Source organism: Streptomyces sp. bgisy159 (assembly GCF_057707805.1).
Genome location: NZ_JBYIQX010000043.1, coordinates 1 through 55,683 on the forward strand (window position 1 = coordinate 1; position 55,683 = coordinate 55,683).

Consider the following 55,683-nt stretch of genomic DNA (forward strand, 5'->3'; position numbering starts at 1 on the left):
CCCCCGGACCGGCCCTGGACCGGCCCCGGACCGGCCCCGAGCCGGCTCCGGATCGACCCCGGGACTGACCCCGGATCGACCCCCGGACCGGCCCCTGACTGATCCTGGACCGGTCGCGGACTGAGTACGATTATCCGGCCCCCGGCATCGGGGGCCGGAGACTGAGGAGATGCGTGCCCGTGGCTGCCCGACGGCTTCCCTCGTGGGTCTGGGTCACCGGTCTGACCACCGGTGCCGTCGCCGCGGTCGCGGTCCTGGCGGTCCAGGCCGACCGGGGGGCCCACCCCCAGGCCACGGCGGCGACCCGCCCGACCGCCTCCCCGACGGCGGCCCCGGCCCCGTCCGCGAGCCCGTCGGCCATCGCCCCGACGGAACTGCCCGAGGCATCCGGCACCGGCCGCCGCGTCGTCTACTCCCTCGCCCAGGACCGCGTCTGGCTCGTCGACGCCGACGGCGAGGCCCGCCGCACCTTCCCCGTGTGGCCGGGGACGGTCGACCCCGCCCCCGGCACCTACACGATCTCCGTCCGCAAGGCGTCCACCACCGGCTCCGACGGCGTCGCCATCGAGCACATCCTCTACTTCACCGTGCAGTCCGGCGTGAACATCGCCTTCTCCAACGCGGTCGACGGCTCCTCCCCGCCGCCCGCCGGTACCACCCCCACCGGCGGCATCCGCGTCGGCAAGGAGGACGGCACCGCCCTGTGGAAGTTCGGGGCGACAGAGACCCGCGTCAAGGTCGTGGAGTAGCCGGCGTCATCTGCACCACCACCAGCGTCACCCCGCTGATCAGGAACACCCGGGTCGCGGCGTCCAGCCCGTTCCAGTCCCCGGACTGCCACATCGCGAACCACTCCCCGCCGATCGCGATGAACCCGGCCCCGAACAGCAGCATCAGCATCAGCAGGCCGTAAGTGGACAGCCGTCGGGCGTTGGCCAGATCCCGCCGCCCCCAGAACCACGTCCCCGCGATCAGCACCAGCGCGGCCACGGTCTCCCACACGATGATCGCGACGTACGCCGCGTCCTGAAGCCCCTTGCTCGTGATCGCCCGCCACATCAGATCGTCGTCCTCGAACGTCGTGTCCATGGCCAGCACATGCCGCACGAACTGCTGGTTCGTCCCGAAGTCGGTGATGTTCCCGAAGGCGACGAGCGCGATGTAGAGAGCCAGGACGCCGGTGAGCACACCGGCGGCGAGCACGAGGCCGGTGTGACGCGTGGGGGTTGTGGTCATGGCGGGTATCTTCCCGCCACGACCGCGAACTCCCGCTCGGTTCCGGCCAGATCGGCGGGCGCCGGTGAGAAGGCGAGTACAGCAGATGTCAGTTGCCGCTGGTGGCAACGACGGGTTCGAGCGCGTCCAGTCGTTGCCCGCGGGCGCTTCCACCGGTGTCCGGCTTCCCCGAGAGCGAGAGCGAGAGCGAGAGCGAGAGCGAGAACGAGATCGCCGTCGCCCTGCGGGAACTGGAGGAGCACGGGTACCTTGCACGACAACCCGAAGCAGACCGCCGATGACCCCGGCCGGCTGAACGCGTACAGCCGGCCGCGAACACGGCCGTGAGGGTCGACCGTCCCCCCCCCCAGGGGCGCGACGGCACGGCCGAGCCAGGAGCTGAAGCGGAACACGGCGGGCCGGCTGACCCACCTTGCCACGGCCTGGCCTGAGTCGGGTCACCACTCGGCGATGAGGGGCGCGTCCGGCGTGTGGCTTCGCCAGGATTCGGTGAGGTGGGTCAGGTGGTCGGGGGCGGCGATACCGCGCACCGTCACGATCTTGTTGTCGGCGAGGTCGAACGTCACGGTGCCGACGATCCGGTCGTCGACCACGGTGACGATGGCGGGGCTGCCGTTGAGGACCGCGTAGTGCATGGCCGGCGTGCCGCCCGCGAACCGCCGTTTCGCGGCGCTGGGTTTGAAGCCGGCCCGCGCGACGGCGGCGACGCGCTGCGGAGTGTCGTACCGCAGGAGCCTCCGGGCGAGGCCGGCGCCGTCGGAGATCGCCGTCGCGTCGTCGGTGAGGAGCGCCACCAGCCGCTCGGTGCGCCCGGAGGAGGCGGCGGCGAGGAACTCCTCGACGATACGGCGGGCGGACGCGGGGTCGACCTCACCCCCGCGGCGGCGTGCGGCGGTGATGCGGCGCCGGGCCCGGTGCAGGTGCTGCTGGCTCGCCGACTCGGTGATGTCCAGGATCTCGGCGATCTCACCGTGGCTGTGGGAGAACACCTCGCGCAGGACGTAGACGGCCCGCTCCGCCGGCGACAGCCGCTCCATGAGGGTCAGCACCGCCAGGGAGACCGATTCGCGCTGCTCGAAGGTGTCGGCCGGGCCCAGCATCGGGTCGCCGTCGAGCAGCGGTTCGGGCAGCCAGGCGCCGACGCTGCGTTCCCGGCGGGCCTGCGCCGAGCGGAGCCGGTCGAGGCACAGGTTGGTGACGACCTTGGTCAGCCAGGCCTCCGGCACCCTGATGTGCTGCCGGTCGGCGGCCTGCCAGTGCAGGAACGCGTCCTGCACCGCGTCCTCGGCGTCGGCGGCGGAGCCCAGCAGCCGGTACGCCAGGGAGGCCAGCCGGTTGCGGCCGGCCTCGAACCGGCTGGTGTCGAAGGGGTCGGCGGCGGCGCTGTCCACGTGGATCACCCTAGTGACTCGCGCTCCGGGCGGCGGCGCCGCCGACGGACGCGACCGGCACGGCGGCCAGGCGGCGCCTGCGCCTGGGCATGCCGAAGGTCGGATACGAGGTGCCCCACAGCGAGCCCCTGACGATGAGGGCCTTGATCCGCGCGGCCGCCCGGCCGCCCAGGTACTTCGGCTTCGCCCGCCCCTCCTCGTCGACCATCTGCAGGATGCCGTCCCGCCGCCCGAGGCTGATGTGGTTGCCCACGTAGACCAGCTTGGTGTGGGGGGCCTTGCGGCCGGTCAGGTGACCGACGATCGCGGCGATCGCCTGGTTGCCGGTGTATCCGGCCGTGGCGCAGGACATCGGCAGGGGGTGGCCGCTGTCGCCGATGGCGCGGGCGGCGTCACCGACGGCGTACACGTTCGGGTGGGAGACCGACCGCATGGTGCGGTCGACGACGATCCGCCCGTCCTCGGTGACCTCCAGCCCGCCGGCGGCGGCGACGGGACCGACCGCGAACCCGGCCGCCCACACGGTCGCGTCGGACGCCAGGACGGTGCCGTCGGCGCACAGCACCCGTGTCGCCTCGACGGCCACGACCTCGGTGTGCTCCAGGACGGTGACGCCCAGCCGGTCGCAGGCCCTGCGCAGATGGCCTCGGGCCCCGGCGGAGAGGCGGGCCCCCAGCTCGCCGCGGGCGACCAGCGTCACCGACAGGCCGGGCCTGCACTCGGCGATCTCGGTGGCGGTCTCGATGCCGGTCAGCCCGTCACCGACGACCAGCACGGTTCCGCGCCCGCGCCCGCCCCCGGTGGTCAGGCCGTCCAGGCGCTCGCGCAGACGCAGGGCCGCAGGCCGGCCGGCGACGTCGAAGGCGTGCTCGCCCGCGCCGGGCACGGTGTGGTCGGCGCCGCGGCTGCCGAGCGCGTAGCACAGCGTGTCGTAGCCGAGCTCGTCGCCGCCGTCGGCGTCGGCCACGGCGACGACCTGCCGGTCGGGGTCGACGGCGGTGACACGGGCCAGGCGTACCCGTACCCCCGTACCGGCGAAGATGTCGGTGAGCCGCGGGGCCGCGATCTCCCGGCCGGCCGCGAGCTGGTGCAGCCGCAGCCGCTGGACGAAGTCCGGCTCGGCGTTGACGACGGTGATCTCGGTGTCCGCGGGGGACAGCCGACGGGCCAGGTTCCCGGCCACATAGGCCCCGGCATAGCCGGCGCCGAGGACGACGATGCGGTGCTTCATGTGCTGCTCCTGTCGGTTGGCTTGGTCCCGCGTCTTGAGCGGGACGGCGGCCTGATTGCTGACAGGAATCGACTGTGACGTGCGTCACATGGGATCGTCGTTCTCGCGCGGATACTGAGGGCGTGGAGTTCGCCGTCTTCATGACCCTGCCCGGCCTGGTCATCGCGCTGACCCTGCTGGCCTTCGTCGACCAACTGCTGTTGCGCGCGGGGCGGGCCGGTCTGCTGCCGTGGCGGAACAGCGTGCGGCAGGGGCAGATATCGGCGACCGGGTTCGAGCAACTGCACGCGGCTCTCTCGCCGGGCAAGCAGCACGAGTTGAAGGAGCGGCAGTCGTCCCTCGTCCTGCGCGACGACGAGGACGACGGCGCGCCGCGCCACAGGACGACGGTGGACCTTGGCCAGGGAACGGCGGTCGTGCGGCTGCCCCGCCCGTAGCCTCGCGGTGTCAGCCAAGGGCCTCGTACTCGGCCGGCGGGTTGGCCAACTCCGGCCGCTCCACTATGTACCGGTCTCCGAAGAGCCCCGACATCGCCCAGTGCCAGGCCTCGTCGTGGAAGGCGAGCCCGCGGTAGGGGGCGTCGCACGGCTCGTACGGGTACATCTCCATCGCGGCTTCACCGGCTCTGGTAGGCGTCATGCCCCCGTACCGCTGCATCACCCAGGCGTAGCGGCGCCGCTCACCGGCCAGGTAGCGGACGTACTCGTCCTCGGTCCAGGTCATCGGGCGCGGTGGCGGCGGGCGAAGCCGAGGAAGTCCTGCCAGGGGGTGTCGGTGAAGGTGAGGCGGGGGCCGTCGGTTTTCTTGGAGTCGCGGACGTGGATGGTGGGGGTGGTGCGGGCGGGGGATATGGCGACCTCGACGCAATCAGGGCCGTCGTTGCCGCTGTAGCTGCTCTTGATCCACACCAGCGTGGAGGTCATGTTTCCTCTCCCAGCAGTTTCTCGATGAAGGTCACGGACTCCCCTGGTGAGAGTGCCTGCGACCGGATCATTCCATAGCGCATGTCGAGGATCTGGACCTCCCGGGGGTCGCTGACCACTCGGTCGTACAGCTGGCCTTCCGAGTGCCCGAGGATCTTGCCGTCGCGGAGTTTCAGCAGCCGGATGGATCCCATCACGCCCGCGTGGTCCTCCCGGTCCGTCGGCATCACCTGGATCGACACGTGCCGCAACTCGCTGACCTCAAGCAGGTGTTCGAGCTGCCGACGCAACACCATTCTGCCCCCGAGGGGGCGCCGGAGTGTCACCTCTTCCTGGACAAAAGTGATCTGCGCCCGAGGCACCCGCTCGAACACCGCCTTCCTCGCCATGCGGGCGGCGACGTGGCGTTCGATCTCCTCCTCGGTGTACGCGGGCCGCCGCATCTCGTACAGCGCCTGCGCGTACTCCCGCGTCTGCAGCAGCCCGTGGATGTGGAGTGCGGCGTACGCCCCCAACTCCACCGCCTCGTCCTCCAGCTTGGCCAGGTCCCGGACCTTCTTCGGGTAGCGGGCCCGTTCCACGTCCTCCGTCATCGCGGAGATCTTGCCGTCGGCGCCGAGCACCTCGTCGGTCTTGTCGAGGAAGTCGGGCTTGGGGATGCGCCGGGCGCGCTCCACCGCGGAGACCATCTCCTCGCTGTAGCCGATGGCCGCGCCGAGTTCCGACTGCTTCATCCCCGCGGCTTCCCGCCACATCTTGATCTGCCGGCCGACCGCCCTGAGCACGGCCGCCGCCTCTTCGTCCTCCACGTCCTGCCCCTCCCGGTGTGCGAGTTGCACGAGTCGTATGGCCCTGACGCGCGACCGTACAGTCACGCTCTGTGTCGGGGTCGTGGCTGTTCACCGTAGGGAGCGGGCCGCCAGGCTGAGCGGCATGAGCCAAGATCTCCAGCCCCGGGTCACCCGTACCATGGACCTCTTCACGGCGCAGTTGTGCGCTTCTCGGAGGAGTGTGCGAGTTTCCCGGCTGCTCGCCGAACGGGAACTGGCCGCGTGGGGTGTGAAGTCCGAGGCCGCGGCGCACGTCGTCGCCGAACTCGTGGCCAACGCCGTGCTGCACGGACGGGTGAGGGGGCGGGACTTCCGGCTGCGGCTGATGCGGTTCGCGGACGGCACCCTCCGTGTCGAGGTCACCGACCCCCGGGGTGACCGGGTCCCGCGAATCCCGGACCCGGTGGCCGCGTACGCGGAGTCGGGGCGCGGGCTGCGCATCGTGGCGGCGTACGCGGAACGGTGGGGCGTGGAGAAGGCGCCGGCGGGCGCCAAGATCGTCTGGGCGGAACTCGTACCGGGTCGCGGCGACGCGTGACCCGGTGGCGCGCGACGCCAAAAGACCAAAGAACTGGGGGAAAGTACCGGACCCACCCCCACCGCCCCCGCCGGTCACCCGCCCGGGTGAATATGCCCAATGCAACTGGCGCGGCGGGGGAGTTGTGGGGCAGCGTCTGCGGCAACGGCCCATGTCCACACATGCATCGGCCCCCGCCGGGACTGCCATCCCAGTGCGAGGGCCTGATCACCGAGGAAGGCATCAACTTCCCGATGACTGACCAGAACCCTAGCGCGCGGAAGCGTGCGAAGAAGGCGAACGCCCCGCATTCCCACTCCGGGGTCATCCACGTCAACGAGCCGCACCACGACAACTTCACCGTCGTCGGCAATCACCTCGCCCAGCACCCGGACCTGTCGCTGACGGCGATCGGGCTGGCGGTGCACATCCAGTCGCTGCCCGCTGGGGCGCCGATCGGCATCAAGACGCTCGCGGGGAAGTTCACCGAGGGGGAGATCCGGATCGCCGCCGCGCTGCGCGAGCTGGAGGAGCACGGGTACCTCGCACGCACCAAGGAGCGTCTTCTATCGGGCCGAGTGACGACCCGGACGACCTCGTACAACAAGCCGCCGCGCGACCAGCCGAGGCGTGACGACCTGACGCGCATCGAGCCGCCGCGCGACCAGCCGAGGCGTGACGAGCCGACGGGCACCGAGCCGCCGCGCGACCAGCCGATGCCCGACGAGCCGACGGGCATCGAGGCGAGGCGTGACGGGCCGACGCGTGACCAGCGGGTGCGTGATGAGCGTGAGGGTGACGGGTCGAGGGACGGCGAGCCCGCGGAGGGGCCGAGGCGCACGCCCGCTGTCTCCCGCACGCCCGCGCTCTCCCCCCTGCCCGCCCCGCGGCCGTCCTCCACCGCAGCCGACCTCCTCGCCGGCCTGCGCGCCCACGACCCCCGCCTGCTGCTGACCGAGCGCGACGTCCACCGGCTGGCCCCGGCCGTCACCGAGTGGCTGGACCGGGGGGTGCCGCCGACCGCCGTGGTCCGCAGTCTCACCAGCGGGCTGCCGGAGGACCCGATCAACTACCCGGCCGCCTTCCTGGCCCACCGCCTCGCCGCCCACCTGCCACCCCACCTCCCCGCCCCGCCACCGCCCCGGCCGGCCTCGACCGAGGCCGCACCACTCCGCCCGGCACCCCTCCAGAACTGCGACGGCTGCGAACGCGCCTTCCGCTTCCCGACCCCCGGCCACTACTGCCGCGAGTGCCGCGAGAAGCGGGCGGCGGCATGAGCCCCGGGGCGAGCCTTCGGATGAGCGTCGCGTCACCGTCGCACCGCGCGCCGCACCGGTACCGTACGAATGCTGAGCCACCCGCACCGGAGGTCATTGTGAGTGCCCAGACCGACGGCCCGTACGGACCGCTGATTCCCATGCCCGAACTCACGCCGGACGCTTTGCGCGCGGCAGTCGCGCGGATCGCACCGAGCCGGATTCCGGCTCTCACCCAGCACCTCTTCGAGGCGACGACGAACGCGCAGCAGACGCAGAGCTTCGCGCCGCTGCGGGCCTTCGTTCACTCATGGGCCGTGTTCGTGGCCATCGAACGGTACCCGGAACGCGCCGCGCGGCTGCATGAGCTGGAGCGTCTGGTGGACGTGGGTGATCAGGATCCGGCCGAGGCCATTGCCGAGATTCGGGCGATCCGGGAGACCGCAGAGGCGGAGGCCGGGTTGTGACGGACTGGGCCTGGGACTACAACCCGAGCGCGGAGTACGTGACCGACGGATTGCCGCTCGGGGTGGTGGCCGAAGTGGAGCGGATCGCGCACGAACTGGCCGCGTTGGGCCATGACTCCGTGAAGGTCGGTAGACCGATCGACCGCGAAGGCGGCCTGCGCGAGTTCGACATCCTGGGCGGACGTGGGTTCGTCAGCTTCCTGTCCGTGCCGCGTCATGAGTGCGTCTACATCTGCAATGTGACCTGGTACGGCTGAAAAGCGACATCTGAGAGCGCTTTTCCCACACCTCACACACCGTTTCTCTCCCCGAACCGACCGTGAACCGACCGTCTCCGTTCGAATACAGTGCTGAACTGTCCTGACACGCACGGGTGACGGGTGGGGAGGTTCCGGGGTGGGCGCGACGGCCGGCGTGGTCTGGGGGCGTGCCGAGCAGCAGGACTTCCGCAGCCGGGTGCGGGGGACGTTGCTCGGGGCGGCGGTCGGGGACGCGCTGGGGGCACCGGTCGACCGGATGACGGGGGACGAGATCCGGGAGGCGTGCGGCCCGGACGGGGTGGTGGACCTGGTGGCCGCCTACGGGCGGCGCGGAGCCGTCACCCACCTCACGCAGTTGGCGCTGTTCAGCGTCGACGGGCTGATCCGGGCGCAGGTGCGACGGGACACGGGGGCCTGGCACCCGCCTACCGATCTGCACCGGGCGTATCTGCGGTGGGCGACGACCCAGCGGGACTGGGGGCCGGACGAGCGGCGCGCGGAGGACGGGTGGCTGGCCCGGGAGGAGTGGCTGTACGCGCGGCGCGATCCGACCCGGGCCCTGCTGATGGGGCTGGGCGACCAGCGGATGGGGACGCTGGAGGCGCCGAAGAACCCGGACGCCGCCGGGCCGGAGGCGGTGGCGCGGTCGGCGCCGTTCGGGCTGCTGGTGGGGTGGGAGCCGCAACTGGTCGTACAGCTCGCGGTGGAGTGCGCGGCCCAGACCCACGGGCATCCGACCGCCTGTCTCGCGGCGGGCGGTTATGCCGCCGTCGTGCACGCCCTCCTGCGCGGCGAGGCTCTGGAGGGCGCCGTGCAGCGGGCGCTGGCCTTGCTGGCGGCGCGGGTGGGGCACGACCCCGTGAGCGACGCGCTGCGGCTGGCGCTGGGCGCCGTACGGCAGGGCATGCCGGGGCCGGCGGTGGTCGAGGAGCTGGGCGGGGGCGGGGAGTCGGCGCAGGTGCTGGGCGCCGCCGTGTACTGCGCGCTGGTCGCGGAGGACGTACGGCACGGGCTGCGGCTCGCCGTCAACCACGGCGGCCCGTCCGCCGCCACCGGGGTGCTGACCGGCGGGCTGCTCGGCGCCCTGCACGGGGAGACCGCCCTGCCGCCGGGCTGGCTGGTCGAGCTGGAGGGCCGGCCGACGATCCTCGAACTCGCCGACGACTTCGCCATGGAGATGACCCAGGGCCCGGCCCTGCACAACCCGGCGGGCGCCTCTCCGGGCTGGCTGTCGCGCTACCCGAGGGCGTGACGGGAAGGAATCGATCCCGAGCCACCGCCGTCCCGCGCCCCGGTCACCGCCGTCCCGCGCCCCGGTCACCGCTGTCCCGCGCCCCGGCCGGCGGCGTCCGGGCGCACGGCTCAGCGGCGTCCCGGCGCCCGCTCAGCGGCGGATGAGCCCCAGGTCGGTGGCGGTGGCGACGGCGGCGGTGCGGGAGTCGACGTCGAGCTTCGTGTAGATGCGGGCGAGATGGGACTTGACCGTGCCCTCGGTCAGGTGGAGGCGGGCGGCGACGGCCTGGTTGGAGAGGCCGTTGGCGACCAGGGCGAGGACCTCGGTCTCGCGGCGGGTCAGCGCGGTGCCGGGGGTGCGCAGCCGGTTCATCAGCCGGTCGGCGACGGTCGGTGCCAGGGTGGTGCGTCCGGCGGCCGCGGTGCGGACGGCGGCGGCCAGGTCCTCGGGCGGGGCGTCCTTGAGGAGGTAGCCGGTGGCGCCGGCCTCGATGGCGGGCAGGGTGTCGGCGTCGGAGTCGTAGGTGGTCACGATCAGCACCCGGGGTGCTCCCGGGCGGGCGGTGATCCGGGCGGTGGCCTCGGCGCCGCCCATGCCCTTGCCGAACTGGAGGTCCATCAGCACGACGTCGATGTCGCCCTCGGCGGCGCGGGCGACGGCCTCCTCGGCGGTGGCGGCCTCGGCCCGCACGACCAGGCCGGGCTCGGTCTCCAGCACGGCGCGCAGCCCCGCTCGTACGACGGGGTGATCGTCGGCCAGGAGCAGGCGGATGGGGGAGTCGTCGGTCACGGGCGGGCCTCGGGGTGTGTCTCGGGGTGCGTGTCAGGGGCGGGCGCGGGGCCGGACTCGCGGACTCCGTGGCGGGGCTCGCGAACTTCGGGGCCGGGCTCGCGAACTTCGCGGCCGGGCTCGGGACCCGTACCGGCGGTGCCGTCGGCCGACGCGGTCAGGGGCAGCCGTACCGACAGGGCGGTGCCCCGGCCGGGGGCGGACACGACGGTGAGGGTGCCGCCGAGGGCCTGGGCGCGGGCCCGCATCGCGGCCAGGCCGAAGCCGCCGGTCTCGGGGTCGGGGGCGGGCAGCGTGTCGGGGTCGAAGCCGCGTCCGTCGTCGACGATGTCGAGGGTGACGTGGTCGCCGAGCCGGCCGAGGGTGACGTCGGCGGTGCCGGCCTCGGCGTGGCGGACGGTGTTGGCGAGGGCGGACTGGGCGATGCGCAGCAGCGCGACCTCGTGTGCGGTGGTGAGCGGGTCGGGGTCGCCGGTGAGGTGGAGGCGCGCGGTGAGCGGGTGCCGGGCGGAGGTGGTGGCGCACAGGCGCTCCAGGGCGCCGGCCAGGGTGGTGCCCTCCAGGGTGGGCGGGGTGAGGGCGGCGACGAAGCGCCGGGCCTCGGCGAGGTTGTCGACGGCGGCCTGCCGGGCCTGGTCGACGTAGCGGGCCGCGTTCTGCGGGGTGTCGGGCAGCGACCGTTCGGCGGCGCGCAGCAGGAGCTGGATGCTGGACAGGCCCTGGGCGAGGGTGTCGTGGATCTCGCGGGCCAGGCGGTCGCGTTCGGCGAGCACCCCGGCGGTGTGCTGGGCGGCGGCCAGGTCGGCGCGGGTCGCGGTGAGTTCCTCGATCAGCCTGCGGCGGTTCTCGCTCTCCCGGTACAGCGCCTGGTAGCCCCACACCACGGCGACCGCCACGGCGGCGCCCAGCGCCGGGCCGATGGCCATGGCGGGGCTGAAGGAGTGCTGGTGGGCGGCGAAGCCCGCGACGGCCGCGGCGGCAGTGGCGGCCACGGCGGCGAGGCCGGCGCGGCCGGGCAGCAGGTGCAGTTGCAGGAAGTAGAGCGGGAAGGCCACCCACACGGCGTCGGGCGTCAGGACGAGCAGCACCAGCCAGCAGACGGCCACGGCGGCCAGCCACAGCGCGGCGGCCCGCCGCGAGCCGCGCACCCGCGGCAGCAGGGGTCCGACCGCGTACACCAGACCGCACACCGCCGCTGCGGCGACGACCGCTCCGGCGTGGGGCCGTCCGTCGGCGACGGCCCGGCCGGCGGCCAGCGCGAGCAGGCCGATGACCAGCAGGTGCAGGCACCAGGCCAGGACCCGGGTGGTCGGGGTCGGGGCGGGGGTGGGGGTGGGGACGGCGGTGTTCACGGTGTGTCCCAGGTTACGGACACCGGCGCTTCGGGGCCTCCATCGAAAGATGCAACCCGGGTGCCGCCTTACGGCCCGTGAAGTGCGGTCCTGAGCCAGGCGCGCGCACGGGGGGCCGACGGCGACCGTGGAGTCGTACCACTGCCATTGCCGCTACCGCCGTAGTCGTCACCGCCGCCACCGCTGGAAAGGACAGGCCGAGGCCGTGTTCGTCGCCTGGAGAGACCTGAAGTTCGCCAAGGGGCGCTTCGCCCTGATGGGGACCGTCATCGTGTTGATCACCCTGCTGGTCGGGCTGCTGTCCGGGCTGACCGCCGGGCTGGGCCGGCAGAACATCTCCGCGATCACGGGCCTGCCCGCCGACCGGATCGCCTTCCAGGCGCCCGGCGGCGGTCAGGACCTGTCGTACGCCAACTCCTCCGTCACCGAGCGGCAGTGGCGGCAGTGGTCCGCGGCGCCCGGCGTCGAGAGCGCGGAGCCGCTGGGGATCACCACCACGAAGGCCACGGCGGGGGAGCGGAGCGCCGGGGTCTCGGCGTTCGGCGTCGAGTCCGGCTCCCGGCTCGCGCCGGAGGCCGACCGGATCGGGGGCGGCGCGGTGGTGCTGTCCACCGCGGCCGCCGACGACCTCGGCGTGCGGGCCGGTGACGCACTGACCCTGGCGGGGCTGCGGCTCACGGTGGCAGCTGTGGCGGGCGACGCCCACTTCAGCCACACCCCGGTGATCTGGACCGGCCTGGACACCTGGCAGCGGATCGCGCCGCCCGCCGGTGGCACGACCGGCCTTCGGGCCACCGTCATCGCCCTGGACACCACGGCGGGCGCCGACGTGGCCGCCACGGACCGCCTTGTCGGCACCCGCACGGTGTCCGTCGGGGACTCGCTGTCCGCGATCGGCTCCTACACCTCCGAGAACGGCTCGCTCCAGCTGATGCGCGGCTTCCTGTTCGCCATCTCGGCCCTCGTCATCGGAGCCTTCTTCACGGTCTGGACGATTCAGCGCAGCGGTGACGTCGCCGTCCTCAAGGCGCTCGGGGCGTCCACCGCGAGCCTCCTGAAGGACGCCCTCGGACAGGCCGTCGTCCTGCTCGCCGGCGGCACCCTGCTCGGCACCGGCCTCGCCGTCACGGTCGGCGCGGTGGTGTCCGACAGCGTGCCGTTCCTGCTGACGCCGGGCACCGTCCTGGTTCCGGCCGTCGTGATCGTCCTGCTGGGTGTGCTGGGGGCCGCGCTGTCCATCCGCCGCATCACCTCCGTCGACCCGCTGACCGCCCTGGGGAGCGTCCGATGAGCCCGCGCCGGACCGACGACAACCCGGCCGGTGCCCGATGAGCCCGTACCTGACCGAGACCACCCCGCGGAGCGCCCGATGAGCCTGAACCTGACCGACGTCACCCTCACCTACCCCGACGGCGACGGCCGGCTGACCGCACTCGACCGCGTCACCCTCGACGTGCCGCGCGGCAGCCTGACCGCCGTGGTGGGCCCGTCCGGCTCCGGCAAGTCCAGCCTCCTCGCCGTCGCCGCCACCCTGATCACCCCCGACTCCGGCACCGTCACCGTCGACGGCACCCCCACCACCGGCCTGAGCCGCGGCGAACTCACCGCGCTGCGCCGCCACAAGATCGGCATCGTCTTCCAGCAGCCCAACCTGCTGCCCTCCCTGACCGCCGCCGAACAGCTCCAGGTCATGGCACGGATCGACGGCCGGAAGCCCCGTACGGCGCACGCCCGGGCGATGGAACTGCTCGACGCCGTCGGCCTCGCCGACCGGGCCGGCCGCCGTCCCCACCAGTTGTCCGGCGGCCAGCGGCAGCGCGTCAACATCGCCCGTGCCCTGATGAACGACCCGACCGTCCTCCTGGTCGACGAGCCCACCAGCGCCCTCGACCACGAACGCGGCGCCGCCGTCCTGGACCTGATCACCCGCCTCACCCACCAGCGGGCCACCGCCACGGTCCTGGTCACCCACGACCGCGCCCACCTCACGGCCGTCGACCGGATCGCCGAGGTCCACGACGGGCGGCTGCGCGTGCCGGCCTCGCCCCGCCCGTCGGTGGCGTAGGCGGTACGGGGCCGACGGACGCGGGTCAGTCCGTGACCGTGCTGCCCACCCTGCGGGGTCGGGTCACCGCATCAGCTCCCCCGCGTTCACCAGCAGCGACTGCCCGGTGATCGCCCGCGCCCGCTCCGACGCCAGGAACACCGCCGCGTCCGCCACATCGCCGTCGGTCGCCGGTTCCGGCAGGGCCATCCGCTCCGTCAGGCGGGCCAGCACCTCGTCCTCCGGTACGCCCTCGGAGCGCGCCGCCGACCGCACGTACGCGCGCACCGGCGGGCCCCACATCCAGCCGGGCAGCACCGAGTTCACGCGGATCCGGTACGGTCCCAGCTCCCGCGCCAGCGAGTACATCGCACTGGTCAGAGCGCCCTTGGACGCCGCGTACGCGGTCTGGCGCACCTGCGTCGGCGCGGCCACGGCCGACTGGGTGCCGATGAACACCACCGCCCCGCCGCGCTCCTTCAGCGCGGCCAGGCACGCCCGCGTCATCCGCAGCGTGCCCAGCAGGTTCACGTCCACCACCCGCTGCCACACCGCGAAGTCGGCGTCCTCCAGGCCGCCGAAGCAGGTGTCCAGCGCCGCCACGTGGACCACCGCGTCGATCGCCCCGAACCGCTCCAGCGCCAGCGCCGCCAGCGCCTCGCACTGCGCCTCGTCGGTGATGTCGGTCGCCCGGTACGCCGTGCGCTCCCCGCCCGGATCGATCGCGGCCGCGGTGCGGGCGAGGTGCGCCTCGGTCCGCGCGCCCAGCACGGCGTTCCCGCCGTCCCGCACGACGGCGGCGGCGACCCGGTGGCCGAGCCCCGCCCCGACCCCCGAGACGACCACGGTCCGGCCGGTGAGCGGAGCTGCTGACATGACGGGCCTCCCCGGGGCTGGCGCAATATCTGACGGGTCGTCAGAGTAGGGGCGGAGGCAGGAAAGGGGAACGCCATGAGCGAGGACACCCGCCGTGAGGACACCGGCGATGAGGACACCCGCAGGGAGGCCGCCCGCCGTGAGGACACCGGCAATGAGGACACCCGCAGTGAGGTCTACGCCGAACTGGCCGCCGTCGGACCGTACGGCGTCCGCCCCGGCCACGCCCTGATCACCCTGGTCGAACCGCACCCGGGACACGAGTACGCCTACAACCGCTGGTACGAGGACGACCACTACTACGCGGGCGCCATGGCCATGCCCTGGATGTACGCGGGCCGCCGCTGGGTGGCCACCCGCGAGCTGCAACTGCTGCGCTACCCGGAGAAGTCGGCGGTCGCCGAGCCGGTCACCGCCGGCTGCTACCTCTCCACGTACTGGATCACGGCCGGCCGGTACGCCGACCACATGCGGTGGACGGTCGCCGTCAACCGGCGCCTCAACCGGGACGCGCGCGTCTACCGGGACCGCACCCACGTCCTCACGGCCTTCATGGACCACGAGGTCACCGTGTACCGCGACGGCGCGGCCGGGCCGCGGGACTTCCACGCGCTGGACCACCCGTACGCCGGGCTGGTCCTCGAAGTGGTGGACGCGCCGTCCCCCGCGGCGCGCGCCGAGCTGCTGGAGTGGCTGCGCGCCCGCCACCTGCCGAAGCTGCTCGCCGGGTCCCCGGCCGCGCTGGTCACCGTGTTCCGGCCGACCCCGTTGCCGCTGGACCGCATGAGCTACGTCAAGCAGGTCGAGGGCGTCGACACCCGGCTGACCCTGCTGTGGTTCCTGGAGGCGGACCCGGCGCGGTGCTGGGGCGAGCACTTCACCGGGCTCGACGAGCGGGTGGCGGAGTCGGGGCTCGGCCGGGTCGAGCTGGTGGCCCCGTTCATCCCGACCGTCCCCGGCACCGACCGCTACGTCGACCGGCTGCGCTGACCCGGGGCACGGACGGTCAGGGCGACGGCGACGGTGACGACGCCTGAGCCTGCTCCTTCAGCTCGTCCGGGCACGGGGTGCCGCGCGGCAGCCCGTAGGGGGCGCCCAGCCGGTACGTGCCGGGCTTCGGGGCCAGCAGCATCGTCCACTTGTCGCCGTCGGCGTTCTCCTCCGCCTCCATCAGGCAGCCGTGGACGTTCTCGTACGTCTTCGGCTCGCCCTCGGCGCGGTCCTTGGACGCCTCGGTCTCCTGCGGCGGCTTCAGGCGCTTGCCGTCCGGTCCGACGATGCTCAGCCAGGGCGAGTACGGCATCCGCACCAGCACCGGACCCGGCGACTTCACCTCGATCGTCCACTCCTCCTGGTCGGCGATGAGCACCTCCGCGTCCGGCTCGGCCAGCGGCGTCGGGTCGATCACCTGGAACAACTGCCAGTTGGCGTCGCCCCAGATCTGCTGCAGGTACGGCAGCCCGCGCTGCAGCAGCTGCCGCTCCCGCTCGCCGCCGTCACCGTCCGGCGCGTCCTTCGGCAGCACCACGTACCGCACGGACCAGCGCTTGAGCCACTCGTGGTAGTTCGCCGAGTTCAGGGTGTCGTCGTAGAAGAGCGGGTTGCGCTTGATGTCGGCCTGGCGGTTCCAGCCGCGCGCCAGGTTGACGTACGACTGCAGGGCCGACGCCTCCCGGTGCGAGCGGGCCGGGACCACCTCGACGCGGCCCCGCTCGGCGCCGACGGTCTGCAACTGGTCGACCAGCGGCGCCAGCTCCCGCGCCCACGCCGCCCGCGGGGTGGTGCGCACCACGTCGTCGACCGACTTCACGCCGATCCACACCACGAATCCGGCGGTCGCCAGCGCGATCACGTACCACTTGAAGGTGCGCGGCACCGCGAACGGCAGGGCGCACGCCAGCACCACACCTGCGAACAGCATCGACAGACGGGTGATGTTCGACCCGATCTGCGAACTGATCAGCCACACCAGCAGCACACCGAGCCCGTACACGGCCGACGTGATCCGCACGGTCTTCCAGTCGTGCGGCACGACGGCGTAGACGATCCCCGAGTAGACCAGGGGCAGGACGGCCGAGCCGAACGCCATCGGCTGGGTGCCGGAGAACGGGAACGCCAGGGCGGACACGGCGACGACCGCGGACGGCGCGATCCCCAGCGCCCAGGCGCCCGGCAGCCGCCGCTGCAGGAACAGCGCGACGGCGACCAGCCCCACGAACAGGCCGGCGACCGGCGAGCCCATGGTGGCGAGCGCGGCCAGCGGCGCCGCACACAGCCCCTTCGCCCAGCGCTTGTAGCGCCAGCGGTGCGGCCAGCAGAACACGACGGCGACCGCGCCGAGCGCGAACATCATGCCCAGGCCGAACGTCACCCGCCCGCTCGCCGCGTTGCACAGCAGCGCGAAGACACCGGCCAGCGCCGGCCACAGGGGGTCCTTGACCGGTCGGCAGCGCAGCAGGATCAGCGTCAGCAGGCCCGCGGAGACCGTCCCGGCGATCATCATCGTCGTACGGACGCCGAGGACCGACATCAGGTACGGCGAGACCACGCTGTACGAGACCGGGTGCATGCCGCCGTACCAGGCGAGGTTGTACGCCGAGGCCGGGTGGCGGCCGACGAACTCCGCCCACGCGTCCTGCGCCGCCAGATCGCCGCCGCTGTTCGCGAAGGTGAAGAACCAGACGACGTGCAGGATTCCGGACAGGGCCGTCATGGACAGGACGGGGTGGCGCCGGACCAGCGGGCCGAGGCGTCTCGTCCAGAGCCGGCCCCTGCCGGCCGGCTCAGCCGTGCCGGAGCCGCCGGCCGCCTCGGCCGGGGGCAGCTGTATTCGCGGGCCGGTGGTGTCCTGGCCCGTACCGGTGTCGTCGTCGGCCCGTGTCGGCTCCGCAGTGGTCACCTGTAGGCACTCCCCGTGTCCCGTCTTCTGATGTCGGAAGAACCTGTCGGTTTCCGCGTCACGGCCGCCGGGTAAGCGACCTGTCCCGTTTCGTGAAAGTAGCACGCACCCCGCCGGGGGAGCTTCCCCGGCGGGATGACGTGCGACGACGGGCGGGCGCCGGTCAGCCGACGCGCGTCAGCTTGTCCGTGAAGCCCGGTTCGGCCAGATCGCGCTGGAGCGCCACGGGCACCTTGACCGCACCGCTGGTGCTGCCGTCGCCCACCGTCAGGGTGCCGACCCTGGTCCCCGCCTTCGCGGAGTGCGGCAGGTCGTCCGCGACGAACGACAGCTCGACCTCCAGGCCCGCCCAGCCGGCCGCCGTGACGTCCTCGGTGACCACCACCGGGGTGCGGCCGCCGAGGCCGTCGTCGACGTACCCGACGACATCGCCCTTCTTCAGGATGGTCGCCGACTCCAGGGCGTCCTGCGCGCCCCGGATCAGCTTGTCGCCGGCGTCCAGGGCGCCGCTGAGGATCGTGTTGTCGTAGCCGCCCGCGGGCTGGCGCAGCACCGCGCCGACGATGGTCCGCGTCTCACCGCCGACCTCCTTCTTCGCGGCGAAGACCAGGTTGCCGCGGGCGGAGGTGGTGGTGCCGGTCTTGATGCCGACGACGCCGTTCCTGCCGACGAGGCGGTTCCAGTTGGGCCAGCGGTTGCCCTTGTAGTCGCGGTACTCCATCATCGCCGCCACCTCGCGGAAGACGGGCCTGTTCATCGCGGCCTTCGCCAGCCTGACCTGGTCGACGGCCGTGCTGACCGTCGTGTCGTTCAGGCCGGAGGGGTCGGTGTACGTCGTGTTCTTCATGCCGAGGTCCTTGGCGGCGGCGTTCATCTTGTCGACGAACACCTGCTCCGAGCCGGAGTCCCAGCGGGCGAGGAGGCGCGCGACGTTGTTCGCGGACGCGATGAGGATGGCCTGCAGCGCCTCGCGCTGGGTGATCGAGTCGCCCTCGGTGAGCGGGACGGTCGACTCGTCGCCCGCGACCGACTGCTCGTCGGCGAGGCGGTCGATCTTGATCTCGGGTCCGTCCTCGCCGCTCTTGAGCGGGTGGTCGCGCAGGATCAGGTAGGCGGTCATCACCTTGGCGACACTGGCGATCGGGACCGGCTTCTCCTCGCCGGACGAGCCGAACGTGCCGATGCCCTGCACGTCGAGGGCGCCCTGACCCTCGGCCGGCCACGGGATCGACGGCTTGTCGCCCTCGAAGGTGTACGTCGACTCGGCGGTGAGGTCGAGCGTGGGGGCCGGGACGGGACGCAGGCTCTGCACCGCCGCGAAGACGACCGCCAGCAGGATGATCAGCGGGGTCCAGATCTTCACCCGGCGGGCCAGCGTGCGCAGGGGGGTGGGCGGGGGCGGCGGGGTGTTCGTCAGCTCGGCCAGCAGGTCCAGCGGCGGCTTGGGCGGCAGGGGCTGCTGGGTGGTGCGCTCGGGGTTCGCGAGCGGGACGAACCTGCTGGTGCGCTCGCCGGTGCGCTCACTGGGGGCCTCGGGGGCGGGACCGTCGGCCTCGGGGGCCTCGGGGGCCTCGGGTGCGGTGCGGTCGGGGGTGGGGCTTGTGGGGGTGGTGCGGTCCGGGGTGGTGCGGTCCGGGGTGGTGCTCGCCGGGGCGGAGCCGTTCACCTTCAGCGTGGTCGTGGGCTGGTCCACCCGGCGCTCGGCGGGGCGTACGGCCTGGAACACGGCGGTCGGCTGATCGACGGCCTTGGCTCGGTCGGGCTTGTCACCGTCGGCGCCCTCGGGGGACTTCCCGGACTCGGCGGGCGCCTCCTCGGACTTCGCGCTCTCGTCCGGCGCGCTCCCGCCCTTCGCCCAGGACGGGGCGCCCGCACGGTCCCGGGGACGCCCGCCGGGGCCTCCGGCGGCTCGGGAGCCGTCCGACGCCTTTCCGGAGCCGTCAGGAGCCTCAGCGCCCTCAGTGCCCTCAGCGCCCTCGGCAACCTCACGGTTCTCGGCGCCCTCAGGGGCCTCAGGCGTCCCTGAGGCTTCGGGGGTGTCGTCGTCGGCCCCCACGGCATCTGGGGCCTCTTCGGCCCTCTCCGGGGCCCGGGAGGCCTTCGCGGCCGATTCCGGCGCCGTGCTCGCCTCGCCCGCCGGGGCGGCCAGCGTGACCGTCTTGAGGTCGTCCTTGGGCTCGTCCTCGGGTTCGCTCTTCGGCGCAGCCGCCTGCTCGGTCTCCGACTCGGCCTCCGGGGCGCTCTGCGGGTCGGCCTCGGGCGCGGTGAAGGTGACCGTCTTGAGGTCGCCCTTCGGCGCCGCCTTCCGGTCCGAGTGCGGGCCGCTCGCCGGGGTGCTCTTCGCGGCGGGCTCGACCTCGGTCTCGGCGTCGTTCTCGGTCTCGGAGTTGTTCTCGGTCTCGGCGTCGTTCTCCAGCTCGGCGTCGGCGTCGGCGTCCGGGCCTGCCTCCGGGGCGGCCTTCGAGGACGCTCCCGCGTCCGGTGCCGTCTCCGTCTCCGTCTGAGTCTCCGCCTCCGGTTCCGGGCCGGTCCTCCCGCCCGTCCCCTCCGGCGTCCGCGGGTCGTCGCCCGGAACGGTTTCCGCATCGGTGGCCTGAGAGGCCGTCTTGACGGACGTCGCGTCGGCCGGGGCGGAGCCGGGGCTCGGGTTGGGCAGGTCCCGCAGGGAGAGGGTCCTGGTCGCCGTGTCCACACCGCCGCGGGCCATCGCCGCTCGCGGATCGCGGGACTCGGGAACCGGGCCCTTGCCCCCCGACGTCGGTTCTGCCGACGACTCGCGCTGCTTCGAACTGTCGGGGGACTCGCCCGCCACCGATGCCTCCTCGATTACCGTTCCCGTACGACTCACGTTCCGTACGGTGTATCGCCCGCCGGGACACCCGCTCCAGCACGGTGTCCGAACCATGTACCAGTGTCCTGTGTTGCGGGCCCGATCCGAGCGATAGACGAGAACGACATACCTGCCGGTTCCCTTACAAACAGGTCACGCACCCTCGACAGACCAATGTGAGAGGGGTCACCCTGTCATTCATCCACGCGGGGAGGCATGGATGGGCAGGAGCCGCAGAACACTTCCGGAGGAGCTTCTGCTGCTGGCACTGGACCCGGCCACGGGTACCACTGCACAGCCGCAGTCGCTCGACCTCGGTCTGGCCGGAGCACAGCTAGTGGAGCTGGCGTTGGCCGGACGGATAGCCCCAGACGGGGATCGTATCGCCGTGGTCGTGCCACGGCCGACAGGAGATCCGACATTGGACTGCGCGTTGGAGTTGCTGCGAAGGCGCGGCGCTCCGGTACGGGCCGTCCACTGGATCGGAGGACCACGACTGGGCCTCCGCCAGACGTACCTCTCGCATCTGGAGCGGTGCGGCATGGTCGCCGCCGTACCGGGCCAGATGTGCGGGGTGCTGCCGACGACGCGCTACCAGGCGACGGACACCGAGATCAGCCGTGAGATCAGGGCACGGCTGGACTCGGCGATCCGCACCGGCGTACCGCCGGACCCGCGTACGGCGGCGCTCGCCGCGCTGGCGCACGCGGTCGGGCTCGGCAAGCACCTGTACCCGGGCAACGAGGGACGTTCGTCCCGATCCCGGTTGCGGGACCTCATCAGGCACGACCCGATGGGCGGACTCGTCGCGCACGCCGTGATGGACGTCCAGAACGGCGCGGCGGCCCAGCCGCGCCGGGGCACGGCGGCCGGCCAGCCGTCGGAGCCCGCCCGTGGTGTTCCGACGCAGCCGCGCCGGGGTCCCATGGCACGCGCCGTGGCCCACTGAGCCACGCCCTCAGACCCGTTCCGGGAGCCGCAGCGTCTCGCGCGGGGTGCCGGGGGCCGTTCGCTTGCGCGGACGGTTCCGGCGCCCCGCGCGAACGCGTGTCACCACCCTGGCCCACCCCCCGAACTGACGTGTACCGACCGCATATCCCCTGTTTTCCAGCGGTAGAAAGCACCTTGGTGGCAGTCTGCTCAACAGCAGATACGCAAAGTGTTATGTACAGGTACACAGCCGGAGGTGACGTCCCGTGGCGTCCAACACCAACCCCACCGTGCGCCGTCGACGGCTGGGCATGGAGCTGCGCAAGCTCCGTGAGGCGAAGAAGATGACCGCCGAGCAGGTGGCGGCGAGGCTGCTGGTCTCGCAGTCGAAGATCAGTCGTCTGGAGAACGGCCGGCGCAGCATCAGCCAGCGCGACGTCCGTGATCTGTGCGAGGTGTACGAGGTCGAGGACAAGAAGCTGGTCGAGTCGCTGATGCAGATGGCCAAGGACTCCCGTCAGCAGGGCTGGTGGCACACCTTCGGCGACGTCCCCTACAGCGTGTACATCGGGCTGGAGACGGACGCCGAGTCGCTGCGGGTCTACGAACCCCAGATCATCACCGGCCTGTTGCAGACCCAGCCGTACGCCGACGCCATCGTGCGCGGCGGTTCGCCCGAGGCGCCGGAGGAGGAGATCCAGAAGCGGGTGGAGGTCCGGCTGCGGCGCCAGGGCCGGGTCACCGACGAGCGGGAACCGCTGCGGCTGTGGGTGGTGCTCGACGAGGCGTCGCTGCGCCGGGTGGTGGGCAGCCGTCAGGTGATGCGCGAACAACTGGAGCGGGTGGTCGAGATGGCCCAGCTTCCGCACGTCACCGTGCAGGTGCTGCCGTTCGACGCGGGCGCGCACGCCGGGCTCAACGGCCAGTACTCGATCCTGGAGTTCGCCGACGCCTCCGACTCCAGTGTGGTGTACATCGAGGGCGTCACCAGCGACCTGTATCTGGAGAAGGCGCCCGAGGTGCAGAAGTACACGGTCATGTACGAGCACCTGCGCGCCCAGGCGCTGAACGTGGAGCAGTCGCGTCGGCTGCTCGAGAACGCCGCGAAGGAGTACGCCCGCTGAGACTGCTGTGTCCGCGTGGTGCGGGTGACGCGGGCGGGGCACTGTACACGATCACCCGTATGCCATGGAAGACTCACCTGGAATATGCCACCCGGTTGGGTGAACGACCTCACCACAGTGGCGCCCCGGCCGGTAGCGTCATTTTCGCCATCGAGCAACACCCTTTGGCGCGAAACCTGCGGACCGGCTACCGGAGCGATCATGGCAATTCACCTGGGTGTCACGGAAAAATGGGTGACGTCCTCCTACACCAACAACAACGGCGCCTGCGTGATGGTCAGGTCGACCGAGGAAGCGGCGCTGGACGTCGGGGACACCAAGATCCCCGACGGCCCGAAGCTGCAGTTCCCCGCGAACGCGTGGAGCAGCTTCGTGGCCTCGGTCAAGTGACCGGGTGACAGCACCCCGAAACCGACAGAGCCCTCTCGACAAGATCGCCGTCCTTGCCGAGGGGGTTCGGCTTTTTCCCGGTCAGCGGGCCGACCGCACCGGGAACGCGACGTCGCACACCAGGTCGTCGGGGCCCGCCGCGTCCCAGTCGGCGAAGTAGATCTCGCGGCAGGGGCCGTCGTGTTCCAGGCCCTCGCGCCTCATCCAGGTCTCGACGGCCTCGTACGCGGCGACGATCTGCGGATACGCCACCTGCGCCTTGGTGATCCGGGTGCGGGCCAGCCGCCGGGCCGGCTCCGCGCGGACCCGCGCCCCCGACGCCCGCCCACGCGCCGCCGCCCAGGCCCGCGCCGCCGCCTCGTCGAGGACCGGCACGCACGACTCGGCGGGACCGTCGCTCTCCGCCGACACTTCCGCGTGGTACACGACGAACGGTGCCCCCGCCCCACCCCCGCACTCCCCGGCCGCCGCTTCCAGACGGCTCAGCGAGGCCGGGATCCACACCGGCAACTCGTCCGCGAGGACGTGCCGCACCTCCGTGATCACCACCCGCTGGCGCAGTTCGACGGTCTCGATCCCGAACGTCCCGTACATCTCGGAACTCCCTCCCGAAAGTCGTCCACGGAGGTAGCCGACGAGTGCCCGCTGGGCCGACAACCGGGCCTCCACGTCCGCCCAGTAGGCCGCCAGCCGGTCGGCAGCCGCGCCGCCGCCGTCGGCCTCGACCAGGTCCAGCACCTCCGCGACCCGCGCCAGCGGCATGTCGAGCCGGCGCAACAGTGCCACGAGACGGGCGCGTTCGATCTGGTCGGCGCGGTAGCGGCGGTAGCCGGTGACCGGGTCGACATGGGCGGGCGGCAGCAGACCGAGACGGTCGTACCGGCGCAGCGCCTTGGCCGACAGCCGGGTGCGGGCGGCGAACGCACCGATGGTGAGCAACTCGGTCACCGTGCCCCTCCCCGTCCCTCCCCGTCGTCCTCCGTCGCCGGGCGACCCTTCGCCCGGCGACGGCGACAGTGCGGTCTGCCCCAGGGGCAAGGTCAATCCGTACGGCTCAGCCCAGTTGGGCCTCGATGGCCGCGACGACCTCCGGGGCCTCCGGCTCGGTCTGCGGGGAGAAGCGGGCGACCACGGTGCCGTCCCGGCCGACGAGGAACTTCTCGAAGTTCCAGCGGATGTCCCCGCTGTGCCCCTCGGCGTCGGCGAACCCGGCCAGCCGCTCGTACAGCGGGTGCCGGCCCGCGCCGTTCACCTCCACCTTCTCCGTCATCGGGAAGGTCACCCCGTACGTCGCCGAGCAGAACTCGGCGATCTCCTCGGCGGTGCCGGGCTCCTGGCCGAGGAACTGGTTGCAGGGCACGCCGAGCACGGTGAAGCCCTGCGCGGAGTAGCGCTCCTGGAGGCGCTCCAGCCCCGTGTACTGCGGGGTGAGGCCGCACTTGGAGGCGACGTTCACGACGAGGACGGCCTTGCCGGCGTACTGGGCGAGGTCGGCGGTGCCGCCCTGCAGCGCGGCTATGTCTACGGAGAGGGGGGATTCAGTGGTCATGTGTCGGATGCTATCCGCGGGGCGTCCGAGGCCGACCGCGCGGTGCCCTGCGCCCCCGCTCCCGTCCCCGTCCCCGCCCGCGCATGGGCCAGGGCCAGGGCCAACGTCACCGTGACCGACGCGACGGCCGTCAGCGCCATCGCCGCCGCGGGCGAGGTGAGTTGAGCCGTCGCTCCCGCCAGCGCCGCCGCCAGCCCCTGGACGGTCAGCATGCCCGAGGAGTGCAGACCCAGCGCGTGGCCGGTCAGGTGGGGCGGGGTGTGCGCCATCAGCTGTTCCTGCTGGACGAGACTCGCGCCGAACCCGGTGGAGGCGACGGCGGCGCACAGGCCCGCGAGGGGAAGCGGGGGGTGCAGCACGAACAGGGTGTAGGGCGCCGCGAGGAGGAGCAGCAGCGGGGTCGCCGCCCGGCGGCGGACCCGGGGCGGCAGCAGGCGGCCCACGGTCAGGTCGCCGGCCAGCATGCCGAGCGCCGCGCAGGCGAACAGCGTGCCCGCAGCGTCGGGGGCGTACGGCACGAAGAGCGACTCGCAGCCCACGACCAGCCCGTTGGGCAGCCACAGGCCCAGGTAGACGAGGCGGCGCGGGCGGGCCGACCACAGCAGGGCGTTGGTGCGCCAGGTCTCGGCGGGGGAGGGACGGCCCTGCGCCCGGGGCGGGCGGCGGGCCAGGCCGAGCCGGGCCACGGCGGCGGCCACCCCGTACAACAGCGCGCCGAGGAGAAGGGCGGTGCGCGGGGTGAGGAGGGCGAGCAGGGCACCGCCGGCCGCGTAGCCGGTGATCTGCGTGAGCCCGTGCATCATGTTGAAGACGGCACGTGCGGGCAGATAGCCGTCGCCGGGCAGGATCTCGTGGAGCAGGCCCCAGCGGACTCCTCCGCCGAGCGCGGCGATGAGGCCCTGGAGCAGGACGGTCAGGAACACGCCCCACAGCGGCAGGCCGGGGACCGCCAGGATCGCCGTACCGGCCGCGAAGGCGGTGGACACGCCGGCCAGGGCGGCGCGCGGGGGGAGGCGGTCCGCGCCGGACAGCAGCACGGTGGCGCCGAGGACCTGTGCCAGGGCCGGCCCGAACATGCTCACCGCGGCGAGGAACGGCGAGTCGGTGGCCCGGTACACGAGCGTGCCCAGTGCCAGTCCGGCGAGGGTCTGGGCGGCGGTGTGGGCGGCGGAGGAGAGGAAGAGGGGACGGAACTCGGGGGTGCGCAGCAGGTCGGTGTAACGCATGGGGGGAGTCTGGGAGGGGCCGCCGGAGCGGGGTTAATGTTTCGCGCCGGTGCGAAAGCCGGTGCCGTAGTGGGGCCGTGCCGGTACCGGTGCGGGACGGGGCTCGGGGACGGGCTCGGGAGGGGGCCGGGATGGGCTGGTGGCAGCTGAACGCGGACACGCTGGCGCGCAGCCGGTTCGTCGTGTCGCCGTTCGCGGAGACCTTCGCGTGCCTGAAGCTGCTGCACGGCGGGGTGGCCGCGCACCCCGGCGAGACCGAGTGGCTGCGCGCGTACGGGCCGGCGTACCGGCGGCGGCTGGCGGCGGACCCGGTCACCGCGCTGCTGGTCCGCGCCGGGCTGGGGCGCACCTGGATCGCGGACTTCCTCACGCCGACACCGCGGGCCGGGGAGGACTTTGCGGCGGTGGTGGACCGGGTGCGGTCGGTGCTACCCGCCGACGCCCGGGCGCATCTGCGGACGTCCCTGGACGGGCCGCTGCCGGACGCGCTGCGGCGGGACGACCTGCCGGAGCGGGCGGCGCTGCTGCTGGAGTGGGTGTGGGAGCGGACGGTACGGCCGTCCTGGGAGCGGCGGCGCCGGGTCCTGGAGGCCGATGTGGTCGCCCGGACCGTGCAGGTCGGCCGGGGCGGCTGGGCGGCGGTCCTCGACTCGCTGCGGCCGGGCACGCGCTGGCTCGGGGAGAGCCGGTTCCAGGTGAACCCGCACGCGTACCCGCCGCGGGAGATCGCGGGCGCGGAGCTGGTCTTCGTGCCGGTGACGCCGGTGACCGGCTGGGTGTCGTGGGAGGGACGGGAGCGGTACGCGGTGGTCTACCCGTGCGGGGGCGCGCTGGCCGGTGACGCGCGGGGCCGGGCGGTCCCGGCCGCCCTCGGCGCGCTGCTCGGGCCGGCCCGGGCGACGGTACTGGTGCTGCTGGCCGGCCCGCTGAGCACCACCCACCTGGTGGCCCTGACCGGGCAGGCGCTGGGCTCGGTCGGCCGGCACCTGCGGATCCTCAGCGACGCCGGGCTCGTCGAGCGCCGGCGGGCCGGCCGGTCCGTCCTGTACTCACGGACGCCGGCCGGGGAGGTTCTGGTGGAGGCGGCCCGGGCGGCGCCGGGGGCCGCGGGGGCGGCGGGGGCGGGGGCCTCCGGTGCTGCGGGGGAGAGGGCGGTGGCGGCGGTGGGGGATCCGGCGGCACCGACGGGGGAACCGGCGGTCGGTCCCGGGGGACCGGGCGTGTGATTCGCCTGCCGCGGGCGGGCGACAGCGGGCAGGATGCGGTGCGGGAAGCGCGCGAGATTCGGCCGCTTCGGCCGGGGAGGTCCGCTCATGCCGTACAGCTCTGTGCAGTGGCCCCGACGCAGCCTGTTGGGCGCGGTCCGGGAGGAGGCCCGGCGGGAACTGCTCGCAGCCGGGGTGCGCACGCCGTTCGAGGCGGGCGAGGTGCTGCTGCACGAGGGCGCCCGGGACCGTCATGTCCTGCTGCTGCTCGGCGGTTTCGCCAAGGTGACGGCGCGCGTGGAGAACGGTGAGGAGTCGCTGCTCGCCGTACGGGTCGGCGGGGACACCGTGGGCGAGATGGCCGCGCTGGACGGCTCGCCCCGCTCGGCCACGGTCACGGCGTGCGGCCCGCTGACCGCGCGGCTGCTCCAGCCGGCCGCGCTGCACGCCCTGCTGGCCCGCCGCCCCGACATCCATCTGGCGCTGACCGGGATCATCGCCGACCGGCTGCGCTGGGCCAACCGCAGACGCCTGGACTTCCGCGGCTACCCGGCCAAGGTCCGGCTGGCCCGGCTCCTGGTGGAGCTGGCCACGACCTACGGGCACCCCGCCGACGGCGGCATGGTCCTCGGCTGCCGGCTCACCCAGCCGGAGCTGGCCGCCCTCACCGGTGCCGCCGAGACCACCGTCCACAAGGGCCTGCGCGAACTGCGCCGGGACGGCCTGCTGGAGACCGGCTACGCCTCCACCCTCATCCGCGACCTCGCCCGGCTCCGGGAACTCGGCGACCTCGCGCCGGACGGCTGACGGGAATCAGCCGGACACCGGCGCGTGCCGCGCGCCTCGTCAGCCCCACAGCGGCCGCAGCACGACGAGCAGGCCCGCGCAGACGCCCATCACCGCCGTGCAGGTCACCGCGCCGGTGACACAGCGGTACTTGCGCAGAGCCACCTGGGACAGGAAGCGGATCGTCCGGGACAGCTCCCCGCGCTCCTCGTCGACCGCGGCGACGGCCGCGGCGGATGCGGGCGGGACAAGGCCGGGTTGATCGGGAGGGAAGGAGGCGGCCTGGGCGGGAGGGAAAGAGCCGGGCTGGGCGGACGGGAGAAGGCCGGGCCGGGTGGGCGGCAGGATGTCGGCCCCGGTGGCGAGGTGGGCGAAGCTGTAGCGGTTGGCGCCGTCGGGCCGCTGCACGCGGGGGCGCAGGGTGGCCGCGAGGAAGCCGGCGCCGCCGAACATGGCGCAGACGAACAGGGCGAGCAGCGTTGCCGCGAGTACACCCGTCGGCCCGCCGCCGGCGGCGGCGTCCAGTGCCGACGGGCTCCACGAGCCGGCCGTGCCGACGAGCGCGGCCTGCGCGGCGGCGAGGATCCCGGCCTTGGTGTCGGCGTGCTGGTGGGTGGCCTGCAGCGAGCTGAACATGAACTGGGCGGGACGGCTGTCCGGGCGGCTGTCGAGGGACGGCATGGGGCTCCTTGGTGGCTCTGGCTCCGGCTCGGTGCGCTGCACCCCAGTGAGCCCCGTCGCGGGGCGCGGCACCTGGGATTTCTGCGGGATTCGCCGGGGCCGTCGCCCGTGATGAGGAGCAACCGGCGGAACTCGTCCGTAACTTGTCTTGCCCGCTGTAAGTTCCGCACTCTTCCGCATCCCGTATTTCGACGGGGTCCCGGGCGTGCGCGGCGTGTACGACTGGCATACCGGCGCCCGCCCGGGGGGAGCGGGCGCCGGTGTGTTCGGGAGCGGGGAGTTCGAGTATGGGAACGTTCGGTCGCAGACTGCTGCTGTCGGTCGATGCCAAGGGCTACGGCGGGGCCGACGTGGTCACGCAGCGGCAGTTCCAGGAGGCCATCCAGAGGCTGCTGGCCGAGGCCGCGGCCGCGGCCGGGCTGGCGCGGGAGCGGTGGGAGACGCAGGTCGGCGGGGACTCGGTGTTCGCCGTGCTGCCTCCGGGCGCCTCGGAGCCCGATCTCGTGGACACCTTCATGCGGCATCTCGAAGCGGGTCTGCGGGAGTTCAACCGCAACCGGGTGCGCCAGGCGTGGCTGCGGCTGCGTGTCGTCGTGCACTTCGGGCCGGCCGCGCGCGCCGCCAACGGCTTCGAGGGCCGGGGGCCGGTGGAGACGGGCCGGCTGTTGGACAGCAAGGTGCTGCGGGCGGCCCTGGACGCGGCGCCGGACGCCTGTCTGGCCCTCGCGGTCTCCTCCGTCGTCTTCAACGACGTGATCGGCGAGGCGTACACCACCATGGGCGTGCAGGAGTTCCGCGAGGTGGACATCGTGGAGAAGGAGTACGCGGGACGGGCCTGGATCCGGGTGCCGGGGTACGACGTGCGGGCGCTCGATCTGGGGGCGGCGGTGGCGGCCGGGGGTGGTGAAGCATCCGACGCGCGCCCCCGGAGTGCGCCAACTGCTCCCACGGACACGGTAGTTCAGTCGTTCAACGGAACCGTGCACGCCCCGTGGGCCGTCTTCGGGATCTCCAAGTGACCTGAGTGACGGTTGAGAATGAACGAGGAAGCAGCAGACCCACCCCAGGGCGCGTCCACCGCGGGGCCCGATCGGCCGGTCGAGCGGCCCGACGAGCGGGCGGGGGAACAGCCCGTCCCCTCCGAGCAGAAGAAGCCGCCGGACCGGTCCGAGCGGCCGGAACAGCCGAAGCCGCCGGAACGGTCCGAGCAGCCGGAGCAGCCGAAGCCGCCCGAGGAGCCCGAGCGGACGAAGCCGCCCGACGCAGCCGACGTTTCCGCCGCACCCGGTGCACCCGCCGCACCCGGCGAGGACGACGCCTCCCCGGGCGAGGTCCACTACAACAACGTCAACCAGTACTTCTACGGCGAACTCACCGCCGCGGCCGGAACCTTCGGCATCGGCACCGCCTCCGCCGCCCCCGGCCGCGCCGCCCGCCGCCGCGCCGTGGGCCGGCTCGACGCGCAGGAGGCCGACGCCATCCTCGCGCCCTACGTCAGGCCCCCCGGCTGCTTCGCGGCGGCGGTCGACGCCCTGGAGACCGACGGTGTCGTCGTCCTCGTCGCCCCGCACGGCTCGGGCAAGCGGTCCGGGGCGGTGGCGCTGGTCGCCGAGGTCGCCGAGCGCACCGGATACGTGGTGCTGTCCCCCGGCCGCAGCCTGGACGACCTGGCCGGCGGCAAGGTGGCGTTCGAGAAGGGCGTCGGCTACGTCCTGATCGACCGGATGAACGAGACCTCCTCCCAGACGGCCGACTTCGACTGGCGCCGGGTGCGGGACACCGTCCGCGAGCACGGCGCGCACCTCGTCGTCACCACCGTGCACGGCGACGACGCCGCCCGCGTGGAGTCCGTACGCCATGTCACGTGGCGTCCGCCGGACCTGGCGGCGGCGCTGCGGCTGCGGCTGGTGCGCGCCGGCTGCACCGGGGACGTCGTCGACACGGCCGTCGCCGGGCTCCCGGACGGCTGCCGGATCGGCGAGGTGGCCGCGGCCGCCGAGCGGATCGCCGCGGGCGCCGAACCGGACGTGGTCTGGCGGGAGTACGGCAGCCGCGCCGCCCAGCCGGTGCGCGACTGGTTCGCCGAGCCCCGCACACCGCAGGAATGGGCCGAGATCACCACGCTGGCGTTCGTGTACGGCGCCGACTACCGCGGCTTCGAGACCTGCCAGGAGCGGCTGGAGCGGCGGGTCGAGGGCGCGTTCGCCACGCCGCGCACCGAGGAGGAGCGGGCGGCCGCCGCCGCCCGGGCCGCGGACCGCAGGCTGGCGCTGACCGAGAACACCCTGGTCACCGTGGACCGGCGCAAGCACGGCGCGCTGACCCGCACCGCCCTGGTCTTCCCGTTCCCCCAGTACCGGCAGTGGGTGCTGGAGGAGCTGTGGAACCGCCGCTCCACGCCGTACTGGAACGGGGTGCGGGACTGGCTGACGGACCTGGTCGCCGAACAGCCCGGTCTCGATCTGCAGCTGTCGGTCGCCCAGGGTCTGGCCCTGCTGGCGCTGCCCGCCTTCGACGAGGTCGTCGGCAACTACCTGTACCCGTGGGCGGCCGGGGAGGCGGGCCGCGCCGGGCAGTCCACGGCCACCCTGGTGCTGCAGTGCATGTGCCTGGACGAGAGCCTCGCCGCGACCGCGCTGGGCGTCGCCCGGGACTGGTCGCGCTCCGCCGACCCGGTGCTGCGGTCCTCGGGCGCCGCCGCGTTCAGCGGGGCGCTCGGCGTGCGCTTCCCGTCGGACGCCGTCACCATGCTGCTGCGCCTGGTGCTGCGGCGCGGGGAGGGCGCCCTGGCGCTGGCGGGGCTGGTCGCGGTGCTCGCCGAGTGCGGGGAGGACACCGGCGCGGTGTTCCGGGCGCTCGCCCAGCAGGTTCGCGCCCAGCGGGACACGCTGACCGGACCGCACAAGCGCAACACCCTCGGCGCCGTACTGACCGTGCTGCGCGCCCGGGACACCCGCACCGGACGGCTGGTCTGCGCCGTCCTGCTGGACCGCGACCCGCGGCAGACCGACCGGATCGGCCGGCTGTGGGCGGCGGTCCTGGACCACCGGCCGCGCCGGGGCGTGGCGCTGGCCGGGCTGTACGCCACCCTGCGCGAGCTGCCCCCCGTGTCCGAGCGGCCGGCCGAGGTGGCCGAGCGGTTCGGCGGGGCGCTCGGCAGGGTGCTGCCCGAGGAGGAGCGGACCCGGCTGTGCGAGGAGCTGCGGCACCTGACCGCGTCCGCCGACGCGGCCGTCGCCGCCCTGATCGACACCTTTCTCACCGCCGTACTGAGCACGGAGGACTGACAGGCATGGCTGAGACATACCCGCTGGTCGAGCAGCGGGAGTACGGGCGGGCGGAGCGGCGCGGCGGTCTGCTGCGCAAGCGCACCACGCGCGACGACGAGGAGCTGCCCCGGCTCGCCGCGCACCACGTGCGGGTGTTCCGGGTCGGCGAGGACTACGTCGAGGACCACGGGCAGCTGCGCGCCGACGACCCGGTGGTGGTCGGGGCGAGCTCGGTCACGGTCGTCGACCGGCGGGTGGAGGTGCCCGTCGTCGTGGAGACGCGGATACCCTCCGCCGAGGCGGACGACTTCACTCTGCGGACGTCGTTCTACTGCACCGTCACCGACCCGTGCGCGGTGGTCCGCGACGGCGTCACCGACGTGGAGGCGCTGCTGCTGGCCCATCTGCGCGAGGTGCCCGGGCTGACCGAGGACGGCGCCGACCTGCCGATCCGCGCCACCGCCGAGCTGCGCGCCCGCATCGACGCCCGGCTGACCGCGTACCACGAGATGCGGCCCGCGCAGGTGTCCGGGATGAGCACCCGGCACGGTGTGGTCGAGGTGTACACGCCGGCCGAGATGACCGCGCTCATGGAGGAGATGGCGAAGAACCGCCGTGAGCAGGAACTCACCCGGCAGCGCGAGGAACTCAACCAGCAGGCGGCCCTGGACCGGGCGCTGCGCGAGGCCGAGCTGGAGCTGAAGCGCGAGGAGATCCGCACCCTGCGCGCCAAGCGGGAGGAGGCCAACCGGCACGAGGAGGAACTGGGCCGCAGCCGCCACCGCCAGGTGGAGGACCTGGACCAGGAGCGCGGCCGGCAGGAGCTCGACACCGTGCGCACCGGCTACGACCGGCTCGCCGGCGCCGAACAGCAGGAGTACGACCTCGCCCGGCAGGAGCGGCAGAACCGGTTCGTGCGCGCCGAGCTCGAAGAGGACTTCCGGCTCATCGGCACCAACCCGCTCGCCGCGGACTTCCTGGCCTGGCACAAGGGCGACATCACCGCCGACGACCTGTCCAAGCGGCTGCACGAGGCCGAGGAGCGCCGGGTCACCCGGGCCGACGAGCGGCAGCGGCTCGACTTCGACCGAGACATGGCGCGCCGCGCCTTCGACCGGGACGACGTGCGCTGGCAGGTCGAGCGGGACGACGGCCGCCAGGAGCTGGAGCGCCGCGAGCGCCGCGAGGACACCTCCGCCCGGCGCCAGGAGGAGGCCCGCCGCTGGGACCTGCGCCACGAGGACGAGCGGCGCCGGCGCGCGGAGGAGCGCGCGGACGCCGAACGCGCACAGGCGTACGAGCGGGAGTGGGCGAAGGAGCAGCTGTCGGTCCGCGCCGACCTGGGCCGCCAGGCCATCGACCGGGGCCTGTTCGACAGCGCGCGCAACGACCCGGGCGCCTTCATCAACGGCGTCGGCGATGTGCCGTACCGCCCGTCGGGCCCCGGCCCGCGGTCGGCCGGCGGGAGCGAGGTGCCCGCGGCGGACGCGAAGGGCGCGATCGCCGAGGGGGGCGCGAGCACGTCGCGCGCGCCGGGCGTGAAGGGCGCTCTCGCGGAGGGTGGCGCGGCGCGCACGCCGGGCGCGCAGAGGGCATCGCGCGCCGCCGGTGCGACGCACGCGCCGGCCGGCGGGAACGCCGGCCACGACGGCGACGACGGCGACGACGGAACCGACCCGGACATCCAGGAGGCGGACCTTGGCCAGTGACACCTCGTTCCGCCACACCGCCGAGGCCGCGCGGACCACGCGGACCGCCCAGGACACCGCGGCGGACATCGCCCGTCCGGCCCCGCCGGCCGACGGCCCGGCCCCGCGGCTGCGCCGGCTGATCGGCATCGACGAACCGCTGCTGGACTGGGTGCCGGAGGAACGCGCCCGCTACACCTGGTACGGCGTGCTCGTCGTCAACACCGCCCTGCTCGGTGCGGTCTCCATGTCCCTCGCCCTCGGCAGCTTCCGCTCCGACCTGCCGCTCGCGGTGGTCGCGGTGGTCGCCGTGATCTGGTTCTGGGTGGTCCTCGCCCTGGACAGCTGGCTGGTGTCCTCCACGCACGGCACCTCGGTGCGCCGGTGGACGCTGGCCGTCCGGTTCTTCCTGTCGGTGCTGCTCGGCCTGTTCATCGCCGAGCCGATCCTCTTCCAGATCTTCGACAAGGAGATCCGCCAGGAGATATCAGTCGGCAACGAACGGCAGGTCGCCGACTACAAGGGCATGCTCGTGTCCTGCAACCCCACCGACGGCGCCGACACCAGCGGCCGCGCCGAGTGCGGGGACTTCCAGCTGAAGGTGGCCGGCTCCCCGGCCGAACTGGACCGGCAGATCAAGAGCAACGCCGACCGCACGGTGGCGCTGCGCGCCCAGGTCGACGCCATCCACAAGGAGCACGACAAGAAGCTCGCCACCGAGCAGGAGCTGTGCGGACCCAAGTACTGGATCATCCGGGGCGGCGTCCGGGACGTCACCATCACCTGTGAGCGGGCCCGCGCGGCCCGCACCAAGTACCTGGCCGACAGCGGGATCGAGGCGTACGAGAAACAGCTGAAGGACCTGGTCACCGAGGGCCGGACGCTGGCCGCCCGCAAGGACACCGCCGCCGACGCCTACCAGCCGCAGCTGCAGAAGGCCATCGACGACAAGACCGCCCGGCGCGCCGACGCCCTCGACACCGACGGCATCCTCACCCGCGCCCACGGCCTGAAGGAGGTCGCCGAGGCGGACGGCTTCGCCCTCTTCCTCACCGTCGTGCTGCACCTACTGCTGCTCTGCCTGGACGCCATGCCGGTCATGGTGAAGGTGCTCAGCGGCCACACCACCTACGACACGCTCCTCGGCGCCCGCTACACCGCCACCCGCCGGCTCCACTCCGACGAGCTCCAGCTCCAGCACGCCTGCGCCCGCCTGGAGCACGACGTGCGGCGGCACGCCGTCCAGCAGGACACCGCCGACCGCAAGCGGCGCCTGGAGGAGACCTACCAGCGCGCCCAGGCCGAGCGCGCCGCCCGTGAGCGCGCCGAACTGGACGCCCGCACGGAGCGGATCCTGCGGGCGAGGCGGGTATGACGACACCGTAGAGTGCCGGGGAGGCGACGCGCGGCCGGGGGAGCCGCGCGGAGGGAACGGGGTGAGGGCCGTGGCGGACGTGGTGGATCCCGAGAAGCGGATGATCGCGGAGGCGCGCAAGGCGTTCTTCGTGGTGTTCGCGCTGGTGGCCGTGGTCTGGGCGGTGCAGGTCGCGAACGTCGCCGACGACTACGGCCTGTCCCGGGCGTACGGTGTGGAGTCCGGCGAGGTGGGCGCCCTGCCCGGCATCCTCACCGCCCCGCTGCTGCACTGGAGCTGGGCGCACATCGAGAGCAACTCCGGGCCGCTGTTCGTCTTCGGCTTCCTCGCCGCGTACCGGGGGGTGGCCCGGTTCCTGGGGCTGACCCTGCTCGTCGCGGTGACCAGCGGCATGGCGGTCTGGCTGTTCGAGAGCGGTGACGTGGAGACGGTCGGCGCCAGCGGGCTGATCTTCGGCTACTTCGGGTACGTCGTGGTGCGCGGTCTCTTCGACCGGCATCTCATCGACACGCTGATCGGCCTCGTCATGGCGGCGTCCTTCGCCTATCTCCTCACGGTCGCGGTTCCCGGCACGCCGGGGGTGAGCTGGCTGGCCCACCTGGGCGGTCTGGTGGGCGGCGTGCTCGGCGCCTGGCTCCTGCGCGACCGCGGGGCCCGCCGCCGTACCCCGAAGGCCGTCGAACCGGCGGCCGACCGGTCCGCCGCCCCGGGCCCCGCGGCCGGCGGCACCGGCTCCCGGGCCGACCTGCACAAGGAGCTCAAGGACCTGGGACTGCTCTGAGGGCCCCGGCCTTCGGCGGGTCGGCCCGCCGTGATCCCGGGGAGGGGCCGGTTCTCGCGGAACCGGCCCTTCCGGGTGTGCGGACCTCAGCCGGTGGCGCAGGAGACGGTGGGCCAGGTCCAGTTGCCGTTGTGCTGGATGGTGACGCCCCAGGTGTTGCCGCTGCCGTTGGGTTTGGCGACGAGGGTCTGGGAGTTGGGGTAGGTGGCGCTGATGTTCCAGGTGGACAGGACGCGGGCGGGGGAGGGGACGTTCATGGTGACGGTCCAGTTGCTGGAGCCGGTGACCGAGACGTTGAGGTTGTAGCGGTCGCCCCACTGCTGGCCGGCGGAGAGGGTCGCGGTGCAACTGCCGCCACCGCCACCGCCACCGCCACCGCCACCACCGCCACCGCCGCCGCCGCCGCCGGAACCGCCACCGTCGGGGGCGACGGCGCGTCCTGTCTGCGGGGAGATCATCCCCGCGCACAGTCCCTTGGCGGCCAGGGTCCGGGCGATGCCCGGGACGGCGGCGAGGGTGTTGGCGGACCAGTCGTGCATGAGGATGACCTGGCCGTCGGAGAGCCGGCCGGCCGCCGCCACGATGGCGTCGGTGCTAGCGCCGTTCCAGTCCTGTGAGTCCACGTCCCAGATGATCTGGGTCAGGCCGTACTTGGCCGCGACGGACCGCACCGTCGCGTTGGTCTCGCCGTACGGCGGCCGGAACAGCTTGGGTGTGCCGCCGCCCGCCGCCGCGATGGCCTGCTGGGTCCGGGAGATCTCGGAGTCGACCTGCGCCTGGCCGAGCTGGGTGAGGTGGGGGTGGGTGTAACTGTGGTTGGCGACCCACATGCCGGCATCGACCTGCGCCCTGACCAGGGACGGGTTGGCGGCGGCGTACTGGCCCTCGTTGAACATGGTGGCCCGCAGCCCGTTCTGCCGGAGCGCGTTCAGCAGGCCGGCCGTGTTGCCGGACGGGCCGTCGTCGAAGGTGAGTCCGACGTAGCCGTTGCAGGCCGCGGCCTGCGCGGGCGGGGCGTGGAGGGTCAGGGTGCTTGCCACGGCCACGGCGGCGACCGCCAGTTTCGCGAGCAGGGGACGGAGTCGGAGTCTCATCGGCGTCCTCCCGTCAGCCGGTGGCGCAGGAGACGGTGGGCCAGGTCCAGTTGCCGTTGTGCTGGATGGTGACGCCCCAGGTGTTGCCGCTGCCGTTGGGTTTGGCGACGAGGGTCTGGGAGTTGGGGTAGGTGGCGCTGATGTTCCAGGTGGACAGGACGCGGGCGGGGGAGGGGACGTTCATGGTGACGGTCCAGTTGCTGGAGCCGGTGACCGAGACGTTGAGGTTGTAGCGGTCGCCCCACTGCTGGCCGGCGGAGAGGGTCGCGGTGCAACTGCCGCCACCGCCACCGCCACCACCGCCGCCACCGCCGCCACCGCCGGAACCGCCGCTCCCGAGGGTGATGTTGGAGCTGCCGCTGCTCTGGTAGCCCTCGGTCGCCATGATCATGTAGTAGCTGAAGCTGCCCAGCCGCAGGCCGGCGCGGGACCAGGCGTCGAAGTGGTTGCCCGTGGTGATGGTGCCGCCGGTCCGCTTCTGCTGCCGGACGCTCCAGTACTGGTCGAAGGTCTTGTTGCCCTCGACCGAGGGGGCGTTGTACCGGGTCGTCTTGTAGATGTCGTAGGTGCCGCCGTCGCTGTTGACGGTGCCCATGAAGGTGCCGGTCGGGCGGTAGGTGCCCCAGTTGTCGACGATGTAGTACTCGACGAGCGGGTTGGACATCCAGCCGTAGAGGGCGAGGTAGGCGTTGCCGGACGGGTTGAAGGAGCCGGAGTACGTCACCGTCCGGCGCCCGCCGGTGTTCCAGCCCTTGCCGGCCACGAAGTTGCCGGTGTTGCGCCAGGAGGTGCTGTAGGAGCCGCCGGCCGAGAGGTTCATGGAGACGGTGCCGGGCGAGTCGGTCCAGAACGAGTAGTAGTAGCCGTTGTCGGTGCCGGTCTGATTGCTGGTGACGACCGTGTCGGCGCGGGCGGTGCCGGGGAGCGCCAGCGCGGCCGCGGCGGCCAGAAGGGTGGCACACAGGCAACTGATCAGCAGCCTGAGGCGCCCTGCGGGTGCGTGGGGCATGTGCGGTGTTCCTCCTCGTTGTCGAGGGGCCATGTCAACGGCGAACAGTGTTGGTCTGGCCCTGACAACTGTCAACAGTTTCGGAGGTTGTTGCGAAACGTTCGTGACGCGAGAAGAGGGAACATTGCAGATGAAGTGCGCAGTGGGAGCGCGCAGTGAATTGCGCGAGGCGTCTGCCCGGCGCGGATCGACCCTTAATCGGAGTCATGATTGCGAATGTTTCGATAAGTTTCCGGATCTCAGAACACCTGCAGCACCAGGCAGTTGACGAAGACCGCCGCCGCCCCCAGGGCGAGTGCCACGGCGAGGAGGCGGATTCTGAGGCAGTCGTACCGCTCCTGGTACTCCTCGCGGAGCTGGAGCGCGCGGCCGGCGGTACGGCGCAGGAGCGCCTGCGAGAGATCGAGCCGGTGCCGGACGAAGAGGTCGACCACGTCCTCCCGCTGCGCGGTGGTCAGCCAGTCGAGCCGGTCCGCGAAGGACTCGGCCTCCGCGCGCGCCTGCTCGATCTCGCCCTGCCAGAGCAGGTAGCCCTCCATCCGGGCGATGCCCTCGCGGACCGCGTCGCCGTCCGGCAGCCGCCGCTCCTCGCCGCTCACCGCAGGTCGGCTCGCCGGTCCTCGCCCTCCATGACGAGAGCCGCCAGCTGCGGGTTGTGCAGGTCGAACGCCGGGGACTCGGAGCGGATCCGCGGCAGGGTGACGAAGTTGTGGCGCGGCGGCGGGCAGGCCGTAGCCCACTCCAGGGACCGGCCGTAGCCCCACGGGTCGTCGACGCCGACGGGCTTGCCGTACCGGGACGTCCGCCACACGTTGTAGAAGAACGGCAGCAGCGACAGACCGAGCAGGAAGGAGCTGGCCGTCGAGATCATGTTCAGGGTGGTGAAGCCGTCCGCGGACAGGTAGTCCGCGTACCGGCGCGGCATGCCCTCCACGCCCAGCCAGTGCTGGACCAGGAACGTCCCGTGGAAGCCGACGAACAGCGTCCAGAAGGTCATCTTGCCGAGCCGTTCGTCCAGCATCTTGCCGGTGAACTTCGGCCACCAGTAGTGGAACCCGGCGAACATCGCGAAGACCACGGTGCCGAAGACGACGTAGTGGAAGTGTGCCACCACGAAGTACGAGTCGGACACGTGGAAGTCCATCGGCGGCGAGGCCAGGATGACGCCGGTCAGGCCGCCGAACAGGAACGTCACCAGGAAGCCGGCCACCCACAGCATCGGTGTCTCGAAGGACAGCGAGCCCTTCCACATCGTGCCGATCCAGTTGAAGAACTTCACGCCGGTCGGCACCGCGATCAGGAAGCTCATGAACGAGAAGAACGGCAGCAGCACCCCGCCGGTGACGAACATGTGGTGCGCCCACACGGTGATGGACAGACCGGTGATGGCGATGGTGGCCGCGATCAGACCGAAGTAGCCGAACATCGGCTTGCGGGAGAAGACCGGGATGATCTCGGAGACGATCCCGAAGAACGGCAAGGCGATGATGTACACCTCTGGGTGTCCGAAGAACCAGAAGAGGTGCTGCCACAGCAGCGCTCCGCCGTTGGCGGGATCGAAGATCTGGGCGCCGAACTTGCGGTCCGCCTCCAGGGCGAACAGCGCGGCCGCGAGGACCGGGAAGACGAACAGCACCAGGACGGCCGTCAGCAGCACGTTCCACGTGAAGATCGGCATCCGGAACATCGTCATGCCGGGGGCGCGCATGCAGATGATCGTGGTGATGAAGTTGACCGCGCCGAGGATGGTGCCGAAGCCGGAGAAGGCCAGGCCCATGATGCCCATGTCGGCGCCGATGTTGGGGGTGTGCTCCGCGTCCGACAGCGGGGTGTACATGAACCAGCCGAAGCTCGGGGCGCCGTCCGAGGTGAGGAAGCTGCCCGCGGCGATCAGCGAGCCGAGCAGATACAGCCAGTAGGCGAACGCGTTGAGCCGGGGGAAGGCCACGTCGGGCGCGCCGATCTGCAACGGCATGATCCAGTTGGCGAAGCCGGCGAACAGCGGCGTCGCGAACATCAGCAGCATGATCAGGCCGTGCATGGTGAACGCCTGGTTGTACTGCTCGTTGGAGATGAACTGCAGACCCGGACGGGCCAGTTCCGCGCGCATGATCAGGGCCAGCACGCCGCCGAAGCTGAAGAACGCGAACGACGTCACCAGGTACAGGGTGCCGATCGTCTTGTGGTCGGTGGTGGTCAGCCACTTCACGACCACGTTGCCCGGCCGCCTGCGCCGCAGCGGCAGCTCGTCCTCGTACGACTCCTCGATCCGGCCGGTGGCGGTCCCGGATCCATGGGGGGTGCTCACGTGTGTTGGTCTCCTGCTCGACGTCGCGGCTGCCAGAGCGACCTGTTCCGGCGCGACGCTACAGACGCGCCACGCGCTCGCCACCAGACTCGCCCGCCGCCCCCGGCAGTCACACCGTCATGCGCCCGTTCGGCCCTGCCGTTCACCCGCGCGAGTGCGGGCCGACCGGACCACACTCCCTTCTCGCCGCGCCGGACACGCCCCGCTCCGGACCGACCGGACCGGCCGGACCGCCTCGGGACGCCGCCGGATCGCCTGCCCCCGGAGCCGGAGCCGGAGCCGGAGCCGGAGCCGGAGCCGGCCGGATCGCCCGCCCCGCGTGCCCGCTCCGATCACTCGTCCTCGGGGCCGGCCAGCTCCTGCAGCCGCTCCGCGATGTCGTCCGCCCACTCCTGCGCCCAGCGGCGCAGCCCGGCGATCGCCGCCTCGTCGAGACCGCACGCGGCGAACTCCCGGTCGTCGAGCCACTCCGCGCCGACCAGGCGGGTCTGCAGATCGGTCAGGTCGAAGACGTCCCGGGCGTGCCGTCGGCCCAGTTCCTCCAGCTCGACGCGGCTCCACTGCGCGGCGGCGGCCCGTACGTCGACGAGGTCACGAGCGAGACCGCGGTCCACGAGCGCCCGCACCTTGGTGCCGACGACGTCCTCCAGGTCGAGCACCGGCCCGTACGCGCCGTCCACCGGCGGCCGCCACAGCGCCTCCTTGTGGACGTCGACCTCGCACTCCTCGTCGGTGCCCGGATCGGCCACCATCAGCTGGGCGGACAGCGGGTCCGCGTCCAGCGCGGTGACGCGCCAGCCCCGCTCCTCCAGCCCCGCGCGCACGGCGGCGGCGATCACGGCCATGCCCTCGGGGCTCTCCGTGGCGACGTCGAGATCCTGGCTGCCGCGGTCGACCAGCCCGTGCTCCCCCACCGCGTGCCCACCGGTGAGCGCGAGCGGGTACGGCGTGCCCACGGCGAGGACGTCCGTGAGCAGGCGGCGCTGCAGCTCGGTCAGCGACACGCGGCGGCCCTGGGGCACGCGGTGGGACCGGAGCGGGGAGGCGGTACGGCCATGGACCGATTATCGCCCGCCGACCTGTCGCCCGCTGGTCTGCCACCTGCTGCTCTGTCGTCCGCTGGTCTGTCGTCCGCTGGTCTGCCGCCTGCTGGTCTGCCGCCTGCTGCTCTGTCGCCCGCCGGCGCGGACGGGCGCGCAGGTCAGGCGGAGCGGGGGACGAGAAGCGCGACCCGCGGTGTCCGGTGGTCGTGCCGTCCACCGGAGCGGTGCGCCCAGCAGCCGGCCTCAGCGCCTCGCGCACAGGTACGGGCGGGACAGCAGCAGGCCGACGGCGGTCAGCACGATGCCGAAGTACACCGGCGCGAGGTGCACGAAGTCCGTGTAGTGGATGCTGCCGTGGACCACCACCGCCGGCAGGAATCCGGTGGCGCCCGCCACCGCCAGCGTCCAGAACACCCAGCTCTCGCCGCGTCGCCAGCCCCACGCGGCGAGCGGCACGATCGCTACCGCCGCCGACATCAGCGCGCCCCCGAAGCCCGCCCGGTCATGGGCGATGAACGGCACCAGCCGGGAGTTCGCGGCCTCCAGGGCCCGCGGGTCCGTACCGAGGTACGTCAGGTCGGTCGGCACGAACACCCCCGTCAGACCGACCGCCGAGATGACCGCCCCGCCCACGAAGAGCCCCGCCCCCGTGACGACCAGCAGCAGCTGTCCGACCAGCGCCCTGCGGCGCTCCCGCTCCGGGCCGTCGGGCACCCGCCGCCCGTGCGGCGGCGCGTGCGGACGGCGGCGGACAGCGGCCAGGAACATCGGCAACAGCATCACGGCCGCGGCCGTGTGCAGGGTCTCCACGTAACCGGTGGCGAGGAAGTAGAACAGGGTGGGGAAACCGACCGCCCCCGACAGCAGCAGTACCTCGCGGGCCCACGGACGGCCGCGTCGCATCCCGCCCACCGCGAGACCGGTGTAGAGGGTGCCGATGGACACCAACGTGCCGGCCATGGTGATCCGGTCGTGCTGGAGGAAGTGCACCAGGTGGTGGTTGACCGCGTGCAGGTCGTCCAGCGTCATGCCGAGGTAGTCCCGGTCGTACCAGAGCAGCACCGGTCCCAGAGTGATCGCCGCCGCGCACACCCCGGCGGTGATCATGCCGAGCCCCACCAGCAGCGCCCACCACCAGGCGGGCCAGCGGCGCGGATGCCTCCCCACGTCCCGCCATCCGGGGGCCGGGCCGCCGCTCGGGGTCGCCGCCTCCACCACCCGCGCGAACCACCCCGGCCCCGCCTCGACCAGCACCTCCGGCCGGGCGATCACCACGGCCCCGGGCTCCGCGAGCACCGCCGCCGCGGCCTCGACGCACGGATCGCCGACCCATACGACCCGGGGTGGTGCGGGGGCGGTGGGCCGGTCCGCGGGCGCGGGTTCCTCGGCGCCGGGCGGCCCGGTGGCCGGCCGCCCCGGCGTCTTGGGCGGGAAGGGGTGGGGGATCGCCGGTCCGACGGGGCGGGAGCGCCGCACCCCCTGGGAGATCGCCGGGCCGGGTTCCTCTCCCGGCGTGCGATCCTCCGCGGCGCCCGTGAAGCCGTCGACGTGCGGGGCGAGGGCGGCGCGGATCTCCGGGTCGTCGGTGTGGACGACGACCGGCAGAGTGCGGGTGGCGGTGGCCGCGCGGACGGCGGGCACGTCGTCGGGGGACACCGGGCCGATCTCGACGACCCCGGCGCCGAGCGGCGCCATGGCGTGGACCGTGTCGTGGGCCAGCGACGGCGGTACGCGGATGCCGAGCCGGACCGTCAGCGGCGCACCGGCGATCTCACCGGCCAGCGAGACCGGCGGATGGCGGTGGCCGAAGCCGCGGGCGATCAGGCGGGCACCGGCAGGCCGGGAGCCGATCCGGGCGAGCAGCCGCAGCGCCGTGCGCTGGGAGCGGCGTCGGCCAAGGAGAGCGGCGGCCGCGCCGCGCAGGGGGTGGTACGTCCAGTCCGGCATCAGCGGCCGTCCCCGCCGCGCGCCGGGTCGCCGACACCGCCGGGCGGGGTCCAGCCCAGTACGGGTGTCATGGACCGCAGCGTCGCCCGCGCCGGCGTCAGCCGGGCCGCCGTGTCGCGCAGCAGCGCCGCCGGGGGCCAGGCGAGCTGGGCGATCGCGCCGAGCCGCGCCGAGCGGCGCGAGACCGCCTGGGTACGGGCCCGCCGCAGCCGGTCGTACGAGCGCAGCGCGGCAGTCACGTCGGACGTGCCGTCCAGGCAGTGGGCGAGGGTCACCGCGTCCTCCAGCGCCTGGCAGGCGCCCTGGCCGAGGTTGGGCGTCATGGCGTGGGCCGCGTCGCCCAGCAGCACCACCCGGCCCCGCGCGAACGTGGCCAGCGGCGGCAGGTCGTACAGGTCGTGCCGGAGCACGGCGTCCGGCGGGACGGCGGCCAGCAGACCGGGCACCGGATCCGGCCAGGCCCGGAACCGGCGCAGCAACTCGGCGTGCTCGGGGTGCTCGGAGTGCGCGCCCGTCCGGTCCCTCACGGGGTGCTCGGAGTACGCGCCGTGCTCGGAGTGTGCGCCGTGCTCGGAGTGTGCGCCGTGCTCGGGGTGCGCGCCGTGCTCGGGGTGCTCAGGGTGATCGCCGGTGCCGAAGACCGTGCCGGCCGGCAGGGACGCGGTGGCGAAGCAGTACATCCGCCGGTCCGGCAGTGTCGTGTAGCCGAAGCGTTCGCCCCGGCCCCAGATCGCCGCGCCCTCGGCGGGCGGACGGGTGAGCGGCGCGGTGACCATGCGCCAGGCGGTGTACCCCGCGTACCGGGGGCCGGCCGCCTCGGGCCACAGGGCGCGGCGGACCACGCTCCGCAGCCCGTCGGCGCCGACCACGACGTCGGCCCGGGACACGCCCGCCCGGTGCTCCACGACCGGCCGGTCGCCGTCCGCGCGGACCGCCGAGACCTCGGTGCCGGGCCGCAGACAGTCGGCGGGCAGCGCCTCGGTCAGCACCCGCAGCAGGTCCGCGCGGTGCAGCACGGTCAGCGGATGGCCGAAACGGTGCGCCAGCTCCGCGTTGCCGGTGCGGGACAGCCGGCGGCCCCGCCGGTCGCGCACCCCGCCGAGGGCCTCGACGGCCCCGAGGGACCGTACGGTGTCGGCCAGGTCCAGGGTCTCCAGGGCGCGCAGCGCGTTGGGCCACAGGGAGATACCGGCGCCGACCTCGGTGAACCGCGGGGCGCGCTCCAGCACCTCGACCCGCCAGCCCCGGCGCCGCAGGGCGACGGCCGCGGCCAGCCCCCCGATCCCGCCGCCGACGATGGTCGCGGTGCGCTGCGGCATGGCTCCTCGCTCCGGTTCCGGAGGGCGCCGCCCCCGTTCAGCTGTCCGTCGGTCCGCTGCCCGGGCCGCCGCCGGCACGGCGCCGGCCCTGCCGGGCAGCGCTCATCGGAACACGCCGGCCCACCCCTGTCAACGCGCCGCCGCACCGGCCGGTTCCCCGGCCGTCTGCCCCGCCGCGGGTGCCCTGACCTGCGCCCGGCTGCTTGCGTGCACTCAACCGTCCCACTGAATGCCGAGCTCAGTCATAGGCCCTCAGACACAGCAGCGTGGCGCCGTCGTTCACCTTCGCCGACCAGTAGATGTACCTGTCGTACTGCCCGCGGCGGCAGACCTCGGTGCCGGCACCGGGGGCCGCCCGGTAGACCTCCGTGACCACCAGGATCTCGTTGAACGCGGCGGGGACCGTCCGGTCGGTGCACCTCGGGGACGACAGCATCGCCAGGCGGACCGAGTCGTCGCCCTCGCGCCGGGCGAGCAGGCAGTCGCCCTGGTAGTACTGGCCGGCGAGGCAGAGCGTGGTCCGCTCCCCGCTGCCGGGGGAGTAGTACGACCAGGTGGCCCTGCCCACGCCGGACCGGCAGCCGCCCCCGGTGCCGGTCACCTTCACCCGAGTCCCGTAGCCGCAGGACGTGGTCCGCGGCCGCTCCTCGCTCCAGTCCAGCGTGGTCAGCCCGCCGTAGCCGGTGTCCACGACGTCCAGGCAGTCCCCGTACGACACGCTCCGGAACGCCTCCTCCGTCGGGTCCGGCTCCGGTTCCGGTTCGGGGGAGCTGGTCTCGGGGTCGGGCACGGGTGCCGGGTCGGGGTCGCGGCCGGTGTCCGCGGAGCCGCCGCCCGACGACAGGGCCCCGCCGCCCCCGAGGCCGCCACCGCCGGAATAGGTGAACAGCGGGGTGGGCACGGACCGAGGGGTCTCTTCGCCCCCCTGGTCCCAGGGCTGCCAGAACAGGAGGGCGATGACCAGCGCGGCCAGGAACAGACCACCGCCGCCCGACGATCTTCCCGACGCCGCCTGCTTGGCGACCGGTGGGGCCGCCGCGCGCTGTCTCTCCCGGCGTTCCTGCCCTACCCGCTGCCGCCGTCTGCGCTCCTGCTCCGCCCGCTCCCGCAGGCGGCGCTCCGCTTCCCGCCGTTCCGCCTGCCGCCGCCGCTCCGCTTCCTCCTTTTCCTGCCTCTCCTGCTTCTCCTGCTTCTCCGCGCGCTTGCGGAGCCTGCGTTCCTCCTGCGCCCGCCGCGCCCGCTCCCGTGCCGCCGCCGCCGCCCGCTCCTCCGCCTGCGCTTCGGCCTGCTCCCGGGCCAGGGCGAGGCGCTGCTGACGCAGTACCTCCAGCTGCTCCCGCGTCCGGTGGCGCGAGCCGCCGTCCCGGTCCGCGGGGACGGCGGCGAGGGTCTCCTCCCACAGCCGCCGTCCCTGCTCCTCGTACTCCCTGATCAGCCCGGTCCACCTCGCCGGCAGCCACCGCTCGGCACCCCCGGCCGACGGCTCCCGGCCGAGGCCGGCCGCGACGTGGTGCAGGACGTCGGACGGAGTGGGGCGGGCGGCCGGGGAGAGCGCCAGCAAGGGGAGGACCAGGGGCTCCAGTTCCGCGGGCAGCCCGCTGGTGTCCACCTCGCCGCGCTGGACGAGGGCGAGCAGCCCGATGGAGTGGTCGGTGCGCGCGTACGGCGGGCGGCCGACGGCGAGGAAGAACAGGGTGGCCCCCAGGGCGTACATGTCGGACGCGGTGGTGGACCGCCTGCCGCACGCCTGCTCCGGCGAGGTGAACGGGAAGGTGCCGATGGTCGTGGTCGAACTCGTGTGGTCCTGGGCGTGCGAGATGCCGAAGTCGATGACCCGGGGGCCTTCCCTCGGCAGCAGGACGTTCAGCGGCTTGATGTCCCGGTGGACGACCCCGCGGTCGTGCAGCTCCACCAGCGCCCGGGCGACCCCGGCGGCGACCCGGCGCACCGCCCCGGCGGGCAGGGTCCCGGCCCTCGTGACCAGCTCGGCCAGACTGGGTGCGGCGATGAACTCGGTGGCCAGCCAGGGGCGTTCGGCCTTCGGGTCCGCGTCGAGCACGGTCGCGGTGAACGCGCTGGCGACCCGGGCGGCGAGTCTGGCCTCGCGGCCGAACCGCTCCCGGTCCGCCCGGCTCACGAACCCCTCGGCGAGCAGCGTCTTCACGGCGACCAGCCCGTGGTCGACGACCGTTCCCGTGGGACCGGCACCGGCGCGGGCCCTGGTACCGGCACCGGCCCTGCCACCGGTCCCGGTCCCGGGCGACTCCCGGCGAGCGAGATACACCCGGCCCATGCCGCCGGTGGCTATCCGCCACAGCGGCCGGTAGGGGCCGAGCGACCGAGGATCGTTCGCGTCCAGCGCGTAGAGCTTCATCCCGGCCACGCGGCCTCACTCCCCCTGTGCATCGCCGTACGTCCCCCGTGCGTACCCCACGTGTGCGGCGGTTCACACGGTGCCACGGTGGGGGGCGCCCGGGGAAGGCGGAGGGGTGGCCGGGGCCGAGGAGACGGCCGGTCAGGGGAGTCCGGTCACCGGTCCGCGCCCCCCTTCTGTCCTCCACGCCCCCTCCGGCCCTGCGCGCTCCTCTTCCACCCCCCCAAGCCCTCTGCGCGCTCCTCTTCCCCCGCCACGCCCTCTGCGCGCTCTTCTTCCACCCTCCGCGCTCCTTGCCCGACCGTGCTCGACGCGCCCCCGGCGCGAACGCCTGACCCGCGCCCGCGCCCGCGCACCCACGCCTGCTCCCGGGCCCGCGTCTCGCGCCCGCGCCCCGCACCGACCCGGGGCGCCGGTTCGGGGCACCCGGCTCCGATCGCGGCCCCACCCCGGGGACCGGCGGACGGGGCGGGACAGGCGGACCCGAACAGGGCGGACCCGGACAGGCGGACCCGGACAGGACAGGCGGACTCAGTCGGCAGCCGGCGGCGACGAGGGTCCGTCAGGGCCGTACAGACGGGCCGAGGCGTCCACGTGGGCCAGCCTGCGCAGCGCGCTGAACACCGCCTCCCCCAGCACGGTCCCGATCACCGCGCTCTCCAGGATGTCCTCCACCTCCGTGCGCCGGCCGACGTACGCGAGGTCGGCGCGGGCGACCCGCTCGGCGGCGTCGGCGTACACGTCGAGCAGCTGCACGAACTCCCCGTGCCCCAGCCGGGCCATGGCGGCCAGGGCGCGGGACAGCTCGGCCGCGCCGGGGTTCGACTCGTGCGTCTGCCAGCCGCGCCGCGCGATCAGATCGGCGACGGCCGCGTCCGCGGCAGCCGACTCGCCGTCGTCGTGCTCGCCGGTAGCCGGGCCGAGGCGGTCCGCGGCGGCGCCGAGCACCTTGTGCAGCGGGCGTCCCGGTTCGTCGATGGCCGCGAGCACGTCCGCGATCTCGGCCATCTTCATGCCGCCCACCTCGTGCAGTGCGCGGATCAGCTGCAGCCGACGCCGATGCGAGTCGTCGTAGGACGCCTGGTTCCGGCTGGTCAGCTCACCGGGCGGCAGCAGCCCCTCTCGCAGGTAGTACTTGATCGTCGGCACCGGCACTCCGGTGACCCGGCTCAACTCTCCGACACGCAACCGCGGATCACTCCCTGACTTCACGCCGCGCGCCTCGCGCCGGCTCTTGCCGCCCTTGCTTCCCATGATAGATAGTGAGGCTATGGATAGTGGACAGTCTCACTATCCATATGTCACACACGGCATCCACATGGAGGGGGAGTCATGCCTGCGCAAGCCATGCGTTCACCACGTACGTGCCCGCCGCACCTGCCGCACCTGCCGCACCCGTCGCGGACCTGGCGGTCCTGGTGGTCCTGGCACCGGCCGCTGCTGCTGTTCTCGGCGGCGATGGCGGCGACGGCACTCGTGTCCGCCGTGGGGCTCGTCGTCGACGACCGGGTCCTGGTGGGCGCGCCGATCTGGGCGAAGCCGTTCAAGTTCGCCGTGTCCTTCCTGGCGTACGGCCTCTCCCTCGCCTGGACGCTGTCGCTGCTCCCGCGCGGCCGGCGGACGGGCCGCTGGGCGGGGACGGTCGTCGCCCTGACCGGACTCGTCGAGATGGTGATCATCACCGGGCAGGCGATCCGCGGCCGGCGCAGCCACTTCAACTACGAGACGGCGTTCGACACGGCTCTGTACGACGTGATGGCCGTCACCGTCGTCGTCCTGTGGCTCGCCACGCTCGCCCTCGCCGTCCTGCTGCTGCGGGCCGACATCGCCGATCGGGCCTCCGCCTGGGCCGTGCGCTGCGGCATCGTCCTGGCGCTCGCCGGGGCGGCCGTCGGCTTCCTGATGGCCCAGCCCGCGCCGGGACAGCACCGCGGCTCCTCCGACGTGGTCGGCGCGCACAGCGTGGGCGTGCCGGACGGGGGTCCGTCGATGCCGCTGACCGGCTGGTCGACGACCGGCGGCGACCTGCGCGTTCCGCACTTCCTCGGGATGCACGCGCTGCAGCTCCTGCCGCTGCTGGTCATGGCGCTGAGCGCGCTCGCCCCGCGCTTCCCGCGCCTCGCCGACGGCCTGGTGAGGCGGCGCCTGGTCCTGCTCGCCGCCGCCGGGTACGCCGCCGCCTTCGCCCTGGTGCTACAGCAGGCGCTGCGCGGTCAGCCGCTGATCCACCCGGACGGTACGACCCTCGGGGCAGCCGGCCTGCTCCTGGCGGCCCTCGCCGCCGGGACCTACGCGACGCTGCGGGCCCCGGCTCGCGCGGCGGTGCCCGGAGTTGGCTCCCGCCGAAAGCCCCGCCGTCACCGAGGAGCCTGTGTCGTGACCGGATTCCTCTTCGAACTGTCCTTCTGGCTCGCCGCCCCCGTCTGGCTGCTGATGATCTTCGCTCCGGGCTGGGGCCCGACCGCCCGCGTCGCCGCGTCACCGTGGACCGTGACACCCGTACTCCTCGTCCATCTCGTGCTGGCGATACCGGTGTTCCCGGAGCTGTGGGCCGCGGTGAGCAGCCCGGACATCGACACCTTCCGCGACCTGACGGTCCGGGCGAACGGCGCGGGCGCCGTGTGGGCGCAGGTCATCGCGTGGGACCTGCTCATCGGACAGTGGATGTACCGCGAGTCGCGGCGGCTGCGCGTCTCCCCTCTGGCGATGGGGCCGTTGCTGGTCCTGACGATCCTGTTGTCACCGTTCGGTCTGTCGGCGTTCCTGCTGCTGCGTGCGGTACGGACCCGGCGTACGGACCGCGCCGGCGCCGCGATCGTGTGACCGGCGTTCGTGCGGGGGGCGTCCGCGCGGGGGGCGTCCGTGCGGGGGCGTCCGTGCGGGGGGCGTAGGGCGGACGTAATCGGATGCACGTGGGCGTACTGGGACGTATGGGGGCGGCGCACGGGGTGCCGTGGGTCCGGGCCGGTTCATGTGGAGTTCGTAACAGACGGATCCCCGACGCCCGCTCGTCCGTCCTGCCCTGTGCGGGGGTACCGGCGGAACACGAAGGGGCCAGGGGGCATGATGCGGCGCGAAGAGGGGCGGGGCGGGACGGCCTGGGTTGCGGTCACGGCGGCTGTCGTCACGGTGGTGGGGGCCTCCGTACTGGGAGTCGTCGGCGGCAGCAGCGCGGACGGCGCGGCGATCGGTCGCCCCGGCGACCGGATACGGCCGGTCCCCGCGCCCGCGTCGCCCACGCCCCCTGCCGCACCGCGGCCGGCCCCGGGCCAGACCTCCGTGCCCGACCCGGCGCTGGCCGCACCCGCCGTGAGCATGGACATCGCCCACGCCTCGGACGGGGGCCCGCACGCCGTGAACATCACCATCGACGACGGCCCCGACCCGCGGTGGACGCCGCGCGTGCTGAAGGTGCTCCGGGACAACGGGGTCAAGGCCGTCTTCTGCATGGTCGGCCCGAGGGCCGCCGAACACCCGGCGCTGGTACGGCAGATCGTCGCGGAGGGCCACCGCCTGTGCGACCACAGCGTTCGCCACGACACGACGATGGACCGCAAGTCCCGTTCCTTCCAGCGGGCCGAGATCACCGACGCGGCCGGCATGATCGAGCGGGCGTCCGGCGGCGTGAAGCCCCTGTACTACCGGGCGCCGGGCGGCTCCTTCACCCCGTACAGCCGGCAGATCGCCGCCGCGATGGGGATGCGCCCCCTCGGCTGGAACGTCGACACCGACGACTACAAGCGGCCGGGCACCCGCACCATCGTCAACACGGTCGAACGGGAACTGCCCAACGGCCCGACCATCCTCTTCCACGACGGCGGCGGCGACCGCTCCCAGACCGTCGCGGCCCTCGCGGAGCTGCTGCCCCGGCTGCGGCAGCAGGGCTACGCGTTCGGCTTCCCCGTGCGGTGAGGCCGGGGTGCGCAGTGGGCGGCCCTCTCCGCGGCGCCCGCCGTCCCGTTCACCGGGCGTGCGTACGGTCGCGCGTCCTGAGCCGGAAGACGACCAGCCCGACCGCGCCGAACGCCACGGCCCACGCCAGGCCGAGGAACAGGTGCCCCCACAGCGCCGTACCGCCGAAGGAGCCGCCGACCGCGAACTGCATCGGCCCGAACGACGGGAACCACTGCAGGACCGGCTTGTTGGCGAGCGGATTGCCCAGCGGGTTCTGCAGGAAGGTGTCCATCAGGCCGCCCATGATGATCAGGAAGAAGCCTTCCAGGTCCCGCTTGACCAGGACGCCGAGGAGCAGCCCGAGCGCTCCGTACGTGAGGGCGATGACGGTGAACCCGGCGAGCACGGCGAACCATCCGGCGGCGGTCGGCCGCCAGAAGAACAGCACGGCCAGCGCGGTGTAGAGGGCGATGGCGCTGGAGACGGCGGCGACGGCGAGGGTCTTGGCGCCGATGAGCGTGGACTGCCGGTACCCGGCGAAGACCAGGCGCCGGTCGAAGGCGACCGCCTTGCGGACGGCGTCGAAGACGACGAAACCCGCGATCATCGTGACGGAGTTGAGGCCGGCCGAGATCAGCGTGAGCCGGCCGCCGTCGACGTGCAGCACCTCACCGGTGGCGTACAGCTTGAAGTCGAGCGACTCGCCCGAGGCCATGGCGTCCATCACCAGGTACCAGACGGGCACGAAGAGGACGAGGAGCAACCCGGCGAGGCGGTTGCGGGTCTGGTCGCGCACCGAGAAGCGCAGGGCCGTGGAGAACTGGCCGTAGGCCGGTCGGGGGAGCGCGGTCTCAGGCGCCGACATGGTGGTCCTCCCGGGAGGCGGTGCGCGGGGTGAGGCGGCCGTCGGAGAGATCGGCCAGCAGGTCGAAGCGGTCCTGCTCGAAGACGAGGTGGGTGATGATCACGACGGCCTTGCCGCGGGCCCGCAGATCGTCGACGAGGTCCCAGAAGCGCAGGTAGGTCTCCCAGTCGAAGCCCTGGTACGGCTCGTCGAGCAGCAGGACGTCGGGGTCGTGCAGCAGGGCCAGGGTGAGGTTGAGCTTCTGGCGGGTGCCGCCGGACAGTTCCCCGGCGGCCGACCGCCCGTACCGCTCGTAGCCGAGGAGACGGACGAGTTCCCGGCCGCGGTCCGCGTCGGGCAGCCGGTGGGCGGCGGCGAAGTAGCGCAGGTGCTGTTCGACCGTCAGTGCCTCGTTGAGGACCGGCTGCTGCGGGCAGTGGCCGAGGGTGCCGGACAGGCTGACCTCGCCGCGGTCGGCGGCCAGGGTGCCGGCCAGGATCTTCAGCAGGGTCGACTTGCCGGCGCCGTTCTCGCCGACGACGGCGACCAGTTGCCCGGGGCCGACCGTCAGTTCGGCTCCGCGCAGGACGGGGTGTTTGCCGTAGGACTTGTGGATGTCGGTCGCTCGCAGGACGGGTGCGGTCGCCGTGGGTGTCGAGCCGGGCGCCATACCGGGCCTCATAGGGCCTCCCTAGGGGGTGTCTCCTTGTGATCGGGGTGGTTCCGCGTTCAGCCCGCCCGCGTAGACGCTGAGCATCTCCGGGGCCCAGCGGGTCATGCCGTCGGCGGACAGCGGGTCGGTGCCGAGGACCTCCGTCAGCCGGTCGCGCAGCAGGAACAGCGCCAGGTCGTTGGCGAGGAGCAGCGCGGCCCGTACCGCCGGATCGGCGCCCCGGGAGGCCAGTCCGGCGTCGGCCAGACCGTCCAGAGCGGCCCTGCTGAGCTCGTACAGCCGCCGGAACAGGGTCCGTCCGGCGTCCGTGTCCGACAGCAGCAGCCGGCGCAGGTAGCCCGGCAGGGGCGAGTCGTCGGGCAGGTGCCGGGCGAACGCCTCACTCAGCGAACCCGCCCCGGCACCGGGATCCAGCAGTTCCGCGCCACCCTCACCGGTCAGCTCGCCGAGCAGCGCCTCGAAGACGTCCAGCACACGCTGATCGACCTCCTGGCGCAGCCCCTCCTTCGACCCGAAGTGATGCACGACCAGCCCGGGCGACACGCCCGCGGCCCCGGCGATCTGCCGCACGGTGACCGCGTCCGGCCCGTGCGCGGCGAACAGGGCGAGGGCCTCGTCGCGGATGACGGCCCGGGTGGTTCGGTCGTCCTGGGTTGAACGCATGTACAGCATGCTAAACGCTCGTTCAGTCTCTGTCGAGGGGCGGGGCGGCCGGGCGCCGGGGGCGACCTCCCTCGGGGGCGTGGGTCCCTGGAGGTGCGTGGTCCTGGAGGTGCGTGGTCCTGGGGGTGGCGGTCGTCGGGGTCGCGGACGTCGGGGTCGCGGACGTGAGGCCGTCGGGCCGCCGGTCCGGGCAGGCGGGACCGGGCGGGCGGGACCGGGCCGCGGGCCGAGGGCCGCCCGAGTAAGCCCTGCCCGACGGGAAATCCGCACGGCCGACGGCGCCGGAGCACCGTGCCGACGGGACGGAGACAGGGGCATGGCGACCACCACGGACGAGGCCGGGGCCCGGGCCGGGACCACCCCGTCCGGGCTGCGCCTGCCGGGGATCGTGCTGGGGGTGGTCGTGCTGGGTGTGGGGCTCGGCGGGTTCGTCGACGCTGCCCGCTGCCCGCTGCCCGCTGCCCGCAACCGGGTGCCCGCTGCCCGCTGCCGCGCGCCGTGCTTCGGTCGGCTCTCCGGTGACGTCGCGGTAACGATCCGGCGTGGGCGTGAACGCATCGGACCGGCGCTCCGTATGCCTACCCGATCGAGTGCGTATCCGGACGATCCGCTCGATCTTCCCGGGATCAGTTCAAACAGGCCGCGCACACCGCGGCCACGGGGGAATGCGGGGCAACCATGGTGGCGGCGAGTGACACGGTGCGCAGAGGCACCGTCCTTCCGGTGGACGCGGCGCGCTGGGCGATATGGACCTTCGTCGTCGCCAACGTGCTGATCGTCGAGGTGCTGTTCCTCGGCGCCGGTTCGGGCAAGAACGGGGTACTGACGACCGCCAAGTTCTTCGGGCTGCACGCGGCCCTGCTGATGCTGTTCCAACTGCTGCTGGTGGCCCGGGTGCCGTGGCTGGACCGCCGCATCGGCATGGACCGGCTCACGGTGTGGCACCGCTGGGTCGGCTTCTCGCTGCTGTGGACCGTCCTCACGCACGCCACGCTGGTGGTGCTCGGCTACGCGACACTCGACGACACGTCCATGGGGAAGACGTTCGTCGCGCTGAGCGGGGTGCCCGCCTCGCTGCTGGGCATGCTCGCCGCGGCCGTCGTCGTCGTGATCGCCGCGGTCTCCGCCCGGCCCGTGCGGCGCCGCCTGCCCTACGAGGTCTGGCACGGTCTGCACCTGCTGCTCTACGTGGCCCTGGGCCTGTCGTTCGTCCACCAGCTGCAGGAGACCACGACCTTCACGTCCTCCGGGTTCGCCACGGCCTACTGGTGGACCCTCTGGCTGTTCGCCTTCGGCGCCCTGCTGACCGGCCGCCTCGTCATGCCGCTGTGGCGCAACGCCTACCACCGCTTCCAGGTCACGGCCGTGGTACCGGAGTCGGACGACGTGGTCTCCGTGTACGTCACGGGCCGGCACCTCGACAGACTCCCCGCCCGCGCGGGCCAGTTCTGCATCTGGCGGTTCCCCGGGCACAACCACTGGTGGCTGGCCAACCCCTTCTCCCTGTCGGCGGCACCCGCCGGGCAGGGACTGCGCCTCACCGCGAAGGCGGCGGGCACCACCAGCGCCGGCCTGCGCGACCTCCCCGTCGGCAGCCGCGCCTTCGTCGAGGGGCCGTACGGGGCGTTCACCTCGCTGCACCGCAGCCGCCCCGGCACCCTGCTGATCGCCGGTGGCGTCGGGATCACACCCGTACGGGCCCTGCTGGAGGAGCAGGCGACCGGTGACGTCGTCGTGCTGTACCGGGTGCGCAGCGAGGCCGACGCCGTCCTGCTGAACGAGGTGCGCCAACTGGTCGCGCTCCGGGGCGGACGCCTCCACCTCCTCACCGGCAGGACCGGCGACAACGCCACCCCGCCGTTCGCCCCGGACAACCTGCACCGCCTCGTCCCCGACCTCACCGAACGCGACGTCTACGTCTGCGGCCCGCCCGCCATGACCGGCGCCGTGCTCTCCGGCCTCCGAGACCTGCGGGTCCCCGCACGACAGATCCACGCCGAGAAGTTCGGCCTGGCCTGATGGGGGAGGCGCCCCGCCACCTGGGAGCGGCTGCCCGCCCGGGGAGCGGTGGCGTCGCATAGAGGCGGTGCCACCGGCGAGGGTGGTGCCGCCGGCGGGGGCGGTGCTGCCGGTCAGGGGCGATCCCGCCGACCAGGGGCAATCCCGCCCACCAGGGGCGATCCCGTCGGTCAAGGGCGATCCTGTCGGCCGCTCGCCCGCCCCACGGCCTGACGGTGACGGCGGTGCCCGCACTCGTTCTCGCCCCGCCAGAGCCTCATTGCCCGCTGACCGACGCTGCCCTCTCGCTCCTTCGCTGGGCGGGAGGGGCCTTCCCCGCCTCGACCGTGCCGAGAGGGGACAGACGCGTCGACGCAGTCCGGCCGAAAGACCGGTGTTCACCCATATGGGCGCGGCGCTATGCCCGGCGTACGGCGGCGGGCCACACTGCTGGCATGCCCGAGGATGACACTCAGAGCCCTCCCAGCTCACTGCTCCAGGTGATCGACAACCTCGCGAAGTTCCATCGAGAGCATGAGAAGTACTACTCACAGGCGCCCCTGCGGCAGGCCGCGGAACTCCAGGCGCGATCGCGGGCGCTGAAGTCGCTGGCCGACCGGTGGAGCGACGTGGAAGCGGGGGAGCAGACGTCGGCGATCCCGTTCGCCGGCACTGAGGACCTCAACGCCCCGGGGCTCGTCTCGGAGTCGGGGATCCTCTTCATGGAAGGGGAGGACGAGCCCGCCGAACTCAGGAGACTGAAAAGAGAGGTCGGCATGCTTGCCGACGAGACCGAGCAGGGCAGTGCCTGGCTGACCCAGGCCATGGAGCAGGCGTGGGAGATCGCCGGAAGCCTGGCCGCCTACGCAGAACTCGCCGATCTGCTGGGTGAGCGGCACCGCATCATCGCCAATGACTGGCAGTCGGCCGGCCTCCAGGCTCTGGTCGCGCGGCTGCTGCGCCGTGCCCTCGACCTGCTGGCCCGCGTCGACTTCTCTCCGGCGGCGCTCCGGGCCGACCTGCGAGGCGAGCGGAAGGCACCCGCCTACCTCTATTCGGCGTCTGAACTGCTCGACAGGGCCTCCGACCTGATGGCGGAGTCGGCGACGCTCGTCCACGAGAACGAGAGGCGCTGGCGCACGTTCCGTACCCGGGTCCGCGCATTGCGATCCGAAGAGTCCAGTGGCCACTGAGCGGTCCGCCTGGCACTCCCGAGAAGCGCCGCCACGAGCCGCCGCACGAGCCGTCACGAGGGCCGTCACGAGCCGCCACAAGTCGTCACCAGCCGTAACGCGCCATCACAGCCCCTCGTGACAGGTACACGACCGATCGTTGCGGCATCGTCGTCGGTGCCGTCCCTCGACCTGCGTGTGCGCGT

General features: G+C 73.2%; 52 protein-coding genes and 1 pseudogene. 26 read left to right on the forward strand and 27 right to left on the reverse strand.

Translation table 11 applies throughout. The features are described from left to right. Positions 1–173 precede the first annotated feature (173 nt). The gene (locus tag AC3ET3_RS29465) at positions 174–749 is read left to right on the forward strand and encodes a hypothetical protein (RefSeq protein ID WP_432139581.1); all 576 of its coding nucleotides are present in this window, start codon (positions 174–176) and stop codon (positions 747–749) included. On the opposite strand, the gene AC3ET3_RS29470 is transcribed toward AC3ET3_RS29465, so the two are convergent. Further along, the gene (locus AC3ET3_RS29470; protein ID WP_432139582.1) at positions 733–1,236 is read right to left on the reverse strand and encodes a DUF2165 domain-containing protein; all 504 of its coding nucleotides are present in this window, start codon (positions 1,234–1,236) and stop codon (positions 733–735) included. The genes AC3ET3_RS29465 and AC3ET3_RS29470 overlap by 17 nt on opposite strands. Positions 1,237–1,391: 155 nt before the next feature. On the opposite strand from AC3ET3_RS29470, the gene AC3ET3_RS29475 reads away from it, so the two are divergent. Beyond that, complete coding sequence (locus AC3ET3_RS29475; protein WP_435613186.1) at positions 1,392–1,517, forward strand: hypothetical protein; 126 nt, start codon at positions 1,392–1,394, stop codon at positions 1,515–1,517. A gap of 156 nt (positions 1,518–1,673) precedes the next feature. Here the strand turns inward: AC3ET3_RS29475 and AC3ET3_RS29480 are convergent, their stop codons facing one another. Together AC3ET3_RS29480 and AC3ET3_RS29485 are read right to left on the reverse strand one after the other, a co-directional pair. Beyond that, on the reverse strand, positions 1,674–2,627 hold the full coding sequence (locus AC3ET3_RS29480) for a sigma-70 family RNA polymerase sigma factor (RefSeq protein ID WP_435613187.1): 954 nt from the start codon (positions 2,625–2,627) through the stop codon (positions 1,674–1,676). A gap of 10 nt (positions 2,628–2,637) precedes the next feature. Next, positions 2,638–3,858 (reverse strand): NAD(P)/FAD-dependent oxidoreductase, encoded by a 1,221-nt coding sequence (locus AC3ET3_RS29485; RefSeq protein ID WP_432139585.1) that lies wholly within the window; start codon positions 3,856–3,858, stop codon positions 2,638–2,640. Positions 3,859–3,980: 122 nt separating this feature from the next. Here AC3ET3_RS29485 and AC3ET3_RS29490 point away from each other — a divergent pair, with 122 nt between their 5' ends. Continuing rightward, a complete protein-coding gene (locus AC3ET3_RS29490) occupies positions 3,981–4,295 on the forward strand; it encodes a DUF6191 domain-containing protein (RefSeq protein ID WP_432139586.1) in 315 nt (104 codons plus the stop codon). A 10-nt stretch (positions 4,296–4,305) separates the two neighbouring features. Here the strand turns inward: AC3ET3_RS29490 and AC3ET3_RS29495 are convergent, their stop codons facing one another. The 3 genes from AC3ET3_RS29495 to AC3ET3_RS29505 are packed head-to-tail and all read right to left on the reverse strand — an operon-like array spanning position 4,306 to position 5,590. Further along, the gene (locus AC3ET3_RS29495) at positions 4,306–4,581 is read right to left on the reverse strand and encodes a hypothetical protein (protein ID WP_432139587.1); all 276 of its coding nucleotides are present in this window, start codon (positions 4,579–4,581) and stop codon (positions 4,306–4,308) included. Then, entirely contained in the window at positions 4,578–4,781 is a 204-nt protein-coding gene (locus tag AC3ET3_RS29500) for a DUF397 domain-containing protein (protein WP_435613188.1), read from the reverse strand. The genes AC3ET3_RS29495 and AC3ET3_RS29500 overlap by 4 nt, the downstream gene beginning before the upstream one ends. After that, entirely contained in the window at positions 4,778–5,590 is an 813-nt protein-coding gene (locus tag AC3ET3_RS29505; protein WP_435613210.1) for a helix-turn-helix domain-containing protein, read from the reverse strand. Before AC3ET3_RS29505 ends, AC3ET3_RS29500 begins: the two co-directional genes overlap by 4 nt. Positions 5,591–5,714: 124 nt before the next feature. Here AC3ET3_RS29505 and AC3ET3_RS29510 point away from each other — a divergent pair, with 124 nt between their 5' ends. The 5 genes from AC3ET3_RS29510 (at position 5,715) to AC3ET3_RS29530 (ending at position 9,363) form a co-directional block, all read left to right on the forward strand. After that, a complete protein-coding gene (locus AC3ET3_RS29510; RefSeq protein WP_435613189.1) occupies positions 5,715–6,149 on the forward strand; it encodes an ATP-binding protein in 435 nt (144 codons plus the stop codon). A 233-nt stretch (positions 6,150–6,382) separates the two neighbouring features. After that, positions 6,383–7,405 (forward strand): helix-turn-helix domain-containing protein, encoded by a 1,023-nt coding sequence (locus tag AC3ET3_RS29515; protein WP_435613190.1) that lies wholly within the window; start codon positions 6,383–6,385, stop codon positions 7,403–7,405. A gap of 98 nt (positions 7,406–7,503) precedes the next feature. Beyond that, entirely contained in the window at positions 7,504–7,851 is a 348-nt protein-coding gene (locus tag AC3ET3_RS29520) for a hypothetical protein (protein ID WP_432139592.1), read from the forward strand. Continuing rightward, positions 7,848–8,108: a hypothetical protein gene (locus AC3ET3_RS29525; RefSeq protein ID WP_432139593.1), complete on the forward strand. Its 261-nt coding sequence runs from the start codon at positions 7,848–7,850 to the stop codon at positions 8,106–8,108. Before AC3ET3_RS29520 ends, AC3ET3_RS29525 begins: the two co-directional genes overlap by 4 nt. Before the next feature lie 139 nt (positions 8,109–8,247). Then, the gene (locus AC3ET3_RS29530; protein WP_435613191.1) at positions 8,248–9,363 is read left to right on the forward strand and encodes an ADP-ribosylglycohydrolase family protein; all 1,116 of its coding nucleotides are present in this window, start codon (positions 8,248–8,250) and stop codon (positions 9,361–9,363) included. Between the two features lie 132 nt (positions 9,364–9,495). Here AC3ET3_RS29530 and AC3ET3_RS29535 read toward each other — a convergent pair whose 3' ends face one another. Then, the gene (locus tag AC3ET3_RS29535) at positions 9,496–10,134 is read right to left on the reverse strand and encodes a response regulator (RefSeq protein ID WP_435613192.1); all 639 of its coding nucleotides are present in this window, start codon (positions 10,132–10,134) and stop codon (positions 9,496–9,498) included. Further along, the gene (locus tag AC3ET3_RS29540; protein ID WP_435613193.1) at positions 10,131–11,486 is read right to left on the reverse strand and encodes a sensor histidine kinase; all 1,356 of its coding nucleotides are present in this window, start codon (positions 11,484–11,486) and stop codon (positions 10,131–10,133) included. Before AC3ET3_RS29540 ends, AC3ET3_RS29535 begins: the two co-directional genes overlap by 4 nt. A gap of 205 nt (positions 11,487–11,691) precedes the next feature. Between AC3ET3_RS29540 and AC3ET3_RS29545 the strand changes: the two genes are divergently transcribed. Continuing rightward, positions 11,692–12,777, forward strand: a complete 1,086-nt coding sequence (locus AC3ET3_RS29545; RefSeq protein ID WP_435613194.1) for an ABC transporter permease — start codon at positions 11,692–11,694, stop codon at positions 12,775–12,777. Positions 12,778–12,855: 78 nt separating this feature from the next. After that, positions 12,856–13,551 carry an ABC transporter ATP-binding protein gene (locus AC3ET3_RS29550; protein ID WP_435613195.1) on the forward strand — a complete coding sequence of 232 codons (696 nt, stop codon included), beginning with the start codon at positions 12,856–12,858 and terminating at the stop codon, positions 13,549–13,551. Between the two features lie 63 nt (positions 13,552–13,614). Here AC3ET3_RS29550 and AC3ET3_RS29555 read toward each other — a convergent pair whose 3' ends face one another. After that, positions 13,615–14,406 carry an SDR family oxidoreductase gene (locus AC3ET3_RS29555; RefSeq protein WP_432156344.1) on the reverse strand — a complete coding sequence of 264 codons (792 nt, stop codon included), beginning with the start codon at positions 14,404–14,406 and terminating at the stop codon, positions 13,615–13,617. Between the two features lie 75 nt (positions 14,407–14,481). On the opposite strand from AC3ET3_RS29555, the gene AC3ET3_RS29560 reads away from it, so the two are divergent. Further along, complete coding sequence (locus AC3ET3_RS29560) at positions 14,482–15,396, forward strand: hypothetical protein (RefSeq protein WP_432156343.1); 915 nt, start codon at positions 14,482–14,484, stop codon at positions 15,394–15,396. Positions 15,397–15,412: 16 nt separating this feature from the next. Here the strand turns inward: AC3ET3_RS29560 and AC3ET3_RS29565 are convergent, their stop codons facing one another. After that, complete coding sequence (locus AC3ET3_RS29565; RefSeq protein ID WP_435613196.1) at positions 15,413–17,305, reverse strand: MFS transporter; 1,893 nt, start codon at positions 17,303–17,305, stop codon at positions 15,413–15,415. A 163-nt stretch (positions 17,306–17,468) separates the two neighbouring features. Beyond that, positions 17,469–20,153, reverse strand: coding sequence for a D-alanyl-D-alanine carboxypeptidase (locus tag AC3ET3_RS29570; protein ID WP_435613197.1), 2,685 nt, complete (start codon positions 20,151–20,153; stop codon positions 17,469–17,471). Between the two features lie 202 nt (positions 20,154–20,355). On the opposite strand from AC3ET3_RS29570, the gene AC3ET3_RS29575 reads away from it, so the two are divergent. The 3 genes from AC3ET3_RS29575 (at position 20,356) to AC3ET3_RS29585 (ending at position 22,579) form a co-directional block, all read left to right on the forward strand. Then, positions 20,356–21,084, forward strand: a complete 729-nt coding sequence (locus AC3ET3_RS29575; protein WP_432139603.1) for a GOLPH3/VPS74 family protein — start codon at positions 20,356–20,358, stop codon at positions 21,082–21,084. Positions 21,085–21,331: 247 nt separating this feature from the next. After that, complete coding sequence (locus tag AC3ET3_RS29580; RefSeq protein WP_432139604.1) at positions 21,332–22,189, forward strand: helix-turn-helix domain-containing protein; 858 nt, start codon at positions 21,332–21,334, stop codon at positions 22,187–22,189. A 201-nt stretch (positions 22,190–22,390) separates the two neighbouring features. Continuing rightward, complete coding sequence (locus AC3ET3_RS29585) at positions 22,391–22,579, forward strand: DUF397 domain-containing protein (protein ID WP_432139605.1); 189 nt, start codon at positions 22,391–22,393, stop codon at positions 22,577–22,579. An 81-nt stretch (positions 22,580–22,660) separates the two neighbouring features. Here AC3ET3_RS29585 and AC3ET3_RS29590 read toward each other — a convergent pair whose 3' ends face one another. From AC3ET3_RS29590 to AC3ET3_RS29600, 3 genes are all read right to left on the reverse strand, one after another. After that, positions 22,661–23,527 (reverse strand): MerR family transcriptional regulator, encoded by an 867-nt coding sequence (locus AC3ET3_RS29590; RefSeq protein WP_435613198.1) that lies wholly within the window; start codon positions 23,525–23,527, stop codon positions 22,661–22,663. Between the two features lie 106 nt (positions 23,528–23,633). Next, complete coding sequence (locus AC3ET3_RS29595) at positions 23,634–24,128, reverse strand: glutathione peroxidase (protein ID WP_432139607.1); 495 nt, start codon at positions 24,126–24,128, stop codon at positions 23,634–23,636. Further along, entirely contained in the window at positions 24,125–25,354 is a 1,230-nt protein-coding gene (locus tag AC3ET3_RS29600; RefSeq protein WP_432139608.1) for an MFS transporter, read from the reverse strand. The genes AC3ET3_RS29595 and AC3ET3_RS29600 overlap by 4 nt, the downstream gene beginning before the upstream one ends. Before the next feature lie 131 nt (positions 25,355–25,485). On the opposite strand from AC3ET3_RS29600, the gene AC3ET3_RS29605 reads away from it, so the two are divergent. Together AC3ET3_RS29605 and AC3ET3_RS29610 are read left to right on the forward strand one after the other, a co-directional pair. Further along, positions 25,486–26,580 (forward strand): ArsR/SmtB family transcription factor, encoded by a 1,095-nt coding sequence (locus AC3ET3_RS29605; protein ID WP_432139609.1) that lies wholly within the window; start codon positions 25,486–25,488, stop codon positions 26,578–26,580. An 87-nt stretch (positions 26,581–26,667) separates the two neighbouring features. Then, positions 26,668–27,366 carry a Crp/Fnr family transcriptional regulator gene (locus AC3ET3_RS29610; RefSeq protein ID WP_432139610.1) on the forward strand — a complete coding sequence of 233 codons (699 nt, stop codon included), beginning with the start codon at positions 26,668–26,670 and terminating at the stop codon, positions 27,364–27,366. Between the two features lie 39 nt (positions 27,367–27,405). Here the strand turns inward: AC3ET3_RS29610 and AC3ET3_RS29615 are convergent, their stop codons facing one another. Further along, entirely contained in the window at positions 27,406–28,026 is a 621-nt protein-coding gene (locus AC3ET3_RS29615; RefSeq protein ID WP_435613199.1) for a Pycsar system effector family protein, read from the reverse strand. A gap of 287 nt (positions 28,027–28,313) precedes the next feature. Between AC3ET3_RS29615 and AC3ET3_RS29620 the strand changes: the two genes are divergently transcribed. The 5 genes from AC3ET3_RS29620 to AC3ET3_RS29640 all read left to right on the forward strand — a co-directional run bounded on the left by AC3ET3_RS29620 (position 28,314) and on the right by AC3ET3_RS29640 (position 35,139). Continuing rightward, positions 28,314–29,045 (forward strand): hypothetical protein, encoded by a 732-nt coding sequence (locus AC3ET3_RS29620; RefSeq protein WP_432156339.1) that lies wholly within the window; start codon positions 28,314–28,316, stop codon positions 29,043–29,045. Positions 29,046–29,063: 18 nt separating this feature from the next. Continuing rightward, entirely contained in the window at positions 29,064–31,313 is a 2,250-nt protein-coding gene (locus AC3ET3_RS29625; RefSeq protein WP_435613200.1) for a hypothetical protein, read from the forward strand. 5 nt (positions 31,314–31,318) lie between these two features. After that, a complete protein-coding gene (locus tag AC3ET3_RS29630) occupies positions 31,319–33,004 on the forward strand; it encodes a coiled-coil domain-containing protein (protein ID WP_432139614.1) in 1,686 nt (561 codons plus the stop codon). Next, positions 32,994–34,358: a DUF4407 domain-containing protein gene (locus AC3ET3_RS29635; protein ID WP_432156336.1), complete on the forward strand. Its 1,365-nt coding sequence runs from the start codon at positions 32,994–32,996 to the stop codon at positions 34,356–34,358. Before AC3ET3_RS29630 ends, AC3ET3_RS29635 begins: the two co-directional genes overlap by 11 nt. Before the next feature lie 70 nt (positions 34,359–34,428). Beyond that, the gene (locus AC3ET3_RS29640; protein ID WP_432139616.1) at positions 34,429–35,139 is read left to right on the forward strand and encodes a rhomboid family intramembrane serine protease; all 711 of its coding nucleotides are present in this window, start codon (positions 34,429–34,431) and stop codon (positions 35,137–35,139) included. An 86-nt stretch (positions 35,140–35,225) separates the two neighbouring features. On the opposite strand, the gene AC3ET3_RS29645 is transcribed toward AC3ET3_RS29640, so the two are convergent. The 9 genes from AC3ET3_RS29645 to AC3ET3_RS29685 form a co-directional block, all read right to left on the reverse strand. Continuing rightward, complete coding sequence (locus tag AC3ET3_RS29645; RefSeq protein ID WP_435613201.1) at positions 35,226–36,233, reverse strand: polysaccharide deacetylase family protein; 1,008 nt, start codon at positions 36,231–36,233, stop codon at positions 35,226–35,228. Positions 36,234–36,246: 13 nt separating this feature from the next. Next, entirely contained in the window at positions 36,247–37,242 is a 996-nt protein-coding gene (locus AC3ET3_RS29650) for a glycoside hydrolase family 11 protein (protein ID WP_435613202.1), read from the reverse strand. A gap of 239 nt (positions 37,243–37,481) precedes the next feature. Then, entirely contained in the window at positions 37,482–37,841 is a 360-nt protein-coding gene (locus tag AC3ET3_RS29655) for a hypothetical protein (RefSeq protein WP_432138511.1), read from the reverse strand. After that, positions 37,838–39,550, reverse strand: a complete 1,713-nt coding sequence (gene ctaD / locus AC3ET3_RS29660) for an aa3-type cytochrome oxidase subunit I (protein ID WP_435613203.1) — start codon at positions 39,548–39,550, stop codon at positions 37,838–37,840. Before ctaD ends, AC3ET3_RS29655 begins: the two co-directional genes overlap by 4 nt. A gap of 332 nt (positions 39,551–39,882) precedes the next feature. After that, positions 39,883–40,554: a nucleotidyl transferase AbiEii/AbiGii toxin family protein gene (locus tag AC3ET3_RS29665; protein ID WP_432138509.1), complete on the reverse strand. Its 672-nt coding sequence runs from the start codon at positions 40,552–40,554 to the stop codon at positions 39,883–39,885. 282 nt (positions 40,555–40,836) lie between these two features. After that, positions 40,837–42,540, reverse strand: coding sequence for a hypothetical protein (locus AC3ET3_RS29670; RefSeq protein WP_435613204.1), 1,704 nt, complete (start codon positions 42,538–42,540; stop codon positions 40,837–40,839). Then, positions 42,540–43,859 (reverse strand): FAD-dependent monooxygenase, encoded by a 1,320-nt coding sequence (locus tag AC3ET3_RS29675; RefSeq protein WP_435613205.1) that lies wholly within the window; start codon positions 43,857–43,859, stop codon positions 42,540–42,542. The genes AC3ET3_RS29670 and AC3ET3_RS29675 overlap by 1 nt, the downstream gene beginning before the upstream one ends. A 238-nt stretch (positions 43,860–44,097) precedes the next feature. Continuing rightward, a complete protein-coding gene (locus tag AC3ET3_RS29680) occupies positions 44,098–46,233 on the reverse strand; it encodes a protein kinase domain-containing protein (RefSeq protein WP_435613211.1) in 2,136 nt (711 codons plus the stop codon). A gap of 531 nt (positions 46,234–46,764) precedes the next feature. Further along, positions 46,765–47,487: a MerR family transcriptional regulator gene (locus tag AC3ET3_RS29685; RefSeq protein ID WP_432138506.1), complete on the reverse strand. Its 723-nt coding sequence runs from the start codon at positions 47,485–47,487 to the stop codon at positions 46,765–46,767. Positions 47,488–47,691: 204 nt separating this feature from the next. Here AC3ET3_RS29685 and AC3ET3_RS29690 point away from each other — a divergent pair. From AC3ET3_RS29690 to AC3ET3_RS29700, 3 genes and pseudogenes are all read left to right on the forward strand, one after another. Beyond that, positions 47,692–48,558, forward strand: a pseudogene (locus tag AC3ET3_RS29690) (hypothetical protein); the annotation flags it as partial. Positions 48,559–48,609: 51 nt separating this feature from the next. Next, positions 48,610–49,056: an ABA4-like family protein gene (locus tag AC3ET3_RS29695; protein WP_435613212.1), complete on the forward strand. Its 447-nt coding sequence runs from the start codon at positions 48,610–48,612 to the stop codon at positions 49,054–49,056. A 243-nt stretch (positions 49,057–49,299) separates the two neighbouring features. Further along, a complete protein-coding gene (locus AC3ET3_RS29700; protein WP_432138517.1) occupies positions 49,300–50,145 on the forward strand; it encodes a polysaccharide deacetylase family protein in 846 nt (281 codons plus the stop codon). Positions 50,146–50,194: 49 nt separating this feature from the next. Here AC3ET3_RS29700 and AC3ET3_RS29705 read toward each other — a convergent pair whose 3' ends face one another. From AC3ET3_RS29705 to AC3ET3_RS29715, 3 genes are read right to left on the reverse strand one after another with little or no spacing between them, the layout of a single operon-like run. Then, positions 50,195–50,992, reverse strand: coding sequence for an ABC transporter permease (locus tag AC3ET3_RS29705; protein ID WP_432138504.1), 798 nt, complete (start codon positions 50,990–50,992; stop codon positions 50,195–50,197). Then, on the reverse strand, positions 50,979–51,641 hold the full coding sequence (locus tag AC3ET3_RS29710; RefSeq protein WP_432138516.1) for an ABC transporter ATP-binding protein: 663 nt from the start codon (positions 51,639–51,641) through the stop codon (positions 50,979–50,981). Before AC3ET3_RS29710 ends, AC3ET3_RS29705 begins: the two co-directional genes overlap by 14 nt. Before the next feature lie 21 nt (positions 51,642–51,662). Continuing rightward, the gene (locus tag AC3ET3_RS29715; RefSeq protein ID WP_432138503.1) at positions 51,663–52,307 is read right to left on the reverse strand and encodes a TetR/AcrR family transcriptional regulator; all 645 of its coding nucleotides are present in this window, start codon (positions 52,305–52,307) and stop codon (positions 51,663–51,665) included. Positions 52,308–52,985: 678 nt separating this feature from the next. On the opposite strand from AC3ET3_RS29715, the gene AC3ET3_RS29720 reads away from it, so the two are divergent. Both AC3ET3_RS29720 and AC3ET3_RS29725 read left to right on the forward strand, forming a co-directional pair. Further along, complete coding sequence (locus AC3ET3_RS29720) at positions 52,986–54,326, forward strand: ferredoxin reductase family protein (protein WP_435613206.1); 1,341 nt, start codon at positions 52,986–52,988, stop codon at positions 54,324–54,326. A 434-nt stretch (positions 54,327–54,760) separates the two neighbouring features. Continuing rightward, positions 54,761–55,498 carry a hypothetical protein gene (locus tag AC3ET3_RS29725; RefSeq protein ID WP_432138500.1) on the forward strand — a complete coding sequence of 246 codons (738 nt, stop codon included), beginning with the start codon at positions 54,761–54,763 and terminating at the stop codon, positions 55,496–55,498. The last annotated feature ends 185 nt before the right edge of the window (positions 55,499–55,683 follow it).

Excerpts from the sequence above, each read along its gene's own strand:
- AC3ET3_RS29650 (WP_435613202.1), bottom strand. The coding sequence starts at position 37,242 with ATGCCCCACGCACCCGCAGGGCGCCTCAGGCTGCTGATCAGTTGCCTG.
- AC3ET3_RS29615 (WP_435613199.1), bottom strand. The coding sequence starts at position 28,026 with ATGCCGTCCCTCGACAGCCGCCCGGACAGCCGTCCCGCCCAGTTCATG.
- AC3ET3_RS29585 (WP_432139605.1), top strand. The coding sequence starts at position 22,391 with ATGGCAATTCACCTGGGTGTCACGGAAAAATGGGTGACGTCCTCCTAC.
- AC3ET3_RS29595 (WP_432139607.1), bottom strand. The coding sequence starts at position 24,128 with ATGACCACTGAATCCCCCCTCTCCGTAGACATAGCCGCGCTGCAGGGC.
- AC3ET3_RS29725 (WP_432138500.1), top strand. The coding sequence starts at position 54,761 with ATGCCCGAGGATGACACTCAGAGCCCTCCCAGCTCACTGCTCCAGGTG.
- AC3ET3_RS29715 (WP_432138503.1), bottom strand. The coding sequence starts at position 52,307 with ATGCGTTCAACCCAGGACGACCGAACCACCCGGGCCGTCATCCGCGAC.
- AC3ET3_RS29550 (WP_435613195.1), top strand. The coding sequence starts at position 12,856 with ATGAGCCTGAACCTGACCGACGTCACCCTCACCTACCCCGACGGCGAC.
- AC3ET3_RS29605 (WP_432139609.1), top strand. The coding sequence starts at position 25,486 with ATGGGCTGGTGGCAGCTGAACGCGGACACGCTGGCGCGCAGCCGGTTC.
- AC3ET3_RS29600 (WP_432139608.1), bottom strand. The coding sequence starts at position 25,354 with ATGCGTTACACCGACCTGCTGCGCACCCCCGAGTTCCGTCCCCTCTTC.
- AC3ET3_RS29555 (WP_432156344.1), bottom strand. The coding sequence starts at position 14,406 with ATGTCAGCAGCTCCGCTCACCGGCCGGACCGTGGTCGTCTCGGGGGTC.
- AC3ET3_RS29700 (WP_432138517.1), top strand. The coding sequence starts at position 49,300 with ATGCGGCGCGAAGAGGGGCGGGGCGGGACGGCCTGGGTTGCGGTCACG.
- AC3ET3_RS29560 (WP_432156343.1), top strand. The coding sequence starts at position 14,482 with ATGAGCGAGGACACCCGCCGTGAGGACACCGGCGATGAGGACACCCGC.
- AC3ET3_RS29675 (WP_435613205.1), bottom strand. The coding sequence starts at position 43,859 with ATGCCGCAGCGCACCGCGACCATCGTCGGCGGCGGGATCGGGGGGCTG.
- AC3ET3_RS29680 (WP_435613211.1), bottom strand. The coding sequence starts at position 46,233 with ATGAAGCTCTACGCGCTGGACGCGAACGATCCTCGGTCGCTCGGCCCC.
- AC3ET3_RS29670 (WP_435613204.1), bottom strand. The coding sequence starts at position 42,540 with ATGCCGGACTGGACGTACCACCCCCTGCGCGGCGCGGCCGCCGCTCTC.
- AC3ET3_RS29685 (WP_432138506.1), bottom strand. The coding sequence starts at position 47,487 with ATGGGAAGCAAGGGCGGCAAGAGCCGGCGCGAGGCGCGCGGCGTGAAG.
- AC3ET3_RS29495 (WP_432139587.1), bottom strand. The coding sequence starts at position 4,581 with ATGACCTGGACCGAGGACGAGTACGTCCGCTACCTGGCCGGTGAGCGG.
- AC3ET3_RS29705 (WP_432138504.1), bottom strand. The coding sequence starts at position 50,992 with ATGTCGGCGCCTGAGACCGCGCTCCCCCGACCGGCCTACGGCCAGTTC.
- AC3ET3_RS29575 (WP_432139603.1), top strand. The coding sequence starts at position 20,356 with ATGGGCAGGAGCCGCAGAACACTTCCGGAGGAGCTTCTGCTGCTGGCA.
- AC3ET3_RS29625 (WP_435613200.1), top strand. The coding sequence starts at position 29,064 with ATGAACGAGGAAGCAGCAGACCCACCCCAGGGCGCGTCCACCGCGGGG.
- AC3ET3_RS29720 (WP_435613206.1), top strand. The coding sequence starts at position 52,986 with ATGGTGGCGGCGAGTGACACGGTGCGCAGAGGCACCGTCCTTCCGGTG.
- AC3ET3_RS29710 (WP_432138516.1), bottom strand. The coding sequence starts at position 51,641 with ATGGCGCCCGGCTCGACACCCACGGCGACCGCACCCGTCCTGCGAGCG.
- AC3ET3_RS29630 (WP_432139614.1), top strand. The coding sequence starts at position 31,319 with ATGGCTGAGACATACCCGCTGGTCGAGCAGCGGGAGTACGGGCGGGCG.
- AC3ET3_RS29485 (WP_432139585.1), bottom strand. The coding sequence starts at position 3,858 with ATGAAGCACCGCATCGTCGTCCTCGGCGCCGGCTATGCCGGGGCCTAT.
- AC3ET3_RS29515 (WP_435613190.1), top strand. The coding sequence starts at position 6,383 with ATGACTGACCAGAACCCTAGCGCGCGGAAGCGTGCGAAGAAGGCGAAC.
- AC3ET3_RS29610 (WP_432139610.1), top strand. The coding sequence starts at position 26,668 with ATGCCGTACAGCTCTGTGCAGTGGCCCCGACGCAGCCTGTTGGGCGCG.
- AC3ET3_RS29510 (WP_435613189.1), top strand. The coding sequence starts at position 5,715 with ATGAGCCAAGATCTCCAGCCCCGGGTCACCCGTACCATGGACCTCTTC.
- AC3ET3_RS29500 (WP_435613188.1), bottom strand. The coding sequence starts at position 4,781 with ATGACCTCCACGCTGGTGTGGATCAAGAGCAGCTACAGCGGCAACGAC.
- AC3ET3_RS29470 (WP_432139582.1), bottom strand. The coding sequence starts at position 1,236 with ATGACCACAACCCCCACGCGTCACACCGGCCTCGTGCTCGCCGCCGGT.
- AC3ET3_RS29620 (WP_432156339.1), top strand. The coding sequence starts at position 28,314 with ATGGGAACGTTCGGTCGCAGACTGCTGCTGTCGGTCGATGCCAAGGGC.
- AC3ET3_RS29645 (WP_435613201.1), bottom strand. The coding sequence starts at position 36,233 with ATGAGACTCCGACTCCGTCCCCTGCTCGCGAAACTGGCGGTCGCCGCC.